We start from the raw sequence: 57,671 nt of genomic DNA on the forward strand, positions 1-57,671 counted from the left end.
GAGTCCGTCACGGACGAGCTGACCTTCGTCGTCGGCCCGCTGCTGGCGACCGCCCTGTGCACCGCCGTGCACCCGGCCGCCGGCCTGGTGACCGAGGCCTCCCTGACCCTGCTCGGCGGTCTGCTGTTCGCCGCGCAGAAGAGCACCCAGCCGAAGACCGCCGTCGCCGGGCACGCGCGCGTGGAGCACGCTTCCGCCCTGCGCATCCCCGGCGTGCGCGTGCTGATCGTGACCTTCCTGGGGATCGGCTCCGTCTTCGGCGGCATGCAGGTCTCCCTCGCCGCTTTCAGCGAGTCGATCGGCGAGCCCGGCCTGAACGGCGTCCTGTACGGGACCTTTGCCGCCGGCAACATGCTCTCCGGCCTGGTCTGCGGCGCGATCGCCTGGAAAGCCACCCCGCGGCACCGTCTCGTCGTCGGCTACGGCGCACTCGCGCTGACGGCCTCCGGCCTGTGGGCCGCGCACTCGGTGCCCGTGCTGGCGGGCCTCGGCCTCCTGGTCGGCATGTGCATCGCGCCCGCGCTGATCACCGGCTACACGCTGGTCGAGGGCCTGGTCCCGGCCGGGGCGCGCACCGAGGCGTTCACCTGGCTGACGGGCGCCGTCGCGCTCGGACAGGCGGCGGCCGTCACGGTCGCCGGCCAGTTGGAGGACCGCTTCTGGGGCGGCGCCGGTTTCCTGGTGCCGATGGTCGGCACGGTGCTTGCCTTGGCCACCCTGCTGGCGTTGCGTTCGCGGCTGGTGGCGCGGCCGCAGGGCCGCACCGTCGCACGTGGCGTCGGTCACCGCGTGCCGGTGACAGTGGACTGATCCTCAGGAATGCGTCACACTGGACCGTCGTTAGCACTCATTGAGTGAGAGTGCCAGGAGGAAGACAGTGCCGACCTACCAGTACCAGTGCACCGAGTGCGGCGAGGGCCTCGAGGCGGTGCAGAAGTTCACCGACGATGCCCTGACCGAGTGCCCCAACTGCGGTGGCCGCCTCAAGAAGGTGTTCTCCGCCGTAGGCATCGTCTTCAAGGGCTCCGGCTTCTACCGCAACGACAGCCGCGGCTCCTCGTCGAGCAGCTCGCCGGCGTCGTCGAAGCCGTCGACCTCTTCCTCGGACTCCTCGTCCTCGTCCTCCTCGTCTTCTTCGTCGTCCTCCTCGGACTCGAAGTCGTCGAGCTCCGGAACCTCGGCGGGCACTGCCGCCTGAGGCTTCCTCCCCGGACCCTGTCGTCGTACGACGACGGGGTCCTCGGTGTTTTCCGGGGCCGAGAACAGGTCGTGTTCGATTCCGGCTACTGTGCTGGTCATGGCGAAGGCAGACAGCGGCGCGGCAGAGATCGGCGTCATCGGCGGCTCGGGCTTCTATTCGTTCCTCGACGACGTCACCGAGATCCAGGTGGACACCCCCTACGGATCGCCCAGCGACTCCCTCTTCCTCGGCGAGATCGCCGGCCGGCGAGTCGCCTTCCTGCCCCGGCACGGACGCGGGCACCATTTGCCGCCGCACCGGATCAACTACCGGGCCAATCTGTGGGCCCTGCGCTCTGTGGGGGCGCGCCAGATCCTGGGGCCGTGCGCCGTGGGTGGCCTGCGCCCCGAGTACGGTCCGGGCACCCTGCTCGTGCCGGATCAGCTGGTGGACCGGACCAAGTCGAGGGTGGGCACGTATTTCGACGGGCTGCCGCTGCCCGACGGCAGCGTGCCCAACGTGGTGCATGTGTCACTGGCCGACCCCTACTGTCCCACCGGGCGCGCGGCCGCGCTCAAGGCGGCGCGGGGACGGGATTGGGAGCCGGTGGACGGCGGGACGCTGGTGGTGGTGGAGGGGCCACGGTTCTCGACCCGCGCCGAATCGTTGTGGCACCAGGCGCAGGGCTGGTCGGTCGTGGGCATGACGGGCCACCCCGAGGCGGCGCTCGCCCGTGAACTGGAACTCTGTTACACGACGCTGACCCTGGTCACAGACCTGGACGCGGGCGCCGAGTCCGGTGAGGGTGTCTCGCACGAGGAGGTGCTGACGGTCTTCGCCGCGAACGTGGACCGGCTGCGGCGCGTGCTGTTCGACGCGGTGGCCGCGCTGCCGACGACGCAGGAACGGGACTGCACGTGCATGCATGCGCTGGGCGGGATGGATCCGGGATTCGAGCTGCCGTAACCGGCGCATTCCGGTACGTGAGGGGCGGTACTGCCGGACGGAACTCCTCGTTCGGGTGACGGAGTTGTCCACAACCCGTGGACAGTCCACCGGCTACGGCGAGCGGCGGCGCGAAGGGTCATCGTGACTTCGCAAACCGACTCCTCGTCGCAGGTGGTGATCCCGTTGTCCCTTCGCCCTCCCTCTCCTCCCGTCCCTCCCCCGTGCTCGGTGCCCGAGTTCGCTCCCGTGCGCGTCCGGTGCGGGCGGTACCAGCTGGGCCGGCTCGTACGTAACCGGAGGCGGGCCCTCGCGCTCGGCCTCGCCGTCACCGCTGTCGCGCTCGTGGCGGCGGGACCGCACGGCGCGTATCCGCCTCCGGCGCGCGCGAATCGTGGTGGAGGCGCACACGCCCAGGCACAGCCCTCGGCGGGCGCCCCCGTCGGCGGGGGTCACACCGGCAAGAAGGTTGCCGCCCCGGTGCGCATCGCCGACGCGGCCACCGTTCGCCTGCTGCGGCCCGGTGACCGGGTCGACGTCATCGCCGTCGTCGCCGCCGAGCAGACGGCCACCGGCGGAGAGGCACATGTGGTCGCCCGTGGAGCGCTGGTGACGCAGGTGCCGGAACCGCTGGACCCAGTTGCCGAAGAAGCCGGTGTCGGCGCCGGTGACGGTGGAGCGCTGGTCGTGCTGCAGGTGCCGCGCTCCACCGCGGCCCGCCTGGCCGGCGCGAGCGCGACGGCCAGCTTGGCGGTGACGGTGTGGTGAAGAACCAGTCAAGTCCCTCGTTGAAGCTACGGAAGGGGACCCGTCCGGCTCACATTGACGTAGGTTGCGGAGCTGTTTGTTCCACAACCAGTTCATGTGAGGAGAGTCCCCGAGGTGAGCGAGAAGAAGGAACCGAGCATCTGGCAGGGCTTCAAGACCTTCCTGATGCGCGGGAACGTCGTGGATCTGGCGGTAGCGGTGGTCATCGGCGCCGCCTTCACGAACATCGTCACCTCGGTGGTGAAGGGGATCATCAACCCGCTCGTCGGGACGATCGGCACGAAGAACCTCGACAGCTACAGCTCCTGCATCAAGGGTCCCTGCACCGGTACCGGGGACAGTGCGACGGGCGTCCGGATCCTGTGGGGTTCCGTCCTCGGCGCGACCCTCACCTTCGTGATCACGGCGGCGGTGGTCTACTTCCTGATGGTCCTGCCCATGTCGAAGTACCTGGCCCGGATGGAGGCCCGCAGGAAGGCGCGGGAGGGCACACAGGAGGTAATCGAGGTGACCGAGCTGGAGGTGCTCAAGGAGATCCGCGACGCGCTGGTCGCCCAGCAGAACTCGGGCCACAGCCAGCGGTAGCCGCCACTCTTCCGCCGTGGTGGGGCCGTGTCTCGTCGGTCGTTCAGAGGTCGTGGGGCCGTGTCTCGTCGGCGGTTCAGAGGTCGTGGGGCCGTGTCTCGTCGGCGGTTCAGAGGTGGTGGGGGGGCTTCTCGTCCAGGAAGCGCCTGAGGTCGGCCGCACTGTCGCCGGATGCGGCCGGACGCTCGCCCCAGCCTCGGTCCGTGTCGTCCGAGGACTGCTGGTCCAGCGGGTCGTCGAAGACCAGCGCGGCGGCCTTCGGCTCGCGCGGTTCGGGGGCGGCGGGGGTGCTCATGCCTCCAGGGTACGGCTCTGTTCCTCCCGGGCCCCGGCCCCGCCTCCGATCGTGCGCTCCTCCGCAAGCTTTTCCGGCGCCCTTCTGCTGTGCTGTGCCCCATGACGTCCAGTACCACTCCCGATCGCGCGAGACCGCTGCGCCGCATCACCGCGCGCGGGCGCAGCGAGACACACCGGGTCGCCTCCCCGCTCGAGCTGTTCTTCGACCTGTGCTTCGTCGTGGCCATCGCCCAGGCGGGCATCCAGCTGGTGCACGCGGTGGCCGAGTCCCATGCGGGCGAGGGCATCCTGAACTACGCGATGGTGTTCTTCGCCATCTGGTGGGCGTGGATGAATTTCACGTGATTCGCCTCGGCGTACAACAACGACGACGTCCTGTACCGGGTCGTCACGCTGGTGCAGATCGCCGGGGTCCTGGTGCTGGCGGCGGGCGTCTCGCGGGCGTTCGAGGATCACGAGTACGTGGCCGTCTGGTCGGGCTACGCGATCATGAGGTGCGCGTTGAGCTCGCAGTGGCTGCGCGTCGCGTGGTCGGCCGAGGGCGCGGAGCGGACGATGGCGCTGCGGTACACCGGCGGGGTGCTGGTCTGTCAGGTCGGCTGGGTGGGGCTGCTGGTGCTGCCGGAGGGCGGCAGGCCCTGGCTGTTCCTGGTGATGGCGCTGATCGAGATGTGTGTGCCGCCCTTCGCGGAGAAGGCCCATCCGACATCGTGGCATCCGCACCACATCGCGGAGCGCTACGGCCTGTTCACGATCATCGTGCTGGGCGAGACGATCGCGGCGGCCACGGTCGCCGTGAAGACCGCCCTCGACGAGGACAACGCGCTCGGCGATTTGCTGCCGATCGCGGTGGGCGGGCTGCTGATCGTCTTCGCCGCGTGGTGGATCTACTTCGTGGTGCCCGTTCACGGCCATCTGCGCTCCAACAAGCGGGCTTTCCTGTGGGGTTACGGCCACTACTTCGTCTTCGCCTCGGCCGCCCCGATCGGTGCAGGTCTGGAGGTGGCGGTGGAACAGGCGGTCGGCAAGGCCCATCTGCCGACGCTCGTCGCGTCGGCGGCGGTGACCCTGCCCACGGCGTTGTACCTGTTCACCGTCTGGGCGCTGCACGCCCGCCACTTCAAGGTGGGGCCGGCCCAGCAGTTGGTACTGCCGGTCACCGCGCTGCTGGTGATCTGCTGCACCTTCCTCGGCAACTGGGCGGTCCTCGCGACCGGCCTGGTGGCGGCACTGGCGGTGGCGACGGGGGTGACGCTGACGGCGCGCATGGGGGCGCGAGAGACCGCGGCGCGGGCTTCGAGCCAGGCCGTCTGACATCGCCATACCCTGTCGCGGGCTGGGCAAGACTGGCTGCCATGACAGTTGACGCTCTGACGGACGTCGCCGGCGTGCGGGTGGGCCATGCCACCCGCACCGGCGACGGGTGGCTCACCGGTACCACCGTCGTACTAGCACCGGAGGGTGGTGCCGTGGCCGCCGTGGACGTTCGCGGCGGAGGTCCCGGCACCAAGGAGACCGACGCCCTGGATCCGCGCAACGTGGTGCAGCGGGTCGACGCGGTCGTGCTGACCGGCGGCAGCGCCTACGGGCTGGACGCGGCGTCCGGGGTGATGGCCTGGTTGGAGGAGCAGGGGCGCGGGGTGCCCGTCGGTCCGGACCCGGCGCATGTGGTGCCGGTGGTGCCTGCCGCATGTGTCTTCGATCTCGGGCGGGGCGGTGACTTCCGGGCCCGCCCGGACGCGGCTCTCGGCCGGGCCGCGGTCGAGGCGGCCGCGGCGAGCGCGCCGGGGACACGGGTGCCGCAGGGGTGTGTGGGGGCTGGGACGGGTGCGGCGGTCGGGCCGATGAAGGGCGGCGTCGGCAGCGCGAGCGTCCTCCTCGACTCGGGGATCACGGTTGCCGCGCTGGTGGTGGCCAACGCTGCGGGTTCGGTGCTGGATCCGGGGACGGGGGTGTTGTACGGGGAGCTGTTCCAGGGGCGCGTCGAGTATCCGGAGGCGCGGGTGCATGGGGCCGCGCGCCGACGTCTCGCCGAGAGCGCCGCGCAGAGCGCTCCTCCCCCGCTGAACACGACGCTCGCGGTCGTCGCCACCGACGCGGACCTGACGAAGGCGCAGGCGCAGAAGCTGGCGGGCACGGCGCACGACGGAATCGCCCGGGCGGTGCGTCCGGTGCACCTCCTCCACGACGGGGACACGGTGTTCGCGTTGGCGACGGGCGCCCGCCCTCTCGACCCGGCACACCCGCTGGCGCTGAACGACATCCTCGCCGCGGGCGCGGACGTCGTGACCCGCGCGATCGTCCGAGCCGTACGCGCCGCCGAGTCGACGGAGGGGGCGGGCGGGGTGTGGCCGTCGTACGGGGAGCTGTACGGGGGCTGAGGGCCGGGGAGGGAGGGCCCTGGGTCCTGGGCCCTCCCCAGGGGGCGGGGGCGATTGTCCTGGTTGTGTCACGCGATGGTGTTCATTGCGCAGGGACGGAACCTCAACGGCCGCCGGTGTCCTCCTTCTTCACGTACTGAAGCGGATCTCGCACATCACATGAAGCTGGAGCAGACCGTGACAACGGCGGACATAGCAGCGCGGCGTGTACTGGGAGCCTGTGCCGCCCTGGTGGTCGGCGCCCTGACGCTGACCGCCTGCGGGGGAAGCGCCAACGCCAAGGGTGACGACGACGCCAAGGGGGGCAAGGCGGCCGGCGCCAAGACGTCCGCCGCGGAGATCGCCATCTCGGCGAAGGACGGTTCGACGGGCGCGTCGATCAACACGACCGGCGTGAAGGTGAGCGACGGCCGGCTGACCGAGGTGAGGATGACGGTGGCCGGGTCGGGGCAGGTGGTCGAGGGATCGCTGTCGGCCGACGGCAGCAGTTGGAAGCCGAAGGAGCAGCTGGAGCGCGGGACGAAGTACGAGATATCGGCGACCGCCAAGGACGCAAACGGCAAGGTGGCCGCCGCCAACTCCATCTTCACCACGGTCACCTCGGCGAACAGCTTCATCGGGACGTACACGCCGGACGACGGGACGACGGTGGGCGTCGGGATGCCGGTGTCGTTCACGTTCGACAAGGTCATCAGTGACAAGAAGGCCGTGCAGTCGCACATCACGGTCACGTCCAGCAGTGGTCAGCAGGTGGTGGGGCACTGGTTCGGGGCGCAGCGGCTCGACTTCCGGCCGGAGGAGTACTGGAAGGCCGGCTCCAAGGTCACGATGAAGATCGACCTGGACGGGGTCGAGGGCACGAACGGCGTGTACGGGGTGCAGAAGAAGACGGTGACCTTCACCATCGGGCGTTCGCAGGTGTCCACGGTCGACGTGAACACGGAGACCATGACGGTGGTGCGGGACGGGCAGACCCTGAAGACGGTGCCGATCTCGTCGGGCAGCCCGCAGCACACCACGTACAACGGCCAGATGGTGATCTCGGAGAAGTTCACACAGACACGGATGAACAGCCAGACGGTCGGCCTGGGCGGGGAGTACGACATCCCGGACGTGCCGCACGCGATGCGTCTGACGACGTCCGGTACGTTCATCCACGGAAACTACTGGTACAACAAGGGCAATCCGCCGTTCGGCCGGGAGGGCACCAGCCACGGCTGCGTGGGGCTCGCGGATGTGCAGGGGGCGCAGGGCGACACGCCTGCCAAGTGGTTCTACGACAACTCGCTGATCGGGGACGTCGTGATCGTCAAGAATTCCCCGGACAAGACGGTGGCCCCGGACAACGGGCTCAACGGGTGGAACATGTCGTGGGCCGAGTGGACGGCCGGGAGCGCCGTGTGACGTGAAGGATGCCGGGTTGCGGGGCAATCGGCCTCTCACCGGCAGCTTCTGACGATTCGTCGGGCTGTGCGGGAACTTTTCGCACGGCCCGCGCGTTTTCCCCGGCGTAGGTTTTCTCGGTTCCAGGACATGATGTCCGACTGAGGGGCTACGGTATGCACCCACAAGGTGACATGCAGCAACGCCGGGAGAAACCTTGAGCGTTCCGTACGAGACGGCAGCGTACGAACCAGCCGAGTCGCCCGAGTCTCCGGAGGAGCATCTCGCGCGGCTCCTCGGCCGTGCCCTGAACTCGTTCGAGCTGCCGGACGACGTCCTTCGGCGGCTCGACTGCGCGCTGGCGCACGACAGCTCGCTGCACTCCGCGCACCACAGCGCGGGGCTGCACCGTGAGACGTACCGGCACACCTGGCTGTTGGCCGACGGGTGTGCGCTGACCCTGTGGGAGCTGGTGCACAACACCGCGCCGGGCAGCGATCCGCAGCACGAGGTGTATGTCGACGAGGAGGAGTTGCGTACCGCCACGGGCCGGCTGCCGTTGCCGCCGGACGAGCCGGACTTCGAGCTTCCGGTGCTGGTGCCGTTGGCGCCGGTCTCCGCGCCCCGGCATGTGTACGTTCCGGACGACTCGGCGGACCATGCGCGTCGGCTGCTGCGCCGGGCGGAGAACACCGACCGGCCCGGTGCGGACACCGCCGAGCTGCTGAGGTCGGCGTTCGCGCATCAGATCACCCAGGCCTTCGGGCGCCCCTGCCGGGCGGGCCGTATCGGGTTGGGCTTCTCGTTGTACGAGCACGCGTTCCTGCTCCGCGACGGTCAGGAGATCTCCCTGTGGGAGGTAGAGCACACGGCGACGCCGGACGGGCGGCACATGTGCGAGGTGTATCCGTCGGAGGAGGAGGCGCGGGAGGCGATGGAGCGGCGGGCGGCGCGGGTCGGCTGAGAAGGCGGCCGCCCGCGGGCACCTGGGGCCCGCCTGAGAAACCGGTTCCCTGCGAACGCCTGCCCCTGAGCGTGGCTCTTCCGAGAGAGACCGAGCGGCCGGCCGCTGCCCCGTCCCGTGGGGCTGCGGCCGGCCGCTCGGGCCGTTCTCCTGCTGTTGGGTTACGCCGCGACCGGCTGCTTCGCCGCGGCCGCCGGGGTGGCCGCGTCCTCCGCCGACGTGGCCGTGGTGCCCTCGACCGGCTTGCGCAGGCCCTTGAGGACGATCACCAGGCCCGTCGTCACGGCCGTACCGATGGCGATGGCCAGCAGGTACAGGAACGGCTTGCCGATGAGGAAGGTGACCCAGATGCCGCCGTGCGGGGCGCGCAGGGTAGAGCCGAAAGCCATGGTCAGGGCGCCGGTGACCGCACCGCCCGCCATGGAGGCGGGGATGACGCGCAGCGGGTCGGCCGCGGCGAACGGGATCGCGCCCTCGGAGATGAAGGAGGCGCCGAGGATCCAGGCGGCCTTGCCGTTCTCGCGCTCGGCCGGGGTGAACAGCTTCTTGCGGACGGTGGTCGCGAGGGCCATGCCGAGCGGGGGCACCATGCCGGCGGCCATCACGGCGGCCATCACCTGCATCGCGGAGTCGCTCGGGTTCTGCACGGCGATGCCGGCCGTGGCGAAGGCGTAGGCGACCTTGTTGACCGGGCCGCCCAGGTCGAAGCACATCATCAGGCCGAGCAGGATGCCGAGCAGGATGGCATTGGTGCCGGAGAGGCCGTTGAGCCAGTCCGTCATGGCCTTCTGGGCCTCGGCGATCGGCTTGCCGATCACGATGAACATCAGGAAGCCGACGACGATCGACGAGATCAGGGGGATCACGACCACCGGCATGATGCCGCGCAGCACCGGCGGTATCTTGACCCGCTGGATGGCGAGGACGACGCCACCGGCCAGCAGACCCGCGACCAGGCCGCCGAGGAACCCGGCGCCGATGTTGACGGAGATCATGCCGCCGACGAAGCCGGGCACGAGGCCGGGCCGGTCCGCCATGCCGAAGGCGATGTAACCGGCGAGGACGGGGATCAGGAAGCCGAAGGCGACCGCGCCGATCTGGAACAGCAGGGCGCCCCAGCTGTCGACCTGGCCCCAGACGAAGTGCTCGGTGACCGGCTTGGCGCCGTTGATCTGGTAGCCGCCGATCGCGAAGCCGAGGGCGATCAGCAGGCCGCCCGCCGCGACGAACGGGACCATGTAGCTGACGCCGGTCATCAGCCACTTGCGCAGCTTGGTGCCGTAGCTGTCGCCGGGGTCGCCCGCGCGCTCCACCGGAGTGGACCCGGACCCGGCCGGCGCCCCGGAGATCTCTCCGCGCGCCGCCTTGTCCCGCACCTGGGTGATCAGTTCGGCGGGGCGGCTGATGCCCGCCTTCACGCCGACGTCGACGGTCGGCTTGCCGGTGAAGCGGTCCTTCTCGCGTACGGGGACGTCGTGGGCGAAGATCACGGCGTCCGCGGCGGCGATGACGGCCGGGTCGAGCCGTGTGAAGCCGGCCGACCCCTGGGTCTCGACGACCAGCTCGACGCCTGCCTCGCGGCCCGCGTTCTCCAGGGACTCGGCCGCCATGTAGGTGTGGGCGATGCCGGTCGGGCAGGAGGTGACGGCGACGATCCGGAAGGGGCGGTCGTCCGCGGCGTCGGTGTCGGGGGTGGTGGCCGTGGCGGCGTCGGCGGAGGCCGCCGCCGACGCCGCCACGGAGTCCTCGGAGGTGACGGCGGCGGTGCCCTCGGCCGGAGCGGCCGTGGCGGCCGGAGGCTCGTCACCGCGGATCAGCGCGGCCGCGGCCGCCGGGTCGCCGGCCGCCCGCAGCGCGTCGGTGAACTCGGTGTTCATCAGCTGGCGGGCCAGGGACGACAGGATCGTGAGGTGGGCGTCGTCGGCGCCGGCGGGGGCGGCGATGAGGAAGATCAGGTCGGCGGGGCCGTCCGCGGCGCCGAAGTCGATGCCGGCGGCGCTGCGTCCGAAGGCGAGGGTCGGCTCGGTGACGTGCTCGCTGCGGCAGTGCGGGATGCCGATGCCGCCGTCGAGGCCGGTGGGCATTTGGGCCTCGCGGGCGGCCACGTCGGCGAGGAAGCCCTCCAGGTCGGTCACCCGGCCCAGGGCCACCATGCGTGCGGCGAGGGACCGCGCCGCGGTTTCCTTGGTATCGGCGGACAGGTCGAGATCGACCAGGTCCGCGGTGATCATGTCGCTCATCGCGGGCTCCTTCGCACGCGTATCGCCCGGGGCGTGGGGTGGGCGGGGGTGGGGACGGGGGTGAGGTGGGGGAAGGGGAGGGCGGGGCGGCCGGTATCGCTCGGTTGCCCGGCCGGGGCGGCGAGTAACAGGAGGGTCGTCATGACACCGGCTCCTTCAGTTCGCGGTCCACCGGCACCTCTGCCGTGACCGTCACCGCCGCCGGGTCCAGGTCGCCCGGGGTCGGCATGACGCTGCCGGGCAGCTGGACGGCCGCCGCGCCGTGCGCGACGGCGGAGGCGAGTGCCGCCGGACCGCTGCCGCCGGCGATCAGGAAGCCGGCGAGCGAGGAGTCGCCGGCTCCGACATTGCTGCGTACGACGTCGACGCGGGCGCTCGCGAACCAGGTGCCCGCCTCCTCCACGAGGAGTTGCCCGTCGGCGCCCAGGCTGGCGAGTACGGCGCGGGCGCCCATCGCGCGCAGTTCCTCGGCGGCCTTCACCGCGTCGCCGACCGTCGCCAGGGGGCGCCCGACGGCTTCCGCGAGCTCCTCGGCGTTCGGCTTCACCACGTCGGGCCGCTCGCGCAGCGCTTCGAGGAGCGCGGGCCCCGAGGTGTCCAGGGCGATCCGCGCGCCCCCGGCGTGCGCCCGCGCGACGACCTCCGCGTACCAGGACGGCGCGAGGCCTCGGGGCAGGCTGCCGCAGCAGGCGATCCAGTCGGCGTCGCGGGACTGTTCGCGCACCGTCTCCAGGAGCAGTTCCTGTTCGGCGGCGGACAGCTCGGGCCCCGGTGCGTTGATCTTGGTGAGGACGCCGTCGGACTCCGCGAGCGCGATGTTGGAGCGGGTGGCTCCGGCGACCGGGACCGGCGCGACCTCGATGCCCTGGGCGTCGAGCAGGTCGGCGACGAGCGCGCCCGGCGCACCGCCCAGGGGCAGGACCGCGACCGTGCGCCGTCCGGCGGCCGCGACGGCGCGCGAGACGTTCACGCCCTTGCCACCCGGGTCCATCCGCTCGCCGGTGGCGCGGATGACCTCGCCGCGGTCGAGGGACGGGACCTCGTACGTGCGGTCCAGGGACGGGTTGGGGGTGACGGTGAGGATCACACCTGTGCTGCTCATGCTCGTACCACTTCCGTGCCGTCGCGCTCGATGGCGGCCGCGTCGTCGGGGCTCAGCCCGCTGTCGGTGATCAGCAGGTCCACGTCGCTCAGGTCGCCGAAGCGGGCGAAGTGCTCCTGGCCGTGCTTGGAGGAGTCGGCGAGCAGCACCACGCGGCGCGCCGCGGCGAGGGCCGCCCGCTTGACCGCGGCCTCGGCGAGGTCGGGGGTGGTGAGCCCGTGTTCGGCGGAGAAGCCGTTGGCGGCGACGAAGAGGACGTCGGCGCGGATCTCGCCGTATGCGCGCAGCGCCCAGGCGTCCACGGCGGCGCGCGTACGGTGCCGTACGCGCCCCCCGACGAGATGGAGCTGCATGCCCGGGTGGTCCGCGAGGCGGGCCGCGATGGGCAGGCTGTGCGTGACGACGGTGAGCTCGGCCTCCAGGGGGATGGCGGCCGCGAGGCGGGCGACGGTCGTGCCGGCGTCGAGGATCATCGTGCCCTCGGAGGGCAGTTCCGTGAGGGCCGCCTTGGCGATGCGGTCCTTCTCGTCGGTGGAGGTGCCCTCGCGTTCGGCGAGGTCCGGTTCGAAGTCGAGGCGTCCGGCCGGGATGGCACCACCGTGGACCCGTCGCACCAGGCCGGCGCGGTCGAGGGCCTTCAGGTCGCGGCGGATTGTCTCCGCCGTCACCTGGAACTCCTCGGCCAGTGACAGGACGTCCACCCGGCCGCTCTCACGGGCGAGCCGCAGGATCTCCTGCTGCCGCTCCGGTGCGTACATGTCCGTTCGCCTCCGACTCATGCCCGAACTTGTGGTTTCGCCTGGGAGGCTACGCCCGGATTTCCAGAAAGTAAACAGGTTCGGGCCCGATTCGGACATGAACGGGCTTTTCGATCAAGCGTCCGGATCGCCTTCGGAGCACTTTCGGATCACCAGGAGATGCTCTGGGCCAGGCCCCGTCCTCCTTCTGCGGCATGCTCGGACGCATGACGACGGACACCCCTGCCCGGCTGCTGCAGCTCCTCTCCCTCCTCCAGACCCCCCGGGAGTGGCCCGGCGGCGAGCTGTCCGAGCGGCTCGGGGTGTCCCGGCGCACCGTGCGGCGGGACATCGACCGGCTGCGTGAGCTGGGATATCCCGTGCAGGCCAGCAAGGGTGCGGACGGCGGATACCGGCTGGTCGCGGGCAAGGCGATGCCGCCGCTGGTGCTGGACGACGAGGAGGCGGTGGCCATCGCGGTCGGACTGCGGGCGGGCGCCGGGCACGCGCTGGCGGGCGTCGACGAGGCGTCCGTGCGGGCCCTGGCCAAGCTGGAGCAGGTGCTGCCCACGCGTCTCCGCCACCGGGTCGCGACGCTCCAGGCCGCGACCACGCCGCTGACCAGCGGGGACGGGGCTAGCATCGCGCCCGAGACACTGACCGTCATGGCCTCGACCGTGGCCGGGCGGGAGCGGCTGCGGTTCGCCTACCAGGCGAAGGACGGCACCGAGTCGCGGCGACTGACCGAGCCGTACCAGCTGGTGTCGACGGGGCGGCGCTGGTACCTGGTGGCGTACGACCTCGACCGGGCGGACTGGCGGACGTTCCGGGTGGACCGGGTGCGGGAGCCGTTCGCGACCGGGGCGCGGTTCCCTCCGCGGGAGCTGCCGACGGGGAGCGCGGCGGAGTATCTGCGGAGATCCATCCAAGGGGGGCAGGCCTCCGAGTACGAGTTCGACGTCGTCTTCCAGGGGCCGCTGGAGTCTGTCGCGGCGCGGCTGCCCGCGGGGATGGGGCAGCCGGTGGAGGACGGCGAGGGCACGTGCCGGCTTCGAGGGTCGACGAGTGATCCGGTGGAGTGGCTGGCGGTGCGGCTGGCGATGGTGGGGTGCGAGTTCTCGGTGCGGGCTCCTGGAGAACTGGTCGAGCACGTAAGGGAGTTGGGAGGCCGGCTGACGCGTGCGAGCGGTGCCACGGAGGCGCACGCCGAGCCTGGCGCGGGGCTCTGAGGACTACTGCCCCGCTTCCCGGAGACTCCGCCCCGCCTCCCTACGACTCCTCCGGGTCCTCCCACCTGAACTCCCGGAGCGCCCCCAGGTTCCTCAACGCCAGTTCCGCGGGGCCCTCCGGGCCGGTGGCCGGGGTGTCGGTCGCCGCCCAGCTCTCCACGGCGACCCGGACCGCGGCGCTCGCGACGGCGGCCGAGAAGCGCTGGTGAGGCGTACGAGGCGGGATGCCGCCGCCCGCCGAGACGCCTCTGGAGACATCCGCGGAGCCCCTCTCGGAGACGTCCGTGGAGACGACGCCGGTGGCGACACGCGTGGAGCGCCCTCGGGAACCGCCCGCCGAGAGTCGTGCCGCCAGTACCGCCGCCAGTGTCTCCTCCGACGCCTGGCACACCTCGGCCCAGATCTTGCCCAGGGCCGGGCTCGTCGTCGCCAGGCGGATGAGGGTGCGGGCCCATTCCCAGGACGCCGCCGAGACACCACGGCCCGGAACGAGGGTGTGGTGGACGGCGTGGGCCAGGGCCTCGGCCACGGGGAGTTCGGGCGGGGCCTCGCGTACCGCTTCCGCCCAGCGCTCGGCGCCCGCCGCGTAGAGAGGGGCGACGGCCTCTTCCTTGGTGGCGAAATAGCGGTAGAAAGTGCGGGGTGCGATGCCTGCGGCCCGGGCGATGTCCTCGGCGCGGGTCGCCTTCAGGCCACGGGCGACGAAGAGGCCCGCCGCCGCCTTGGCGATCTCCATTCGGGTCGCCGCCTTGCGCCGCTCGGTCAGGGAGGCCGTGGCGGGGGTGGAGCTGGTCACACCGGCAGGCTATGCCCCTGTGGCACAATCTGCCATTCGGGCGGGCCACCCCGTGGTTCAGGTACGGGGTGCCCCGCCCACCTCTCCACGCAAGCCACCGCAGCGTGGCCGCGCTCCCGCAGATGCGCCGGTGGCCTCGCCGGATCCTGCCGCCCATGCACCCAGCATGCGCGGGAAACGATGAGCCGGAGCGCGGTGGTGCCGACGCGAGGGATCGAGTCGGGCTCCGGCGCCCGGGGGGAAGGCGCCGAAGCCCGACTCGGAGGGAGTCCCGGCGCCGGGGGGATGTGTGCGTCGGGACGTGGTCCTGGGATGTGCCTTGCGGGGCTTCGGGTTCCGGTATCCGAACTCCCGTGCCCTGAAGACTTGTTCCCCCGGTCCTGGGGGTTGAAGCAGCGCGGCACCGCCGTGTTTGCGCCGGGTTCGGCGGCCCGGCGCACGCGGGCGGCCAGCGCGCCGGGTGTGAACCGCGGGGTTACGCCGCCGCCTCGAAGCCCGTGTCCCGCGCCAGCTTCTTCAGCTCCAGCAGGGCGTGCTTCTCGATCTGGCGGATGCGCTCGCGCGTCAGGCCGTGCTCCTTGCCGACCTCCGTCAGGGTACGCTCGCGGCCGTCCTCGATGCCGTACCGCATCTTGATGATGGACGCGGTGCGCGGGTCGAGACGGTCGATGAGGCCGTCGAGTTCCTCGCTGCGCAGCAGCGTGAGGACCGACTGCTCCGGCGACACCGCCGAGGTGTCCTCCAGGAGGTCGCCGAACTGGGTCTCGCCCTCGTCGTCCACCGACATGTTCAGGGAGACCGGGTCACGGGCCCAGTCCAGGACGTCGATGACACGCTCCGGGCTGGAGCCGAGTTCGGTGGCGATCTCGAGGGGCTCGGGGTCGCGGCCGTGCTCCCGGTTGAACTCGCGCTGGACGCGGCGGATCCGGCCGAGCTCCTCCACCAGGTGGACGGGCAGCCTGATCGTGCGCGACTGGTCGGCGATCGACCGGGTGATGGCCTGGCGGATCCACCAGGTGGCGTACGTCGAGAACTTGAAGCCCTTGCGGTAGTCGAACTTCTCCACCGCGCGGACCAGGCCGGCGTTGCCCTCCTGGATCAGGTCGAGCAGGGGCAGGCCGCTGCGGGGGTAGCGGCGGGCGACGGCGACGACCAGGCGCAGGTTGGAACGGATGAAGATGTCCTTGGCGCGCTCGCTCTCCGCGACCAGGGCCTCGAGTTCCTCGCGGGTGGCGTCGGCCCGGGACTCCTCGTACCCGTCGAGTACCTGCCGCGCGAACACACCCGCCTCGATGATCTGGGACAGCTCGACTTCCTTGGCGGCGTCGAGCAGCGGTGTACGCGCGATCTCGTCGAGATACATGCCGACCAGGTCGCGGTCGGCGATCTCGCCGCCATGGGCGCGAACACTGCTTGCCGCGTCGGTCCCGCCGGTGGCGGACTGACGACGGGCGACGGCACGGGTTGCCATGCGTGCTCCCTTGCGATGGTGGGTCAGCGGGTGGTCCTTGGACACCGCGCACTCGCTCAGCTCGTCCCTGGACTCAAACCGGGACTCTGCTCGGGTGCCCTGCATCCGATGGAAACAACGACTGGAATCAGGACAGAATTCCCAACCGGCACCCCGAATTTTCTGATCATGCAGTACCCTGTCGGGCCGGCACCCGGCCACGCGAGGAGCAGTGATGTCGGCGGAACGTACAGATGTGCAGGTCAGACCGGGAGTCGAGGCAGACCTCGAAGCCCTCACCGACCTCTACAACCACTACGTACGTGAGACGTCCATCACATTCGATACAGCGATCTTCACTCCTCAGGAGCGCCGCCCTTGGCTGCTCTCCCACCCTGAAGACGGCCCGCATCTGCTGAAGGTTGCCGTGGACGCGGACTCACAGGAGATTCTGGGGTACGCCACATCCAGCCCTTACCGGCCGAAGCCCGCCTACTCGACCTCGGTGGAGGTGACGGTCTACGTGGCTCCGGGCGCCGGGCGCCGCGGCATCGGCACGCTCCTCTACGAGGCGCTCTTCAAGGCGCTGGCGAACGAGGACGTGCACCGGGCGTACGCCGGGATCGCACAGCCGAACGAAGCGTCCACGCGGCTGCACGAACGCTTCGGCTTCCGGTACGTCGGCACGTACCGCGAGGTGGGCCGCAAGTTCGGCCGCTACTGGGACGTGGCCTGGTACGAGAAGGACCTCTGAGAGGCCCCCGTGACACCTGGGGCGAGTGCCGAAGGTCCCGTCAGCCGAACTGCACCGACCGCTTCGCCAGTCCCATCCAGAACCCGTCGATCACCGACTTCTGCGCGTCCAGCTCACCGGACACCTCGGCGGCACCCATGGTCACGAACAGCGGGGCGAAGTGCTCGGTGCGGGGGTGGGCGTAGCGGCCGGCGGGGGCCTTGTGGAGGAAGTCGAGCAGGGAGTCCCAGTCACGGGCCTCCATGGCGCGCCGGCCCCAGTCGTCGAACTCCACGGACCAGGCAGGCACCCCGCCCTGGCGCAGGGCGGCGAGGTTGTGGGTGAAGAACCCGGAGCCGACGATCAGGACCCCCTCGTCGCGCAGGGGTGCGAGCTTACGGCCGATCTCCATGAGCTTCACGGGGTCGAGGGTGGGCATGGAGATCTGCAGGACGGGGATGTCGGCGACCGGGAACATCTCGACCAGCGGGACGTACGCGCCGTGGTCGAGGCCTCGGTCGGGGATGTCCTGGACGGGGATCCCGGGGGCGCGCAGCAGCTTGCGCACGCTCTCGGCGAGCTGCGGTGCGCCGGGTGCGTCGTACTTCACCGTGTAGTAGTGCTCGGGGAAGCCCCAGAAGTCGTAGACGAGGGGGACCGGATCGACGGCGCCGAGCGCGAGGGGAGCCTCCTCCCAGTGGGCGGAGACCATGAGGATCGCCTTGGGGCGGGGCAGCTCGGCGGACCAGGCCGCCAGCTCGCCCGGCCAGACCGGGTCGTCCGCGAGGGGCGGGGCGCCATGACTGAGGTACAGGGCGGGCATGCGCTGCATTGCTTGGGTCTCCAGTCTCTCCGGAGCGACTGCTTGAAATCTAAAACGTCGACTGAATACAGCATATGCCCAATTGGTTTAAGATTCAAGGAGCAGAGCTTTACAGTGGAGTACATGACGAAGGCATCCGCATCCGCTGAAGAGCCCCGGTGGCTCACCGACGAGGAGCAGCGCGTCTGGCGCTCCTACGTGCACGCGACCACCCTCCTCGAGGACCACATGGACCGCCAGCTCCAGCGGGATGCGGGGATGCCGCACATCTACTACGGCCTTCTGGTCAAGCTCGCCGAGTCCTCGCACCGCCGGCTGCGCATGACCGAACTCGCCATGCACGCGAAGATCACCCGTTCCCGGCTCTCGCACGCCGTCGCCCGGCTGGAGAAGAACGGCTGGGTGCGGCGCGAGGACTGCGCCTCCGACAAGCGCGGCCAGTTCGCCGTCCTGACCGACCAGGGGCTGGACGTGCTCAGGCGCGCCGCGCCGGGTCATGTCACCGCCGTACGCAACGCGCTGTTCGACCGGCTCACCCCCGAACAGCAGAAGTCCCTCGGCGAGATCATGCAGATCGTCGCCGAGGGACTCCAGCCCAACGAAGCGGGTGCCGACCTTCCCTGGCTGCGTTAAGCGGCCGGGGCTACGCGCGTCAGTGCGCCACCACCGGGATCTGTACGGCGTCCTCGGTGTCGGCCGCCCCCGAGCCGGCCACCGGGCCCATGTCCGGCTTGCCGGCGTTGACGAGGGTCAGGGCGATCGTGGCGGCGGCGACCAGGATGCCGACGGCGAACCAGATGGCGCTGGTGTAGCCGTTCACCATGCCCTCCAGCTGCACCAGTTGCTGCTGCGGCTTGGAGGCGGCGCCGGCGATGTGGTCCTTGATGTACGACGTCGTCGCGGACGCGGCGATCGTGTTGAGCAGGGCGGTGCCGATCGCGCCGCCCACCTGCTGCGAGGTGTTGACCATCGCGGAGGCGACACCGGCGTCACGCGGCTCGACCCCCAGGGTGGCCAGGGACATCGCGGGCATGAACGCCGTACCCATGCCGAGTCCGAGCAGCAGCATCGCGGGCAGCAGCAGGGCCGCGTAGGAGGAACCGATCTCCATGCGGGTCAGCAGCAGCATGCCGAGCGCGGCGACCAGGAAGCCGGGGCCCATCAGCAGGCGCGGGGCGACCCGGGTCATCAGACGGGCGCCGATCTGGGTGGAGCCGGTGATCATGCCCACGATCATCGGCAGGAACGCGAAGCCGGTCTTCACCGGCGAGTAGCCCTTCACGACCTGCAGGTAGTAGGTCAGGAAGAGGAACAGGCCGAACATCGCGATGATCGCGAGGCCGAGGGAGAGGTAGACACCGCCGCGGTTGCGCTCGGTGATCACGCGCAGCGGCAGCAGCGGGGCCTTGACCTTCGACTCGACGACCACGAAGGCGATCAGCAGGACGGCGGACGCCACGAACATGCCGACGGTCATGGAGTCGCTCCAGCCGTCGGACTCGGCGCGGGTGAAGCCGTAGACCAGGGCGACCAGGCCGAGGGTGGACAGGATGACGCCCGGGATGTCGAGGGAGGAGCGGTTGCGGCCGCCCTTGGGCTCACGGATGACGAAGTACGCGCCGGCCGCGGCGACGATCGCGAACGGGATGTTGACGAAGAACGTCCAGCGCCAGTCCAGGTACTCGGTGAGGAAACCGCCGAGGATCAGGCCGACGGCGCCGCCGCCACCGGCGATCGCGCCGTAGATGCCGAAGGCCTTGGCGCGCTCCTTGGCGTCCGTGAACATCACGGCGAGCAGGGAGAGCGCGGCGGGCGCGAGGAGCGCGCCGAAGGCGCCCTGGAGCGCGCGGGCGCCGAACATCATCGCCTCGTTGGTGGCCGCGCCGCCGAGCGCGGAGGCCGCGGCGAAGCCGCCGAGACCGGTGACGAAGGCGCGCTTGCGGCCCCACAGGTCGGCGATCCGGCCGCCGAAGAGGAGCAGGCCGCCGAAGGCGAGGGCGTAGGCGGTGACGATCCACTGCCGGTTGCCGTCGGAGATGCCCAGGTCCTGCTGGGCGGAGGGCATCGCGATGTTCACGATGGTCGCGTCGAGGACGACCATCAGCTGGGCTATGGCGATGAAGGCCAGGGCTTTCCAGCGGTTGGCGTCCGGGACGCCGGGAGCCTTGACGGCTGTTTCAGACATGGGGGTACCCACTTCGGGACTTCGTGACGGAAAAAGGTCGCTTCGGAACAGGAAAGGTCACTTCAGGACGGAAGAAGAGCGTGCCGAGTACACGTGTCGACTGCTCTGGTGGTGCGCTTGCTCTGGTGGTGCGTTCTCATCGCTCAGGCCTGGCGCAGGTCCTCCATGGTCGCGGCCGTGCCGGGCAGGACCGAGCGGGCCGGGGCCCGCAGTCCGTCCAGGAACAGCTGGAGGTGGCGGTGGACGAACCGGTCGGCGCTCAGGCACATCGTGCCCGCCAGCGGCCGGCTGAGCTGGGCAACCGCGATCATCACATCGCCGACGCCGACGTCCGACCGCAGCTGTCCGGCGGCCTTGGCACGGTCCATCAGTTCCTCGATGATCCGCTCGACGCGTTCGCGGGCGGCTACCAGGTCGGGGTGGTGCTGGTCGAAGGTGCTGGAGACCATCGGGCACAGCGCGCTGATCCGCTCGTCCGCGGAGGCGTGCACGAAGCGCTCCAGTGCCGCGAGCGCGTCCTCGGACTCGGCGAGGGCTGCCTGTCCCGCCTGGACCGTGCGGTCCAGCGTCGAGCAGACGACCTCACGCACCAGGGCGTCGCGGTCGGGGAAGTGGCGGTACACCGTGGCGTTGCCGACGCCGGCCCGGCGGGCGATGTCGTCGAGCGGCACATCCGGGCCGAGCTCGGTGAACATCTCGCGGGCGGCGGTGACGATCCGCTCCCGGTTGCGCAGGGCGTCGGCGCGCGGCCGGGGCGCCTTGCGCACTGGGGGGGTCGCGGTCTGCACGGCATACTCCTCGAAAGCAGAGGCGGGGCGATCCGGGGAAGCTCTCCCCGTTTCGCTCGGACACATGGCTAAACGGGGAAGGGGTCCCCGGTTATTTCCCGGAGCCGGAAGTTTTCCGATGTGACCTGAGCCACATGTGCCGGGACCTCTCCTGCCGTCCGGTGATCCCCGCTTGATCCCCGCTTCGTACCGTCCGGCGATCCCCACTTCGCGGTCCGGTGATCACCGCTTCGCATCCCCCGGAGTTCCCTGCTTGGGCTCCCGCAGATCCCCGCCCCGCACTCGGGCCCCTGCCTCGAACCCCCGCAGATCCCGCGCCGCACCCCCCGAGGCCCCTGCCTCGCAACTCCCCAGACTCCGCGCCGCACCGCCACCTATCCCCGCACCCCAGCCATCCCCGTGCCGCACCGCCACGCATCCCGTGCCGCACCGCCACGGGATGCGTGCCTCACCGCACGCATCCCCGCGCCGCACCGCCACCTATCCCCGCGTCCCACCGCCCTGCACCCCCGCGCGGCACGCGATCCCCGCATCGCACCCCCCGGAATCCCGATTCGTACCACCGGGTAATCCCCGATCGGTCGCTTTCAGCGCGCGCCCGCACCCGCTTCGACACAGGGTGATCGAAAGGGTGCAGTCGGTGACCGGGCGGCTGCCTGGAGCGAAAGGCCCTGCATGCAGCCGCAGCCCGTGCCCACCGCCCCGGAACCCCTCCGCCGTCGGATACGCCCGCGCCGCGTCGTCGCCCTCGCGTCCGTGACCGCGCTGACCCTGGCGCTCAGCACCTCGGCCGGCTCCGGCCGTCCCGTCCCGCCCCTCGGACCCGCCAGAGCCGGGGCGGGACCGATCTCCCCGGCCCGTTCCTCCAACCTCGCCCCGTGCATGATCAGCGGCGGCGCGGCCGTGCAGATGTCCGAGGGCGTGCCGACGCCAAGCGGCTACTCCCGCTCCACCGGCACCGTCCGCGCCCTCACCCTGATGATCGACTTCACCGACGCACCGGGCCGGGGCACCGCGCTCAGCCGCTACCACGAGTTCTTCCCGCAGACCGAGAAATGGTTCCGCACGGCGTCCTACGGCCGTCTCGACTACCGCTCCCAGACCCCGATCCGGCGCTGGCTGCGGATGCCGAAGCCGTTCAAGGAGTACGGGATAGACCGGGGCGCCCCCTTCGACCCCGGCTACCGCGAACTCGTCCAGGACATCGTGGCCGCCGCCGACCCGGCGGTGGACTTCCGCGCGTACGACCTGCTGAACGTGCTGGTGACGTCGAACGCGGGCCCTTCCGCGCTGGACACGGTCCTGTCGGTGACGTTCGCCGGGAACACCGAGGCGCCGGTCGCCGACGGGGTGTCGGTGGCCAACGCGTCCTTCGTCTACTCCCGCCAGGACGACGGCTCCGGCTCCTACGACCGCACCGGCTACCGCGTCCTGCCGCACGAGAACGGGCATGTCTTCGGGCTGCCCGACCTCTACACCCAGGACGGCGGGGGCGCGGTCGGGCACTGGGACATCATGAGCGAGGACTGGGGGGCCAACAACGACCTGCTCGGCTGGCACAAGTGGAAGCTGGGCTGGCTGGACGCCTCCCAGGTCGCCTGCTCGGCGGCACGCGGGACGGCCGAGTACGCGCTGACCCCGCTGTGGCGGGCCGGCGGCCCCAAGCTGGTCTTCGTCCCCGTCGACGGCCGCACCGGCTACGCCGTCGAGCTGCGCACCCGTGGTGGCAACGACGAGACGGTGTGCCGGCCGGGCGTACTCGTCTACAAGGTGGACGCGAACATCGACACCGGCATGGGACCGGTGAAGGTGTACGACTCCGCAGAGGACAGCGGGGGCTGCACCCGCAGCCCGAACATCCACGCGGAACTCTCCGACGCGCCCTTCGCCCCCGGCGAGTCCTTCACCGACTCGCAGCGGGGCATCCGCATCACGGTGGCCGGCGCGGACCTGAGGGGCGACTACCGGGTGCGGGTGACCCGGCGGTGAGCTCGTCGTCGTAGGCCCGCATTACGGTAGGGCTGCCCAGACCGCCGTACCGGAGAATCGATGCCCGCGAAGACGATCACCACTCCCGGCGCGGAGTCGGCCGCTCCCCAGGAGGCCGTCGTGCCGCTGATGCGCGGGGTGGCCGTGCTGCGGGAGCTGAGCGGGGCCGGCGGGGCGATGCGGCTGAGCGAGCTGGAGCGGGCCACTGGTCTGGCCCGGTCGACCGTGGACCGGGTCACCGCGACCCTGGCCCGTATGGGGTACGCCCGGCTGGAGGGCCGGGACGCGATCCTGACACCGCGGGTGATGGAACTGGGCAACGCCTACCTGGCCGCCCTCCGGCTGCCCGCACTGCTGGACGCGCGGGCGGACGCCCTCGCCGACGAACTCGACGAGTCGGTGTCCCTGGCCGTCGCCGACCGGGACGGCATCCGTTTCATCCACCAGGCCACCCGCCGCCGCGCGATGTCCCTGAGCTTCCGCATCGGCGACCTGCTGCCGGCCGAACGCACGGCGCCCGGCCCGCTGTTCGCCGCCGAATGGACGGACGCCGACTGGGAGCGCTGGCGCGCACGCCGGACGACGGACCCGCAGGACCGGGGCTTCCCCGCCGTACCGGCCGCCCCGCACCGGGCACCCGACGAGGACTTCGTACGGCGGACCGAGCGCGCGGCGGCGGAGGGCTGGTCGCTGGACGACCAGCTGATCGAGCCGGGCCTGGTGGCGGTCTCCGTGCCGGTACGGCACCCCGGGACCGGGCGGGTCGCCTGCGTGGCGAACGTGGTCAGCCACACCAGCCGGCACACGGCGGCGGACCTGCGCGACACCCTGCTGCCCCGCCTGCGGGCGTCGGTGGCGGCGATGGAGGAGGACCTGCTCCTGGCGCCCCCGGCGGACCCGGGCCCGCCGCCCGCCGGACTCGCCCTGTGGACGGGCGCGTCGAAGCAGGAACTGGGCCGGGGCTTCATCGAGTCCCTGGCACGCGGGCTGACCGTCCTCACGGCGTTCGGGGCGGGCCGGGCCGAGCTGACCCTGGCGGAGGTGGCCAAGGCCACGGGGCTGGCCCGGGCGACGGCCCGACGGGCGCTGATCACGTACGAGCACCTGGGCCTCGTCACCCCCGGCGGCCCCCAGCGGACGTGGGCGCTCACCCCCCAGGTCCTCTCCCTCGGCTTCCCGCCCCTGGCCCGTACGACCCTCCCCCGCATCGCCACCCCGCACCTGGCGGCGCTCGCGGAACGGGTCCACGAGTCGACGGCCCTCGCGGTCCTCACCGACGGGGGCGACGAGATCCAGTACACCGCCGGGGTGGCCGGGCGGCATGTGATGAGCGCGGACGTCACGGTGGGCACCCGGCGGCCGGCGCGGGTGACGGCGGCGGGGCGAGTACTGACGGGGGACCACGAGGGCGGGTTCGCCTTCGTCGACGAGGAGTTGGAACAGGGACTGCGGTCTATCGCGGTGCCGGTGCGGGACCGTACCGGGCGAGTCGTCGCCGCGGTCGGCACGGCGACCCACGCGGCGCGCCGGACGGCCGAGGAGTGCGTGCGCGACATCCTGCCCGAACTGACGGCGACCGCGGGGCTGGTCGAGGCGGATCTGCGGGTGGCGGCACGTTTCACACGGGTGCCGCTGTCCTGACTCGTGTCTTCCGGTGCGTACGCGCTGGTCGCCCCCACATCCAGGACACCATCTAGGACAGGAATCGGCCTAGATCACCGTCCGTTTCCACGCCGTCGACCTGGAGGCCGCGAAGCGCTGGTACACCGAACTCCTCGGTATCCGGCCCTACTTCGAGCGCCCGGGCTACGCCGAGTTCCGCATCGGCGACTACCAGCACGAACTGGGCCTGCTGGACAGCAAGTGCGTCACGGACCTGGGCGCCCACACCGGCACGGCCGGCGGGGTGGTCACCTACTGGCACGTCGACGACGTCCAGGCGACCCTGAACCGCCTCGGGGCTCTGGGCGCCACCGTGCACGAGCCCGTCCGGGAGTTCGGCGAGGGGTTCGTCGGCGCGTCGGTGGTGGATCCCTTCGGCAACGTCCTCGGGATCATGGAGAACCGGCATTACCTGGAGATTCTCGGGGGGCGGTGAGGTGGGACCGCACATCGCCGCCCTCGCGCCGGCGAAGGACGCACACCGGGGCAGGTAGCCCTCGCCTGGCTGCTCGCCCAGCATCCGTCGATCGTTCCGATCCCCGGGACCCGGCGCACCGCGCGCATCGAGGAGAACGTCTGCGCCGCTCGCGTTCCGCTCTCCGCCGACGACGAACTGTCGGACCTCACGAGCTCGCAGGCCTGATCGGGGTCAAGGGAGACCGCTACAACGAGCACCGCATGTCGCTGGTGAACAGGTAGCGGACTGGTTCATGCCGGTCGAGGCCCCCTACAAACCGACACAGGGAGCAGAATGGTCCGACCGCCCTCGCCTCCTGCCCCTCAGCTTCCACCCACCTCGCGCCACGAGTCACAGAGACAGCAGGTCAGAGGCACTCTGGCTCGCCGCCCCGATCTCCTGCCCCTATACGGAGGCCGCTCAGTGGCGTGCATCCGCTACGCTGTCCTTGGTCAGTCGTTCGTACGTCGCGTTGTCCACCCAGGTAGCGCTGCGACAACCATCGCAGGTCAGAGAGGGCGGCCCCTCCGCCCTCAGAACGCGCTTCGAGTGTTCTGGGAACGCTGTCAGCATCGCCGCAGGTCACGACCTGTCAGCCCTCCTCACGCGCACACCTCTTGGGCGCGTATCGGCGCGATGGTTGAGTCTTCCGCTCCACGCCTATCGCTTTCATTCACTCCGGCGCCCCTCAGGGGCGCCGAGGTGGCCATTGCCGGACTCTCAAGGCATGAGACGTATCGCAACCCGCCGACACAGCCACTGTTCACAAGAAGTTGCCGTCATTGACGAGCAGGAGCGTGTCTTGCTCAGACGCTCGCCCGGTGAGAGGGCGTGGAAGCCATTGAGGGCGACAGTGGTCCGCCTCCAGCCGACCGGTTTCTCCCTCGTGCGAATCCAGGACCCTCTGTTCAGTCACTGGTACTTGGCTGCAGTTCCTGTGGTCGGCAAGTACACGTCCCCTCCGACCGCACCGACGCAGGTCGCCACCAGGCACATTTTCGCCGTCCGTCGGGGCCGAATGAGAAACCTCACCCTTCGTCCTTGCTCGAGCACGTCACCAGATGCCGTGTATGCCTGGCACCCCCTGACCGAGGTCGAGGGTGACCTGCATGTGCACCCGCACGAGCTCGGCCCATTTCTGCGGGGCTATCTGGAGGGGTGGATCCCCGGTGGCGTCATCACCCTCACGGAATGAACGACTCACAGTCCTGCCCATGGGCAGGGCAGACGGAGCTCACGAGCGGCTCGACATGATCCGCATGCGGCCGCCCTCGGCTCCTCACAGAGCTCGGCTACCTCGTCGAGGCAGCCCCGTTCGGGTGCACGGGGATGCTGATCATTCGGACTGGCCAGGCGACCACCGCCGTCGGCCTCGCTGCGGACCTCCAACGAACCCTGGCCAAATGCACAGAGCTTCCCGCCAACGGCCAGCAACCGTCTCCGTAAAGCGGCAACAAGAATGCCGACGTCGCTGCCCCTCATGATCTAGACTGGTGTGTACTTGCACCAACACGAGGCGTGTGTCGACTCAACCGGCACGGAGGGACGGGCCCCATGGCGACGTGGGATCATTTCGGCATGCCCCGGAGCAACAACGACCAACTGCCGGCGACGTACATCGCCTCCGGCGAGTGGCTGTACGCCCGGCTCGTCGAGAGCGCCCCCGTCAGCGCGCACTATGGCCAGGCCTTCGCACGCAACCTGGCGACGGCCATGGCGGCCTCCGAGATCGGCCTGCGCACGCTCGGCGACAAGGCAGGCGTCTCCCATGCCACGATCAGCCGACTGCTCCGGGGGATGGTCCTGCCCGACCTGGGGACCCTGGCGCGACTGGAAGTGGCGCTGGGCAAGAGCTTGTGGCCCGGGCCAGCCGCTTGGACGGAAAGAGATCGCAGATTCTGAGCAGCCGCTCAGAGCTGGCATGGGAACGTCGCCCCCATCTCGGCGCACAATATACGCCCGCCATGTCAGTCTGGGTCCCTCAACAGTAGCCCTCAGCATTGTCAGTGGCAGGACGTGCCATTACTGACTTCGGCTCGTCAGGGTGACTTGGGATCGTCGAGGGCCAGGCCGGTGCCGGCTATGAAGCCGTCGAGGGTGTCTGGCCGGTACTGAAGGCGCTTGAGCCTGTTGCGTACGAGGGTCTCGAGTCGGTCCAGGGCGACTACGGCGAGGTTGGCCAGGCTGTGCTTGACGTGCGCCCATACCCCCTCGACGGGATTGAGGTCGGGCGAGTACGCGGGCAGCAGGAATACCGTCAGCCATTCACGCTCGGCGATCAACTCGCGCATGGCGTAGGAGACGTGGGTGTTCAGCCGGTCCCACACCAGCACGATCGGCGCCTTGACGAGTTGGTGGACGCCGTCGATCAGCGCGATGAAGTCACGCTCGCCCATGCTGCGACGCTTGCCCTTGCCTGCGGAGTGGGTGCGCAGACGGTGGCACAGCTGGGTGCGGGAGCCTGGCCGCATCGCGATCAGTCCGGCCACCGACAGGCGCCCCGAGCGGCGGCCGCTGACGGTCACAACCGGGGTGTGGCCGCGCCGGCCCCAGGTTCGTCCTTTGGGCGGCCGTCGGGTGAACCCGGCCTCGTCCTCGAAGCAGATGTAGCCTCCGCAGGCCGCCCGGGCTCCTTTACCTCAGCCCAGGTCGCCTCCTTCCACGCGGTCACGGCCTGCTCGTCGCGTTCGGCGACCCGCCGCGCGGGGACCTGCGGGCTGAAGCCGAGCCGGTGCATCAGCCGGGTGGCACCCGAGACGCTGTAGGAGACGTGGAACTTTGTGCCGGTCAAAGTTGCCACCCTCGCCGCGGTCCACACCTGGTCCTCCACCCATCCATGTGCGGCCGGCCCCTGCTCGAGATACCCGGCGAGCTTTTCCAGGCAGCGTGGTGACAGACGGCATCGCGACCCGCTCGGGCCGCGGGAGCCCAGAGCCTCACGACCGCGGTCCCGCCAAAGCCGGTGCCACTGATAGGCCGATTTCAGGCTCACCCGCAGGCGCCTTGCGACCTCCGGCGGCTTGGTCTTCTGCTCGAACAACTCGGCTGCCTGCATCCGTACCGTCTCCCGGCGCTGCCGCCCCGCAGCGGTCAGCCCCCCCCCATCCGCATACCTCACACAGCACGGGATACAGCCACCGCTCCAGGCCCTTCAGAGACTTCGCAAAGATTCACCCTGACGAGCCGAAGTCAGTAAGGCCGCGGTGCCCGACAGTGTGGCAGGGCGCCGGCCAACGGCGGACACCGATCCAGTACGGCTGGAGGTTGCGTGGCCGTCGACAAGCGACGGGTGCGTACCGCGGTGGTCGGCCACGCCGATCCCAAGCTCCCCGTGGCCCTTCCGATGAAAGCGATAGAGCTCGACGACTTCCGGGCGCACGCTGCCGGGAGTCGGCGGGGATGGTCGTTCTCGCCCAACCATGTCCGCACTGCCATCGACTTGTCCCAAACTATGTCTAGTGCAAGGCGGGACCCAGGGGAGGGAGACCGAGCGTGGCAAGAACGGCGCCTGCCGGACCGACGGAGGTCCTCAAGTACCTACACGAGTACCTCGATGAGCACTTTCGGACACTTCACACACATCGCCAGGCACTACAGCCAACAGCGCCCGTCTTCGCCCTGGAACACGAACTCAACCAGGATGACCTTGAGTTGCTTTCGAATGCGGTGTGCGGGGCTGTCGAAGAAGGATTCGACATTCGGCACCGTACCTGGTGGTTGCCGTTCGTAGTGCACGCTGCTGAGATCGGATATCTCTATACCGGAGACGAGTACTGGCCCCTGTTCTCCCAGAAGACACCGGGCTGGGAACATGGCCCGCAGTGGAAAATAGACAATAACCGTAAATACATTAAGCAGTGGTTTAAACGGTTTGCGGCCGAGTACGGCGGGATTGAACCAAAGGGGGCTTTTGCTAAGAACTTTAGCATCATCGCATGGCCAATCACACATGCCATCATGCCAGCTGACCTACAACGCCAGATGGCACAGCTTCTATACGAGGCGCGCGCAATACTTACACCGACCATGCTTAATGACCCACGCGTTCTGGGCGCCAGCCTGGCATCGCGCACGGGCGGGTACAGTGATCGCTTCCAAAAATTCTGCTCGAACCAGATCCTGCTCGGTCATATTTCCGCAGCTCTGCTATCAGGCGACGACGAGGAATCTCCGTACCTGGTGCAATCAGCGCTCATTCGTCTACTTGACGACCTAACGGAAGAGCATGATTCACGAAACTGGCTGCACCAGGCTAAGCGCTCGGCGCACACAGTCCGCTCTAGCGGATTTCTTCCGACGAGCACGAGCTCGGGGCCTGCGCAGCGAGGACAGCCTCTACCGACTGTCTCCAATCCGAAACTCCTCTTGCGCCAAGAAGCCAACGGATGGTGCCCCTATTTGGGCCTACCCGACCTCACCACTCTTCAAGCGGAAAATATTCAGGTGGGAGAGGAATTGCGGACACGGCGCCCAAAAATCGAAGGACGTCACCAACCACTTCCCCGCGGAAAACTGCTGTACCCAGGCAGAGTAGCGCTAACCGCGTGGCCTCGGCCGGGCGTGCCCATCATTCAATTGGAGCAGGGATCCACACAAGTCAATGAGCTGATCGCCGAGCGTTGCACCATCACCAGGGGCCCATGGTGGCTCTTCCGGAAGCAACCCGGAGGTCTAGCTATCGAGATCAAAGGCGGAGTTGTCCGGCCAGGTCATGAATATTGCCTGGTCGGCCGCGCTGGCCTTCCCCCCCTGGCACTACCTTGGATATCTGAGACATTTATTCTTGCTGATGGAGTGAATGCTTTCGATTTAAAGGTGCCCCACACCCTCAGCGAAGAAGAGGTCGCCCAGCTCGCGGCAGTGGGCCTGTCAGTGGTTTCGAACGTGTCCATCCACCCTGTGGGGCTTATTCCGGCTTCCTGGGACGGGGAAGGAGTTGCCGAGTGGATGGCCGGGGAACCAGCACTCCTCATGGTGAAGTCCACTCAAGCGACAGAGAAATGTTCAGTAAGAATAGACGGTGGACTGCCTTCACTGCTCGAATGGCCTGCAGGTAGTAAAGAACTAGTATTTGCTCTCGAGAACCTCCCTGTGGGCACGCACGAGGTACATGTCGCACTCCTAACCAGGAGTGCAGGCAGGCCCTTTGTGAGCGGTTCACTTATTGTCACTATTCGCGATCCTCACCCAAGCTTGGAGGAGAACACTGAGGGGGCAGGCATCCGACTGTTCGCCACCCCAGCTCGCCCGAAGCTAACCGAGATTTGGGACGGTCGGGCAAGTCTCTCGGTAGACGGCCCTGTGGGGACGAGGGCTGAGCTGATTATTGTGCTGCGCGACGAATCCGACAAGGAGCTGGTTCGCCAGCGTCACCCAATCTCGCTTCCCTTTGTCGACAACGCATGGACGAGGTTGGCAGCCCAAGAGTTCCGCAAGGGAAAGCTGCAGAGTGTTTACAATGTAGCCGAGTCATGCGAGATATCGGTTTCCCGCAGCGGAGTCGGCTTCGCGTCCCTCAGATGTGAACGTGGCTTTCATCCGCTCCGTTGGATTCTCACTAAGCAGCGCAACGGTGGGTACGCCGCACGCCTCATCGACCGTACAGACGGCGATTGCACCCAGGTGCTCCTCTTCTCTGTGGAGAATCCTCTGCTCGGTGAGCAGCAAGATGCCCGACGGCCGATTACCGTCCCAGCGAGTGGTGGCATGCTTCGAGCCACTTCCGGCCACGCGACTGCAGCCATCATCCTGCCTCCTAACCCAAATTGGCTGCGTCAGAGGCCGAACGACCAGCCAAACATCCGCTGCACAGGCACTCCCATGTCCGACGTGCTCGAACTAATCCGTGGGCACCACCGATGGCAGGATGCTGATCTGTCAGCTGATCCCTTCTCCTACCGCCAGCGGCAACTGGTGCTCGATGCGATTACAGCGGCCCTTGTGTCTCTCACGGCCGGGAACAGATGGTCTCATTTGGAGCGCAGACGTGGTCGTCTTAGTGCGCATAGGAGGCCAGACATGCTGGATGAAATGCAGAAGCTCGTAGGCGAGGCTCAGGCACAACGTGCTGTAGCCCGCTACATCGCTGACCATCTCTGGCAGTGGGCGGATTCGCTGCCTTCATTGCGGGAGGGCTTGAGCGAGGCGATCAGCCCCATCACGTCAGACACTGGTATCGGCGACCCGCGTGTCGCAGCGGAATTTCTACTGCTTCTTGCAAGCACACCGGGGTCTCTGGAGAGTTGGGACGAGATCGAGCGAGACAAAATGCTGAGGTGTGTGCTGATATCACCCGTCCTTATTCGTGCGGCTCGATTCGCGATAATGGGTACTGAGGATCTTCGAGAGGTATCAGAGCAGTCGATTGTCGGAGGCACCCGGTGAGAGTAACGGTGCTCAGTAAGCAAGAGGCAGCAGAGCGAACAGTCCGTGCACTCTGGCTGGATGAGACGACAACTGATGCGTTCTCTGCCGAGGCGCTCTCCGCTTTGCTCCGCCGTGCAGCCTCTTTCCTGTGCCCGTCGACTCCGCGCCGCCTTGTAGATGCAGTACTTGAGGCTCTCAGTCCACTGGACGACTCAAGCCTGTTCACGCGTCCCCAAGTGGCAGCACAGCTGGACCTTTTGGTATCGATTGGTGACCTGATCGAACTTCCTCACCGAGGTGATCATAAGGGTCGTCAGATTTACTTGGCTCCGCCTTCATTCGTGGAGAAGGCGCTCGGACGGTACCTCTTGCTCGGTGTGCGGCCCAACGGCGCACCGCTCGTAAACGAGTCGCTGGGCGCAGGAATCCAGCACGAGGGCCACACCAGGTCTCTCAAGCTCGACGCTCAGCTCGCCCCGGGGCGTTTGCGTGCCGCCGGCCTGCATGAGATACCTCTTGATCACTGGCTCAAGCGACCTAGGACGGACCAGCCAGCCGCAGTCGTAACTGTGATGCGTCAGCGCTTGGACGGTGCCGGTGAGTCTGGAGAGGTCGGCGGCCTCAAGATCATCGATACAGCGGCATCCGTCCTCTACTACCGAGGTCGCTGGCGACAACTCGCGAGCAGTGACTCAGGAGATTTCGTTGCCCGCCGATCTCAGGCCTACGGTGCTGACTTGTGGTGTTTTGTGCGCGTGGAGCATGGAGTCCCTCGCGCACTGGTGGATCTTCCAGTTGATGACCTCGCTGCGGCAGGCTGCGACGAGGCGTGGCGCACACAGGCAGCCATCGATGCATTGGCCGACACACCGCAAGTCATGTACATACGACCGGCTCCGGGGACGTCTGGCGACCGATGTCTGGACCTGTTCAGCCCCGTGCCCGGGTGGGCGCAGCGCTACCTCGAGCTTGTGGGTATCCCTGTCCCGCAGGCAAGAGGGGCACTCGTCTCATACCGCGTACCGATGTCGGCGATCGGCCAAGTGCGGGCGTTCTTCACTGACATGCTATGGATGCACGTCAGAGAAGAGGGAGGGGTGGCGTGACAGTGGAAGCGCCAACGATCGCGGAGACGATCAGCAAGATCCAGACAGCCCTTCGGGACTACATCGAGGCGACCTATCACATCGGGCATCCCACCGTGCTCGACCAGCGTCGTGAACTGCTCGAGCAGGAAGGCGTACTGTTCCAAGCCCCCTTCATCGAGAGCACCCCTCGCTACCAGACGGACCGCGGCTTCGGTGATCTGGACCTCGACGAAGCCGTGCGAGAGATGCTCAGCAGCCTGTCGGCACATGCGGCCGGCTCGAAGCGCCTGCTGTACGACCCGCCGTATACCCACCAGGCTGAGGCACTAGAGTCGACCGCTCGCGATGGCCTGAGCCTGGCCGTCACGACCGGTACAGGTTCGGGCAAGACTGAGTCGTTCCTCCTGCCGATGCTGGCCAAACTCGCGGCAGAGGCCGCACACAAACCTGAGTCCTTCAAGGTTCCGGCTGTGAGGTCACTAATCCTCTACCCGATGAACGCGCTAGTGAACGACCAGTTGGGCCGTCTTCGCCTCCTGCTAAGCGACCCACGCGTCACTACCAAGTTTAGCGAGTGGGCCGGCCGCCCGGCACGCTTCGCCCGCTACACCAGCCGGACGCTGTACCCAGGCGTGCGCAAGGCCAAGAAGGACCAGACGCGCCTTCGCTCCATCGAGGACTTCTACGTCAACCTGATCGACCTCGCGAACGACTCCTCATCGCCACAGCGTGAGGAGGCAGATGCTCTCATCAAGGAACTGGAGGCACGTGGCAAGTGGCCAGCTAAGCCGGATCTGAAGGCGTGGTACGGCAAGAGCGGTTCCCGGTGGAAGAACAAGGCTGGCGAGTTTATCCGTGCCGTCACCCGTCCCGAAGACCCCGAGCTTCTGACACGCCATGAGGTACTGGAAGAGCCTCCAGACGTCCTGATCACCAACTACTCGATGCTCGAGTACATGCTTATGCGTCCGCTTGAGCGGCCCGTATTCGATGCCACAAGGGACTGGTTGGCAAACAACCCCGACGAGAAGTTCCTTCTGATCATCGATGAAGCTCACATGTACCGGGGAGCCGCCGGTGCCGAGGTGGCACTCCTACTCCGTCGTCTACGCGCGAGGCTCGGTATCCCTGCAGAGCAGTTGCAGGTGATCTGCACAAGTGCCAGCTTCACGAGCTCCCGGTATGCGCGTCAGTTCGCCGCCCAGTTGAGCGGCAAGTCCGAGGCCGACTTCAAGAGCATCGAAGGCAAGCTTGCCCTTCGGGCAGGCGCCAGCACAGGAAGCCTGCCAGATGCACAGGTCCTAGCTGCCGTACCGATGCACGAATTCTATGAGGGTGAAGGGGACGAGGCCCGCATCGCTGCCGTACAAGGCCTGTTGGACTACCGTGCGGTGGACCTGAAGCCGGGTGCCACGGTCGGCGAGTTGCTACACGAGGCGCTCGACGCCTTCGGTCCGATGAACTTCCTCGTCAACGAGACAATGAAGCAGGCGCAGCCCGTCAGCGACCTGGGCACACTCATCTTCCCAGATGTGGACCAAGTTCTCGCTGACAGAGCCATTTCTGCTCTGGTTGCACTCGGTAGCGCGGCACGACGGTCGGTGGACGGTGCAGGGCTGCTGCCGTGCCGCGTGCATGCGTTTTTCCGCGGTCTCCCCGGGCTGTGGGCATGTCTCGACCCTGACTGCCCGGAGGTCGACCGAGAGGTGTACCCAGAGCCAGGTCCGGTGGGCCGACTCTATGCCCAGCCCAGAGCAACCTGTGACTGCGGAGCCAGGGTTTTTGAGCTGTACACGTGCCGGCATTGTGGCTCCTCGTACGCGCGGGCCTATACCGACGACCTCGTCAACCCCTCGCACCTGTGGAACGAGCCGGGAGGAGCCTTCCAGTCTGCGTCCGGCCTCATCCCGGAACTGCAGCCCCTTGACCTGCTACTCGAAGAGCCCTACGAGAAGAACGTCGAACTCGCCGACCTCGACCTGGTCACCGGCAGACTCAACCCAGAGAAGGTACTCGATCGTCGCGTCCGCAGCGTTTTCCTGCCCGGACTCCGGAGCGGGGAACCAATCGCCGGCGAAGACGACGGCGACGAGGCCGAGGCGGACGGACAGTTCAAGCCTTGCGGTGTCTGCGGTCGGCGCGCAGGCTACGGGCGCTCGTCAGTGCAAGATCATCAAACGAAGGGTGACCAACCGTTTCAGGCCTTGGTGACCCGGCAACTTGAAGTGCAACCACCAGGCGCGCAGCCGAACACCGAGTTCGCGCCATTGCGTGGGCGTAAGGTGCTCGCTTTTTCCGACTCCCGACAGGTCGCCGCCCGGCTCGCTCCCAACCTGCAGAGTTACTCGATGCGCGACGCCATGCGGCCCCTAATCCTGCGCGGGTGGCAGGAGCTGGAAAAGACGATGCTCGAGCCCATGCTGTCCTTGAACCATCTATATCTGGCAGTCATGGTTGGCGCCCGCCAATTGTCGGTTCGGCTTCGCCCCGAACTGCGCCCTTCTGAGTCACTTCACGTCCTGGACAGGGTCGAAGCATCCATCGAGAAGGGCGCACTCAAGGGCAACCCCGGCGAGCTCATGCAGTTGTTCAGCATCACCGATCCGCCACCGCATGCGCTGATGCGGACGATGTACGCGACGCTCACGGACAAATACCTCGGCCTCGCATCCCTCGGCCTCGCATCCCTACGGGAACCCCGAGCCAGGACTGCTGATTTGCTCGCAACGCTCCCCGGCATCGACAGCGTGGCGACCAACGAGGAATCCAAGCTGGCGCTGATGCGAATGTGGCTTATGCAATGGACGACTCCCGGCATCTGGTTCCCGTCGATGACCGATGGAGACTGGTGGAAGACGGAAGGCGGCGTCCATCCGCACACGGGTAAATTCCAATCGATTGACCAGTGGCTTCACTCCAAGGCAGCGAAGAAGCAGTTTAATGACACATGGCTGCCTACACTGCTTCAGGAGTTCTGCGAAGCGGTAGCTGGGAAATACCGGCTGTCAGCCTCGAAAGTCTACTTGGATCTCGGAACGATTTGGGGATATTGTGAACGCTGTCGTTTCACCCAGCGACCGTTCCCCGGTTCTTCCCGGTGCGTCAGCTGCCGAGACGACCAAGTCCGTACGCTAGATCCCGACACGGACCCGGTGTTCCAAGCCCGTAAGGGGTACTACCGCGCCAGCGCCACACGGGCTCTACAGGACAGCCCCGAGTCCCCGATGAGCATCATCGCCGCTGAGCATACGGCGCAGCTCAATGCCGCGGCACAGTCAGACGCTGTGTTCTCCAAAGCAGAAGAGCATGAGCTGCTGTTCCAAGACGTCGACCTCGGTCTGCCCGGATCCGGAGATCGGAAGAAACCCGCCGCCATCGACGTTCTGTCTTGCACGACCACCATGGAAGTGGGCATCGATATCGGAAATCTGTCCGGTGTCGCTCTGCGTAACATGCCACCTTCGCGCGCGAACTATCAGCAACGCGCAGGTCGGGCCGGTCGGCGGGGCAACGCAGTCGCCACTGTGCTGGCCTTTGGAAGCGCTGACACCCACGACGATCATTACTTCCGCCAGCCGGAACTGATGATCCGCGGTGCGGTCGACGACCCAGTACTGACGATGGACAACGAGGAGATCACACGTCGTCACGTTATTGCGTACCTGCTGCAGCGCTACCACCAGGACCGTCTTCCTGACATCGACCCCGACGAGCAGCCACAGCTTTTCGAGGTACTGGGACAAATCACGGACTTCACTGGGACAAATTCACCGCTGAACAGGGCCGACCTGGAAGAGTGGTTGAAGTCCCACGAAGACTCTCTTCGGCATGACATTGCAGCATGGCTCCCCGACGAGCTCGGCCAGAACGGCCACCACTCCGTCCTTGAAAACTTCGTCACGAGGACTCTCGATGAGATCGACGAGGCCCTTGACCTCGATGCCAGCGGGCACCCTGTGACGGCCTCCGGTAGTGACGCGTCATCGGAATCTAATGAGGACGATACGGACGACCCAGCCGAGGATCCGGAGGAGCCGAATGCCCGGAGGACCCAGAAGAACCTGCTCGATCGACTCCTATACAAAGGTGTGCTGCCGCGTTACGCGTTCCCGACGGACGTCGTATCGTTCTACGTATTTGACATCGATCGGTCGACGCGCTTCAAGCCTGAGTTCCACTATGCGCCCAGTCAGGGTCTTGCGGTAGCGCTCAGCCAGTACGCGCCCGGCAAGGTGGTGTGGATCGATAACAAAGAATGGACCTCCGAGGCCATCTACGCGCCAGTCCAAGAAACGCGTCACCAAGCTTGGCGGGACAAGCTGCTCTACTTCGAGTGCCAGGTGTGCCATTACGCCAACTACTATTCGTACGGCGAGGCCGCGCCTGGGGATGAGCGCAACTGTCCGGCCTGCCGTGCCGAAGGCAAGTTCGGCAAGGCTAAGAACTGGATGCGCCCGCCGGGGTTCGCGCACCCGGCCAGGAAAGACCCTGGCACCAGTGCCGACAAGGCGCCGGCTCGCAGTTACGCCACGCGAGCCAAGCTCATGGCATCCGGGCCGACCGAGGAGAGCGCCTGGCAGCGCGTCACGAACCGGCTTGAGCAGACGTATCGTCGCGAGACGCTGCTGGTGACGAACACCGGTCCCCGCAGCGAGGGGTACACCTACTGCACGCTCTGCGGGCTCATTGAGCCGACAGCTTCGGCCACGGGCGTGGTGAATGGGACACACAAGAAGCCCTACCCCGACGAAAAGGAACCGAACTGTCCCGGATCTCGCTCGACCCGTGGACTGGTGCTCGGTACTGACTTCATCTCCGACGTACTCCTAGTCCGTCTCAAGGTGGATTCGCCCATCACCCTCAAGCCGGACTACCTATCGACACACATCGCGCTGCGCACAGTTGCTGAGGCCCTGACCATTGCTGCGACACGGAAGCTAGGCATCGAGGCCACGGAGTTGCAAGCGGAATACCGTCCTGCGCTGACACCTCTCGGCGGCGAAGGCCGGGAAGCCGACATCTACATGTACGACACCCTCGCTGGAGGTGCCGGCTTCACCCGCCGGGTCAACGACCACGGCATGGAGATCTTTAGGCAAACGCTGAAGCTTCTCGAAGACTGCCCGGCGAACTGCGATGAGTCCTGCTACCGCTGTCTGCGCAGCTTCCGCAATCGGTTCGAACACAACCTCCTTGACCGCCATGTCGGGGCCAGTCTCCTGCGCTACCTGGTCGACGACACGCCACCGGCTCTTGACGAAGCACGACTCGCGCGGTCGACCGACAAGCTCTTCGAGGATCTTGATAGCCGGGAGCTCGGTATCACGTTCGAGCGAAGCGTCGAAACCGACGTCGCAGGTGTCGGGCCGGTCACTGCGCCCATCCTGGCTAGGGAAGGTGACCGTGAATGGATCATTGGTGTTCACAGCCCTCTGACTCCGGGCGTAGCACCGAACGACCGGTTGCAGCATGCCCAGGAAAGTTCCGAGAAGAGCAAAGTTTCGGTCCACTTGGTTGATGATTTGGTGGTTTCCCAGAACTTGCCATTCGCGACCCAAACCGTTCTGAAGGCTCTGACATGAGCTAGAACGGATACAAATGGCGACACTGAGGCCTGGGCTTGGCCGAATTAGCCTCCATTACGTCTCCTGCTCGCACGGCAAGGGGAGATAGCCCATTGGGCGGCGGCCTGCATATTGTTGTGCGGGCCGCCGCCTGTGCTGAATCATGAAGAAGCCTAGCGTCGCTCTACACAAAAATAGACGGAACCACCACAAGTAAGAACCTTCTATCCTGAACGTTACTTCCTCCTTCGTGACTCGCTAGGGCAATTGATGAAAGAAACCAAGAGGGGCAATATGGCCGAAGGCGGCACTGGTGAAGAGATGGGCGAACAAGACCTTGCGGAGGGTCAGATACCCATCACAGCACTACAGGAGCACTTCAGCGTATCGTTCACGCGGATGATTGCTTACGCGGCTGGATGCTCCATAAAGACTCACGAGACCGATTTTGAGGGCGTTGACATCACTATTGTTTCTTCGACAGAGTATCGCGGCTTCTACGGGCCACAGTTCGAGCTTCAATTGAAGTGCACCTACCAGGAGAGCTTACTTAAAGATGACAGCATGACGTGGAAAATGAAAGCGAAACCGTTTCGAAAACTAACTCGCACGAAGCGGTATATCCCCGCCTACCTTGGCGTCCTCCTTATTCCACGCGAGCCGGAACCCTGGCTCCACATAAATGAATATGGCTTGTATACGCGTAGCCGCATGTTTTGGGAGTCTGCGGATAACCTGAGATACGATGGCCCGATCAATGATTACCACACGGTACATCTACCACGCCGGAACCTCTTCACGGGTGAGCAGCTTCTGGGCATCATGAAGTCAATCGGCGATGCAGAGAGGAGCCTGAGGTGACCCGAGCCGCGTTTGACAGCTACCGTGAGATTGCATCCGCGCTGACTCCTCCCGCGGTCTCTCAGTTCCTGGCTTCTCACGACTGGGAGCTGGAACAAAAGCAGCCGCAGGTTCGCGAGGTCTGGCGCTACCGGTCAGCCTCATTGGCCACCGCGCCCCGTGTCATGGTCCCGCTAGCCACAGATTTCGCAGATTTCGCACCACGCTTCGCGGACACATTGGAGTCGCTCGGGCATATTCATAACTGGGATGCCGGGCAGCTACTGGAACACATCATCGCCACACGAGCGGACTTGTTCTTTGTGCGTCTCGATCAAGAAATGATCGATGGCACAATCCCTTTCCAGCAGGCCGAAAAGACACTACAAGCGATCCTCAAGTTGATGAAGTCAGCTGCAACTACAGCAATCGATCCCGATCATCCGAATAAGGGACGGAGGCCGGCGGCAGTCAACGAGTTCCTGGAAGAAGATGCAAGACTGGGGCACACGAAGCGTGGCAGTTTTGTCTTCACCGTAGTATCCCGCCTAGGCGAGGCTAATCCGCAACCAATCAATGGCCACGAGCAACCTGCTATGCCTTTTCCGCGACAAGTCATGGAAACATTGGCCAGAGGCCTTGAGACCACAAAACGTCTGACACAGTCTTGGGACGAAGAGGTTCTCTCATCTCCAAGCAGCCTAGGGCTTAGTGCGGGGCTAGTGGAGTCGCTCGAAGAGATGTCACACTCGCAGCACCTTCGCTCACTGGACTTTTCTTTCGAGTGGGCAGCGGCTGAGCGCAGGCCGGACGTGGGCCTAGCAACAATTACGCTGGACCGAGACGCGATTGTTGAGCTTCCGCGTGTACGAGAACAACTCGCGCAAAGGGAAGAGCCCGTACGGCGAGAAAGGCTAGTCGGTCTCGTTAAGTCGCTTATACGGGAACACTCGACGCCCAGTGGCGAAGAGGCAGGAACAGCTATCGTCGTGGCGGAGGTAAAACGAAAGACTTTGCGAGTGCATGTTCCACTGACGGGAGCAGACCACAGCTGGGCGATCATGGCTTATGAACGCCAACTTCCCTTTACTGTGACGGGCGACCTGTCTTACGAGCGCCGCACTTGGCGCCTAACTGGCCGTATCGAGGTCGATTCGAGCTTCCTGCGCCACCTTACAGGCTCAGAAGATTCCGACTCGGGCAGTTCCTAAGGAGACTCTTATCGGGTTGACAGTAGGCTAGTCCATGGGAGTCCCCGCCTGACCTGCTACGGCGAGATTCCGTCCGGGCGGAAGGTGACCTGCACGATCGTCCGGAAGCGCGCCAAGGAGGCGGGGATGAGATGCCCGCGCGTGCACTGGCTCAAAGACATCGACGAAGCATGGATACCGCCCAACGGGCTGGGGTGGCGCTGCTCGCGTAAGGTCACCAAGAGCACGGGCCGCGACAACCGTTAGCCTGCCATCCGCCGGACTGTGACGTTGTCCGCTCCGAGGAGCTGCACTTCGTCGGCGCCTACCGCGGGTGAAGGAGTGGGCGCCCATTCCCCTACCGGCGACCCGCCCGGTCGACATCGAGGCGAGCAGCGGCCGGGCTTTGGGTGCGATCGAACCGCCCTGGCCTGACATTTATGACGCCCGTGCCGCTCCGGCCATGCCCCGCACTCGGCGAGGGGACGCCTCCCGGCTATGTGAACATGGGCAGCATTCCCTGGTCGATCGGCGGCACCCCGTCTCCAGCAGGCAACGGTACCCGGGCGCCATGCCGGACTGGGCGGACCAGCCGATGGGAACGCATGGACTCAAGGACGTCTCGGCGTGCAGCCCTCTGCCGACACCAGCGTTCAAGCCACCAGTTGGCGACCCTGTCGTCTGCGTCAGGAAGATCGGGATTGAGTAGGTACTCCGGCTCCTCATCGATGCCGAGTGAGTAGTCCCGCAGATTTTTGACCAACGGAACGCCGTAGAGGATGCGCTCACGTCCGTGTCTGAGGAGTTCGTTGGCGGGCCACCCAAGTGCGGCGATCCCTAGCCTCACCTTCCGTAGACGAGGGCTGACTCCTTCACCGAACAGATTGTTGACTCGTACGAGCGATCCGCGCAGGGCCGAAAGCCGAACAAGGGCTTCGACGGTCTCACTGGAGAAGTGAGAGGTTCCAAAGGAGCGTGACCGCCCAAGTTCGTGGAATCCCATCCGGGCGCTGCTCTTTCCTCCCATCACTTCAGCCGGCCAGAACAACCGGTTGTACTGGCTTGAACCAGTTCCGTAGAGCGACGTGGTTCCGATGAAGGAAAGGCGAGGCTCCCGCAGAATTGGACGGCCAGCCATCGCAGAGGCGATCTCACTGGGGCGTGAATATTTTTCACGGTAGGCCGTCAGTACTTTCGGTGAGACGGCCAAGGCCCCTACAAGCTTACCCGCCACCAGCGCGTTATAAGGCGCCACGGCGCCACAGACGGTGAGGTCGGCGATGACGGTGCCGACCCGCTCTCCTCGTGCGCGTCGTACCACGCGACGCATCTGTGCCCGCGCCTTCGAATCCGAGAAAGCTTTGGCGAGTCCTTCGGCTGTGGGTGGAGAGAGATAGGCCCCAAGGAGGGTGGCGATCTCCAAGGTCTCGGCAAGCGCTGCTGAACGCTTACTGCGAAACAGATCTGTCGTGGCCCGATCCACCCACGCACCACGCTCTATGTTGCGGACCTCGCGGATTGTGCTGGCCTGGTGGTGTCGCTGACGGTGCCGTTCAGCGTCAGCCCGCAGTCGGCCGATCACTTCCAAGGTAGGCGCCGCCAAGTCGGTCGGTTGAAGGATCCCGTCGCGGAGGAGATCATCAACATAGATCTCTTCCTGCTGAACCGTGATCCGTCGGGCCAGCCAGCGGGCGATGTCAGCAGTGGGCTCAGTCCGCACCTGCTCAAGAAACTGATCAGTTTCCCAGCCCATCCAGCGGTCGCGCTCGGCGATTTGAACAACGGGGCTGGAGATCGCCGCCAGCCCAATGACGGTGTGGAATTCAGTGGCCGCGTCCCGGATCAAGATTGGCATAGAACGGCCGGGCACGGTTGCGTAGGCATTGGACCAAGTGTGCCGGAAGTATCGCCAGATGTCGTGAAGCTTGAAACCTGTCAGATCGCAGGTCGAGGAGTCGACGATCTGAACGTACGGTCTGATGACGTCTGTGGATGCGCCGGCACTCTGAAGTGCGTCCGCCAACTCCCGGCCGTCGCGCATCAGATTAAAGATCGAGACCAGCCGGCCGCCGTGCTGGTGCGTGCGCTCCATACTCTCGACGAAGCGCCGAACGCTGCTCTGCCCGAGTTGCTCGTCCCGACGCAGATGCTCCTGGCGTCGGATCCGGGCTTTCTCATTCTCTCGGTCACCACTCGCCAACGGGGGAGTGAAGACGTGCCCGGACTTATCGGTCTGGATCGTCCAGCCCTGATCTACCAGATCTATGGCGGTGTGAGCAGCTGCCGCGAGCAGCGGCTGCTCGTACAGGTTCTTGATCTTGGCCGCCTGAGTCCAGTGATCGTGACTGTTCACATCCATGGATCCGAGCGGAGCACTTGCCAGCAGGCCGCAGAGACGAGCGAACGCCTGCCTCTCCCGACGAGGCGCGTCGGCAGGGAGCCTGAGGGTAACGGGCTTGGCCTCTTCTTTCATGACTTCTGGAGCATCCGTCCGTAGGTTTTGCTCCATAGTCGCAGGAGGTCGTCACAGTTGTGACCGTCGCTGCCCAGGAGGGTCGTGGTACGGGCGAAGGATAGAAGGAACAGTTCGAGTGCAGTGCGTAGGTCTCTCCCCGCCTCGTCGCTCAGTGCCTGCAGGGGCCGGTACAACGCTGCGAAGGCTGGATGATCAACGTTCAGTGTGACATCGAGCGTGCGCCGCTTCAGGGCTGAGGTGAACATCGTCTCAATCGGCAGCTGTTCCGACCCGATTCGGTAACTCAGGGTGCCCGACCCCTTTCTGGTCGACCGGATAACGGGCAGGTCGGCGTCCGCGGCCTGCGCTATACGGCATGACGTCTCCGTTGCCGCTTGGAACTTGACCTCCTCAAAGGCTTGGCGTACGCGCAAGTTCAGCAGCCGAGCGATCGACTCCAGCTCCGGCCCAAGGGCCTCCTGAAGTTCCTGAGACGGCCGGATGCCCTGTTTGTTCACGGTGATCCCGAAGTGCTCATCAAGGATGGGATCGAAGTCGATCTCACATCGCCACCAGTCGTCGTAATTTTCCTTGCGCTTCGCTCCCATGAGATGCCAGCCACTCGCGATCTCACGGCCGGCACGCAGGATGGAGACGCCAGCTCCACCGACGATGCCCATGCGTCGTTTGGTCACATTGTCCAGGTGATGCCAGTGCTGAACCGGCAGCATCGCGAACCTGACCGTGACGAAGGCGGTCTTCCCCAATGAGGTGGCGAGTTCATAGCGGATCGGCTCGAAGGCCAGCCGTGCACTACGGCCCTCGATCCTGGTTGTAAGGAGCATGGGATCGACTGAGTCAACTTGCTTCCCGTTGATGGTCAAGACAAGTTCGCCGCTGCTTAGGAAGCGCCGGTACAGGCGTCCGAGATCACGACGCAGGGCCCGCTCGAGCCAGGCGAGGCGGCGATACTCGATGCGGTCGCAGTTTCGCCAGACCACCCGGCAACCCGAGCCTGCAGTGCTGCCAGGTTGGCGGCGCGCACGAAGGTCAACCGGAGCCCCGGCAGCGACAGCATCAACGTCCAAGGAGACCTGGTGCGCGCTCCGGCCGTTCTGCCAGGAGATCACCTCGATCCATCGAGCCTGGCTGAGCGATGCGGCAGGCAGTCCCATCCCGAAGCGACCGAACGATTGCCGCCCGTCGAAGCGTGACGAACCACCGAAGCGGAGACACGCCTCAATCTCGGAACGCGACATCCCGTGACCGTTGTCCTCGACAGAGATCTCCGGATCGTCGTCTGCCTTGGTCCGCACGACCGTGATCGCGACCTCGGTCGCTGCGGCCTGGAGGGAGTTGTCGATGAGTTCTGCGAGAGCGGTCGAGAGGCTGACGTAGCCCGACTCCCGGATCGCTCGAATGAAGTTGGAGGAGACCAGGAGGTCATCCTTCCGGTGCGTCTGCTGCCCCATCGCCACTCCCATGACTTGCCCATATCTCTGCGTCGAGAGTAGCTGCATCGAGGCGGCCCTGGGAAGTAGATCATTCGGTGCGGCTGGGGTCAGGCGGGCTTGGTCGTGATCGTCACCGTGATCCGCTTGGTCTTGGCCGGTTCGGTCAAGTCCAGGCCCGTCCCATCCACCATCAGAAGACGGACGGTAGGGCGATTAGCCCCGGCAACGAACCGATAGGGCTCCGCGGACTCAAGCAGGACCACCCGACCGGTGCGCTGCAGATCGAACGAGATGACATGGCTCGTCGTGTCGACGCGGAGGGTGCGATCGACGACATCCACCGCTGTCACCACCTCCCCCGCTAGCGCCTCTAGAGGTGGCGACAGCGTCTTCAGCGAGTTGATGCCCAGCACCTGGAGCGCGGCGATCTTCTGCCCCGTGAGGGGTTCCAGCAGAGGCCCGATCTCTGCTGCTGACTGGATGGTACCCATGCGAGCATCATGACTGATGGAAGAGCAAGGCAGGCACCGGGTCGACCGGCTGCTTCCTCCGTGAGTATGGTGCGGAACGTCATCTGTGAGAGAAATTCGCAGTTTCACGACGGTTCGCTGGCCTAACCGCTGAGCCGCGCGGTGCTCGACGCCGTCCGGCCGGTCCCGGGCCCTCGGGCCGGCGCCCGGGTGGAGTGAGTCGATCTCATGGCGACGGATCTGATCCGAGCCCTGGAGTCGCTCCCTGCGGAGGAGACGGAGGGAGCCGAGGACGGGAGCGCGGCGGGCGAACCGGCAACCTCCCAGAGGCGTTGGCCACGCTCCACCGCTTGCCCCGTCTCCGCCCGGCGAGCCACAGGCTCCACGACGGTATAGAAGCAGCCCGAGCGCGCCTCCGGCCGGAGGGACCGGACGAAGCAGATCCCCATGCGTGGCACACCGAAGCTCCCCTGTGACGCAGCCCCGGAGGCCATCATCAAAAGAGGAACCGCTGAGCCGCTTCCTCCTACAGTTCCTCCTCTGTGACAGCGGCGGCCCACGGCAACTTGCAGAAGTCACTGATCATTCGGCCGGAGCAGGGTGGCGTGGCAGCAGCCCAGCCCGGCGTGCAAGGGGCTTCTACGAAGCCTGGTCTACGTCCCGGGTGAGATGACCAGTGCTTGTAGGCATCGGCAACTTTAGCCATCGCGCTCCGTCGCGGGTTGCGCTGAACTCCGGTGAAAGCGGACCCAGTGCAACCCGCTGGAGCATGGAGATGCCGGCGGCAATGAGCTCACTCAGCAGAGCGCATGGTCGATGGGAAGCCCGCTTGGGCCGTTGAGCGCTGCGCTCCCCGATCCACGGCAGACGCTCCTCTGGGCGGGCCGCCTTCCCCATTCCCCCAGGTGAGTCGCTACCTACGGGCACCACAGCGGGTAACTGCGCACCTCATGACCTCAGGCGCTTCAACCATGTTGGAGACTGCTGGTCGCCTCCGTCCCCGCGGAGACCTCGCTCAGCACCGAGGATGTCGCCAAGGCGATGCGGCCCTACCCCACGTCCAGACTGACCCCATGGGTCCACTTGGTGGACTGGCTGGAACTCGCCCGCTACATGGAGCGGGCCGACGACGGAACTCTGCGCCTGTCCAGCACGGTGGAAAAGGACACCCGCCACTCACGTCTGATCGACCCTGCACCGCCAGGTCCCAGCGCCGCCACCGAACCCGGCCCGCAGCTCGGCCTGGTGCTGCCGTTGAGCATGAACCAGTTGGAGCAACTGAACGCGGAGGACTACGGCGCGGTCATGCGATCGCTCGCCACGATCTACGACGTTCTGTCCCGCCAGCGGGCCTGACCACGGAGTTTCCGCGCCGGCGGCTGCCCGCCGGCGTCACCTCTTTGCGCGCCAGCGCTTGCACAGGCCTCTTCACCTCCCCACAGTGGTGTGAACTTGCACCACTTGGGAGAGTTCGCCATGCCCGTGCCGCGCGCGCCACTACCTGACCGAGCCCTGCCCGACGGTACCCGCACGCCCGCATGCCCCGCTGCGGACGCGACGCTGGAGCATGCCGTCGCGCAGGCCGTCACCCATTGGAACGAGATGACTTTCCAGGGACAGATGTCCCCCCAGACCCATCGCGCCTTCCGGCAACTGCTGGAGCGATACGCGCGCTACAGCCAAAACCGCGGTGTCACCCTCCTCGCCGAGGTAACAGCCGACATCGCGGAGGACTTCGTCTACGCCCAGGGTCGCACCCGCCACGGCCGGATCGGCGATTCCGCCAACGCCACCCTCCACCAACGCCGCGCCGTCCTGCGCTCCTTCTACCGCACCCTGTACGACCTCGGCCTCAGCAATGCCGACCCCACCCGTGGCATCCGCCTCCCCGAACGCACCCGCACCCGCGTCCGCCCTCTGGACGAGGACGAGGCCATCGCCCTGCGCCAGGCCGCGGAATATGTCACCAGGCCCAGCCGGCACGCAGCAGCCGCCGCCTTGGCGCTGTCCGGCGGACACACAGGGGAGATCGGCCACATCCGCGTCCGCGACCTCGACGAACAGGCTGCCGCCGTCTGGATGCACGGCTCCACACGAACCGCCCCCCGCTGGTGCCCTCTCGATCCCTGGGCCCTGCGCGTCCTGAAGGCCAGATCCGCCTTCGTCACCCGGCAGCAGTTGCGCACCGAAGAAGCACCGGACGCCCGGCTCGCCGTCTCCTCGGCTCCGGCACCGGACGAACAGTTGCAAGCAAGGGCCTGCGTCGCCCTGGCCGACCTCATCCGCCGAATCGGCCTGAATGCCGATCCGCACGTCAAGCCGGCCTCCCTGACCGCGTACGCGGCGGTGCGCCTCTACGACGAGACCCGGAACATCGAGGACGTTGCCCGCCGGCTCGGGCTCCGCACCCTCGACCGCGCCGCCGATCTGATCGGCCTCGACTGGACGACCCCTGCGCCGGAAGCGGGAGCCGAGCATGCCTGACGACATCTTCCAGGACGCCCTCCCGCCGGCCCAGCGCACACCGCGCAAGCGCACTTTCACCGAACGGGACCGCCGCACCCTCCACGAGCGCCTCGCCGACTGCGCTCACAACCCCGACCTCTATGACCTTGCCGAAGTCCTCCCGCCGCCCGGCAGGGTCGGCCAGCGCCGCGGCTACCCCGATGTTGCATTCCTCTTCTTCCTCGCCGCCCGCAGCGTCCTCGCCTCCGCGCGCCGCACCGCCGCACACCTCGAAGACCCCGAGATATGGAAGATCTTCCGATCAGGAGTACGCAGCGAACTCGGCCCCGACGCCGCCCTGCTCCTCCCGGAGACCGGACCAACCCGCTCCCAGTGGCTCCACGCCCAGCGCCGCCTGCGGGACCACGCGGACGACCTGTGGGACCTGTACCGCATGCTCGCACTGGACCAGGCACTCGAGCAGGGAATCTTCCCAGGAGACGAAACCCGCTCTTGGAGCAACCCAGGGCGCCACCAGCTCATAGCCGCCGACGGAACGGTCCTCAAATCCCCGACCCTCGCCCGGGCCCACCGCAGCATCGACATGAAAACCGGAGAAATCCGCTACCACCGCATCGACCCCGCATCCGCCCCACAGCGAGAGGGAGGTGGAAACGAAGCATACGGCCCCAAATACGTCTTCTTCTCCGCACGGAAAGACGAAAACTATCTCTCCCGGGTCTTCCTTGACTCCCGCTACGTGCCCCATCAGCACCCGGGTGGGGAAGCCGCCATCGCCGTCGACGGCGTCCTCGACATTATGGACAGGGCCCCCGGATGCATGGGCGTCCTCTACGACGGCGCCTTCCGCGGCACCCACCGAGACGCCATCGCCCGGCGCGGCGGCCTCGTAATCAATAAACAGCACAAAGGAAACGAACCGCAATTCTACGAGACGCTCCGGCCAGGACGCTGCATCCATGAATTGTGGGCCGCTAACGGACGCATCGCGGAAAAGCTCCCCTTCGCCGACGGTACGACGGAACTGGTCCCGGTGCCGATCAGAAGACTGGAAAGACGAGGCACCCGCACCTACCGCTGGTACCACGTCCTGGAAATTCCCTGCCGCCACGGGGCCCATATCCACCGCGTCGCCGTCGCCACCACTAGCCGTGCCAGTGAACGCCCGGCCGGCGAAAGCGACGAGGAACGCGGATTCCACCGCGCCGAGCACCTCCAGCAGATCCCCGACTACACCCGCACCCACCAGCTCGTCTACCCTTACCGCAGCGACGCCGAGTCGGGCCACTCCCAGCTCGACGCCTCACTGTGGAACGGGCGCCTGATCTCCTACGGTGTCGAGGCCCAGAAGCTCCTCACCCTCGGTTTCGTCCTCGCCCAGAACTCAACGAGCCGGGCCCTCCACGAAGAGGGGTCACCCTTGCTGAGCCCCACCGCCTGAGCACCCCACCGCCGACCCACCAACACCAGCGCCCGCCCGGGCTCCGATCCGGTACCCTGTGGATCGAGCGCCTCGGCGGGCGCTGCGGCATGCCAACAGGCCCAGCCTGTCCACGCCACAGCGGTCGCCTCCAGGACGCTCAGGGCTTGACAGACAGACCTGGCCACGGACACTTCGCCGAGTTCCGTGCAAGGTTTCGATCAAGCCCCGCCTTCGTAGCTCAGGGGATAGAGCACCGCTCTCCTAAAGCGGGTGTCGCAGGTTCGAATCCTGCCGGGGGCACAACGCATTACCTCGCAGGCTTGGGGCCTCTCCCCCAGTGAGGCACTCTGGTCGGCCTCGGGCTCCCTCGTCCGGGGCCGTTTGCGTGAGCGGAGGCCCTCTGCAATCCCGGCGATCGCCAGATCCGCTTCGGGCAGCAGGCTCCTGTACGTTTCGGCCATCCTTGGGTGGTCAAGGTGGCGGCTTGACGAGTGTGATCGTCGTCCTACCAATCGCCCGGCTCACGCTGACGGGCGTTCGCCGTGGTGGACGACCGTGATCAGGTGATCGAGGCCAGGGGTCTCGAGTTCGTCGACCACGGCGACGGCCAGGTCCTCGGCGCTGATCCAGGATTGGCCGTCGGCGCCGATGAGCAGAGTGTCGGTGCCGCGCCGATAGCGGCCGGTTCGTACACCGGGTTCGAGCAGGGCCGGTGGACTCAGGTAGACGCAGTCGGCATCGGCATGGGACTGGCAGGCTCGCAGCTGAGCGACTCCGGCGGCGGCGACGGCCTTGATTTCGGCAGGCACGTACGCCGGGTTGTCCGCGACCAGCAGATTGCGATCGTCGGGGCTGCGCAATGCGCCGGCGCCTCCGACGACGAGGACGCGGATCCCGAGTTGTGCGGCGAAGTCCAACACCGTACGGGTAGTGCCGACCAGGAACTCCTCGTCGACCGGCGTGGTCCGCACGGTCAGTACGACGGCGTCCGCGGCGCCGTGGGAGTCGGAGACTGCGAGCGCTTCGCGTAGGGCGTGTGAGTTGTTCGCGTCGACCGCGACCGGCGTCACGTTCGACTTCGCCGGATTCTCGACCGCGGGTTTCCGGGACAGGGCGATCACCTGATGTCCGCGTGCACCGGCTTCGTTGATCACCCGGCTGCCGACCATCCCGGTGGCGCCCAGTACGGCGATCGTCATGCCTTGGTTCATTGCTGTCTTCATCGGATCTGTCCCTCTCGTATGTGTTCGTTGCGCAATCCGGTCTTCGTGGCTCGGGCTTCTCTCCGCCTGCCGCGCGCCATGCGACCCGACAGGTTCGGTGAATTGAGCTGCGCCGCGAGCAATGCGGTCAGGGCGAGGACGAAGCCGAAGGTCTGCAACGGGCTCAATGACTCGCCCAGCGCGACACCGATCACGGCTGCAACCAGCGGGGACAGCAGCACCAGCGGTGCGGAGGCGCCGACCGGCAGCTTCCCGATACCGCGGAACCACAGCGTGGACGCGATCAGTCCACCCACGCTGCCGAGCCACAGGTATCCGCCAGCGGCTCCGGCATCGATGCGCGGCGGCGCCCCCTCGATCGCGAAGGTGAGAGGAAGCAGCAGCAGGCCGCCCGCCGTCAGTTGCCAGCCGGTCAGGGTCAGCGGACCGACCCCTGCGGGGAGGCCCCAACGCTTGGTGAGGACGATCCCGGCAGCCATGGTGGCGGTACCACCGAGGCCGGCGAGGACACCGACGGCGTCCAGCCGGGCCTGCGGCCCCAGCACGACGAGTCCCACGCCGACCACGCCGAACACACCCCAGGCCAGTCGCCAGGCCGTCGGCCGGACGTGGAGCAGCTCGACGGCCAACCCGGCGACCATCAGCGGCTGGGTGGCACTGAGGGTGGCGGCGACACCGCCGGGAAGTCGTTCGGCCGAGACGAACAGGAGAGGGTACAAGACGCCGATGTTAAGCGCGCCGAGGACGGCGGCCTTCCACCACCAGTCCCCGCGCGGGAGCACTCGGGTGATCGCCAGCGCGAGCAGCCCGCCGGGCAGGGCCCGGAGCATCCCGGCGAAGAGCGGATGCCCGGGCGGGAGCAGCTGGGTGGTGACGACGTAGGTGGTGCCCCAGGACGCGGGGGCGAGCGCTGTGAGCGCCGTGAGTGCGACGGTGGCCGACTGCTGCGCGTACGAGATCCGCGGTGGGCCAGGCAGCCGCTCGGTCGAAGTATGCGGAGTATGCATGTGATGAAGTCTCAGAACCCACCCCGCCATGAGTCCAACACATGCTTGCCATCGCAGCCATGAACCCGAACGATGGCTGCGTGGATCTCCAGCAGATGCGCTACGTCGTCGCTGTCGCCGAAACCCGCAACTTCACCCGCGCCGCGGAGCGCTGCTTCGTCGTGCAGTCGTCACTGAGCCACCGGATCGCCAGCCTGGAACGGGAGCTCGGGGTCAAGCTGTTCGCCCGGTCCAGCCGACGTGTCGAACTGACGCCTGCGGGAACGGCGTTCGTTGCCGGCGCGCGCGAGTGCCTGGCCGCCGCCGACCGCGCGGCTGCCGACGCCGCCGCCGCGACCGGCGTGGTACGCGGCCGACTCGCCGTCGGCGTGATCGTGACGACGGCTGCCGTCGACGTACCCGAGTTGCTGCAGCGGTACCGCGCGCAGCATCCGGACGTCCGCGTCGCCCTCCGGTCCGGACGCAGCGATGAACTGGCGGCGGCGGTCCGAAAGGGCGAGCTTGACATCGCCTTCCTCGGAGTGCCGGAGAACGAACCGCCTTTCGGTGTGGAGGCCGTCGTCCTCGATCACGACGAGCATGTGCTGGTGGTGCCGGCCGGGCATCGTCTGGCGGACGTTTCCCAGGTCACGCTCGGGGAGATCGTCGAAGAGACGTTCGTGGACTTCGTGAGCGGGACGCCCGCCCGGGCCCAGTCCGATCAGGCCTTCGCCGCGGCGGGCCTGGTGCGCGACGTCGCGTACGAAGCCGGCGTCGTGGAGCTCATCACCCGGCTGATCGCGCGCGGGCTCGGCATCGCGCTGCTGCCGTCGGCGTTCATCCGACCTCGGGCTGCTGAAGACCCCGAACTGGCGCTGATCCCGGTGGTCGACGGACCGCATCGGACCGAGTACCTGGTGTGGAGCCGCTTCAACCCCAGCCCGGCCACCCGAGCGATGCTCAACGTCCTCGAAGTGGGAGCGCCGTCGGCTTTGTCCTGACCTGCAGGGGCTTCATCGAGTTGGGCTCCACTGCTCATGCCTGTCGTACAGAGCGAGCCGATTGCCGAAGGCCGGGCAGCCCTCGCCAGAACGGATTCAGCACACATGAAGCCGGGAAACCCCGCGAACACACGGCGGCCCTGGCCCGGAACCCAGGCCGGGGAACTCGTCGCCCGGTGCTGGGCGGCCCCGCGCGACCGGGAAGGCGGCGAAGCCCGCCCCGTCCCTCTTCCGTCTGTACGCCGAGATCGCCCAAGGGGCGGCAGACCGGGCCGCGGGCTGACGGCACGGCAGACGCCTCAGTAGTAGGAGTACCCGGCGCTCGGGCCCGGCATCGCCGGCTGGAGTGCGGGCGCGTAGCCGTACGGAGCGCCGTACGCCGGGCCGCTCGGCCCGTCGCTCATGCGGGCGTCGTCCTGCTCGGCCTGGATCTCCTCGACGGCCTGGCGCAGCTTGGCCCGCACCGTGTGGTGCAGGTAGGTGAACTCGAGCTCCGTGATGGTGCCGCGCTGACCGTCCATGATCTGCCGGTGGATCTCCCACGGCTTGGCCGCGTCCAGTTCGTCCCGCGGAACGAGCGAGATCCGGTAGCTGATGTACTGCGCCGCGTTCCACGGCCTGACGGGGCGGGTCGGATGGGCCACGGGCGTGACGAGGGCTCGGACGCGGAGCGGGATCGAGTAGCCCAGGGTGCGCAACTGTCCGACGAACGGGCGCAGCGCGGTCTCCATGGCGAGCTGTTCGGTGTTGACCGCGTTGGTCCCGATCACCAGGTTGGCCTCGATGTCGGGGCCGCCTTCGCCGTCTCCGACCAGGTGGCACCATTCGTGTGAGGCGAGGTGCTCACCGGGGGAGCCCCCGCTCCCTTCGTTGCCCATCAGCGCGTTGGCCTGCTGGTTGCCCATGGCGCGGGCCGGGCCGCGGCGCGCGGTGCGGCGGTCCACCTGGTGCGGCGCCGAGAGCCCCTGGTACGCCTGCTGTTCGTAGCCCGTCACCGCGGATCCGACGTCGACGGTCCTGTCGAACCGTTCCGCGCTGAGGTACCGGCGGTCGTTCTTCTGAGTGCCGTCACTGCGCTGGAAGTGCGGGTCGACGGAGCTCGGCGAGACGTAGAAGACGAAGGGCTGGTCGGGGTCGGTCGGCAGGGGCGAGAAGTCGTCCACGTCGTCCTGGCTGAGACGGTCCTGGTCCGACAGCCCCCGGTCCGCGGCCTCTGCCTGGGCTTGGGCGGCGGCCCGGCGGTCGTGCAGATTCCAGTACGCCGGGTTGGGCGCCCAGCGCTCCGCGAAGCGGTATGTACGGCCCGCCGACGCGCCGCCCTGGCGCATCTTCAGCGTCCGCCGGACGATGCCGAACGGTTGGTCCGGATCGATGAGGAGACTGCTGGTCAGGCCTTGCGGGTCGTTGACCATCTGCACGCGGTAGATGAAGTATCACAGCGTCCGCGCCACGGCGGTGTTGCCCGCCAACCGCTGCAACGTCAGTGCCCGCTTCGGCGACATGACGGAGAACCTGCCCGGCGGCAACACCGGAGAGCCGTTGGCCCGGCGGCCACAATCCTGACCGCGTTCCCGGTCGGCCTCATGTCGCTGTGCGCGCACGGTGTCCCCTTCTCCCCACGAGAGCGATGACCTCTCCACGCTTCCGTACGCGAACTCCGTCGCCCATGCCCGCAAGGGCACAGTGAGGGCAACAGGGTCTCGCCGAGGCGCTGGACCGGTGCGAGGCGCGGGGCGCGCACCGGCTCCATGCGCTGGTTGGGTCGTACGATTCGCGACCGCGGCACCGACGAGTACACGGTGGCAGGCCGCGGTGGGCCGTCTGCATCCCACTCTCAGCGGTGCGTTCCGGTGCCCCCGGCTGTGGCACTCCTGGACTCGGCGGACGTGTTCATCGGGAGTCGTGGCATCTGAGGGCTCCCGTGTGAGCGGCTGTGCGTGGGGTCACCGTGCGAACTTTTCGACGGCTGCCGGGGTGACGGGGGTGAAGAAGTTGACGAGGTTGCCGTCGGGGTCGCGGAACAGCAGCGACCGGTTGCCCCAGGGCATCGTGGTGGGCTCGGTGACGAAGTCGGTGACGAAGTCGGTCAGGTTCTGGTGGATGCGGTCCACGTCGTCGACGAGGAACTCGGTGATCACGCTCTGGTTGTCCGCCGGACGGGCGGAGCCCGGGGCGAACAGCGGGACGGTGCGGGTGCCGGCGATCGCGAGGGTGGCGCCCGGGGTCTTGAGTTCGGCGAAGTCCTCGGTGGCCCACATCGCCGGCACCCCTGTGGCTCGCTCGTAGAACTCGACGAGGCGTGCGACGTCGCTGGTGATGATGCGGATCGAGACGAAGTCCATGGTGATCTCCTTGGCAGATGGAATCGCTGCACGTCGCAGGCTAGGAGAAATAGTGGACAGAATCGGTCCTGTATCCGCGTTAGGCTGTGCACATGCCTCGACCCACCGGCCGCGTGCTGACACTCCTGGAGTTGCTGCAGTCGGGCGGCACTCGGACGGTGGCCGAACTCGCCGACCGGCTCGGTGTCGATGGGCGCACCGTGCGGCGGTATGTGGGCCAACTGATCGACCTCGACGTGCCCGTGGAGTCGGTGCGCGGCCGCTACGGCGGGTACCGGCTCGCGCCCGGGTACCGTTTGCCTCCGCTCATGCTCAGCGACGACGAGGCGCTGGCCGTGATGCTCGGCCTGGTCGCCGGCCGCCGAGCAGGGGTGATGACGGCAGGTCACACCGCGAGCGAGACGGCCTCGGCCAAGATCCGGCGGGTGCTGCCCAAGCGCATCGCCCGCCGGCTCGACACGCTCCTGGAATCCCTCGCCTTCACCGATCAGCCGGGCGAGTTCGCCGCCCCGGACGCCGGGGTCCTGCTCACCCTCGCCGACGCGGTACGCCACCGCCGGCCGGTCTCGATCAGATATACCGACCGCGACGGCCGGCGCAGTGAACGCACGCTGCACGCGTACGGGATCGTCGCGCATTCGGGCCGGTGGTACGTCACGGGGACGGACCCCGAGATCGGCGAGGACCGAACCTTCCGGCTCGATCGCATCGCAGACGCACGGACCCTGCCCGGCTCATTCGAGGCTCCCGTGGGTCCCGATCCGGCACAGCGCGTGTTGTCGGGGTTCGCCACCGCTGAGTACCGGCACGAGGTGGTCTTGCGGATCCACGGGACGGTCGAGCAGATCCGCGCCCGCCTTCCCGCCGGCGTCGCGAGCCTGGAGGAGTACGCGCCGACGGCGGACAAGGACCGGGCGACCGGGCGCTGGCTGCGCGTCCGGCTACGGGCGGAGCGGCTCGACTGGTTGCCTCCGCTGCTCGCCTCACTCGACCGTCCGTTCGTCATCGAGCGCCCCGACGAACTGCGCGTCCTCGTCATCGCGCTCGCCCAACGCCTCGCGTCCCACGCCTGCCAGGCCTGACAGCGAGGAACCGCTGATCAATGCGCCTGGCCCCGGTGGCCGGTGGCCAGCGGGTCACCGGCCTTGGCGACCACCTTCGCGATCCAGGCCATGGCCTGGGGCACGTCGTAGTTGCCGGAGTGCGGCTGGTTCCAGGCCAACTGGTAGTCGACGTCCTTGACGTCCTTGTCCGCCGCGAGCGCCCGGTCGAGGTTGATCGAAACGATGAACGAGGTGTCCCTGTCACGGGTGCCGTTGCGCACGTACCAGTTCGGCGCGGTGTCGGCCTTCGTGCCGACGAAGTCCATCGGGTTGATCAGGTGGAGCTGGTCGTCGACGGTCGTGCTCGACTTCTTGACGTACTCGTCCCAGGTGAGACCGGTGTCGTCGGGGCCGCTGCCGTCGCCGGCCACGTCGTTGTGGTCCCAGCTGTACTCGGTGTAGTTCATGTACTTCTGGGTGTACGGGCCGAAAAGGTTGGTCTCGGTCCGGCTGGCGGTGTTTCCGAAGACGCCCACGGCGTCGAAGGCGGGCGTCGTCTTGAGGGTGGCCTGGGTGGCTACGAAGGCGAGGTACTTGTCCATGTCGAGCGAGATCACCTCGTCGGTGTCGTTGTCGACGTCGATCCAGTCGTTGACGTACGAGGCCGTCGTCGTGCCGCCACCGCCCATTCCGCCGGACGTGACGACGAAGTTCTCGCCGAGCGCCGGGACGGTGTTGGCGGAGTCCGCCTTCATGTAAGCCTCGGCGGAGCGGATGACCTCCTGCTTGATGGTCTTCAGCATGGTCGCGGCGGTGAGCCGGGTGCCGTCGGGGTTGCGCAGCCCGAGGCTCTTCTCGTACGCCGGGAACTTGGCCGCGATCTCGGCGGCGGCGTCGGCCGAGGCGTTCGAGCCGGTCTCGTCGCGGGTGCCGAGGATGTTGTAGAGCCACTCGTAGGCGACGTCCGCGTTGCCGAGGTCGGTGATCGGGCAGTACGCGTTGACGGCGAAGACGTCGTCGCGCAGGGTGCTGCGCCCCTTGGAGTCGATGCCCGCGGCGCCGATCTTCGCGAGGTAGGGGTCGTACACGGAGCTGTTGCCGGAGGCGCCGAGGATCGAGGAGAGCGCGCCGCCGCCGCTGGTGCCGTTGACGACGATCCGTTCGGCGCTGCCGGGCATCGTGGCGTCGTTGAGGCGCAGGTAGCGGACCGCGGCCTTGGCGTCGACGACCGCGGAGGGGGCCTTGCCGGGGGACGAGCCGTCGGCGCCGGCCAGGCCGCGGCTGCGGTTGGCGATGTCCGCGAAGACGTAGCCGGCCTTCAGGGCCGCACCCACGTTGCTGGTCGAACTGTTGTAGGAAGCGCCGCTGGTCACGCTCGCCTTGATGTAACTGGCCCACCAGCCACCGTTGTTCACCGCGAAGTAGAAGGGCGCCCGCTGGTTGTCGAAGGCGCTCTCGGGCACGAACACGTTCATGCTCTGGTAGCCGCACGCGGTGTTGGAGATCGTGCTGGTGCTGCCGCCGAGGCCGGGCTGCTGGGCAGCGGCGGCGACGGGGTTCGCGACGTAGCAGATCTCCTTGTACCAGCGCACGTTCATCGGCTCGCCGTCGACGGTGACCGTGATCGTCGTGTAGTCGGCCGGGTCGAAAGCCAGCGCCGCGTCTTCGGCGTCGGTGGTGCGGGCGGCGGGGGCCGCGACCGCCGAAGGGGGCGCCGCGGCGACCGCCAGTGCGAGGGAGCCCACGATGGCCATGCCGCTCAGCAGCTCCTTGCGCGCGAAAGCGCGACCTGAGCGGGCACCTGGGGGGCGTGCCGGGGCAACGCTTCTGAGGGATGCCGGAAACCACTGCATGGGAGACTCCTTTGTCGCAGCCGCGGTGGGGGCTGGCACGTCGGGCCCATGGTGTGGCGCACACCATCAGATTGTCAACAATATAGTTGGCGATTGTGCCGCGCCTTTCCGGCCACCTTCCCTGCGGCCCGAGGTCGGACAGCCCGCTCCGGCCGCCCGCGTCGGATTCCAGGTGCACTTCGTCGAGCGCGAGCCGGACATGATGGCCATCGGCGGACGGCTGCTTTCGGACGCCGGTCAGGAACTCGACGTGATGGTGATCGACATCGCGGTCATGGACGCCGCCTGGCGGCCGGACGTACGAGGCCAAGTCATCGAGCGCGTCCTGGCCGCGCTGGCGGAGTCCTGCGGACCGGAGAAGCCGTCAGCGACGTGGTGGGTCGACTTCCGTGTGATCGACGAGCTGTTCGACGACGATCTTGCGCCACAGCGCGAGGAAGGCGCGCAGGCCGGCGACCGGACCCGCCTCCAACTCCCTGCGCAGCCTGCGGGCGACCCACTCGCCCGTGTAGCGGACGGCCTCGGTGGCCAACTGCTGCTTGCCTTCGGGGAAGTAGCGGTACGTCGAGCCGAGCGGCGCCCTGGCGTGCTTGGCCGTCTCGCGGATGCTCGTCGCGTTCAGACCGCGTCGACTGATCATGTCGGCCGCGCCTGCCACGATCCGCTCGCGCGCCGCCGGACTACCTGGAGGAGCCCTGGTCCGGGTGAGGCATGGCCTTCGGCACGAAGAGGCTCAGGCGAAAGGTGGTCGTATGCGTCAGGCGTCCACAGAGCCTGTCCACCCGCATCGCCGTCCAGTCGATCCTCGTGTCCGACGCTCGGAGACGGCGGATATGAGCGTGCCATTCCGACTCGTCCTGGGTCTCGAAAAGCACCTCCCAGCGGCCCTGGTCAGGCGCGAAACGAGCAGCGGCCCGCCGCACCTCGTCCTGCCGCTGACGTCTTCTCCTCCGCTGCCCTGGCATCGGCCCAGCATCGCCACCCTCGACCGTCACAGCAAGACCATTACCTGCCCCGAAACCGGGGCCTGCCGGCACCAGCCGTCGAGGCCGGCGTGTTGCCCTTCTGCCGCGGATCGCGGAAGGGCAATCGGCCGTAACGCCCCCGGCCTGCTGGCCTTGTCGCAACCGCACGATCGGCGCGCCCAGGACAAGGTCATTGATCTCCCACGGCCACTGAGCCACATCGGAACTATCGTCTAGGGTCCTCAAAT

Annotated in this window: 47 protein-coding genes, 1 tRNA gene and 2 pseudogenes (2 of these 50 only partly in view); 30 read left to right on the forward strand and 20 right to left on the reverse strand. The window is 67.3% G+C overall.

The annotated features are described in order from the left end of the window. From ACIBVL_RS22685 to mscL, 5 genes are all read left to right on the forward strand, one after another. On the forward strand, window positions 1-810 hold the 3' portion of the coding sequence (locus ACIBVL_RS22685) for an MFS transporter (protein ID WP_399099077.1). 453 nt of this gene lie to the left of the window's left edge; the window shows 810 of its 1,263 coding nt (coding positions 454-1,263); its start codon lies off the left edge, out of view; its stop codon occupies window positions 808-810. 67 nt (window positions 811-877) lie between these two features. Continuing rightward, window positions 878-1,198, forward strand: a complete 321-nt coding sequence (locus tag ACIBVL_RS22690) for an FmdB family zinc ribbon protein (protein ID WP_399099078.1) — start codon at window positions 878-880, stop codon at window positions 1,196-1,198. Window positions 1,199-1,297: 99 nt separating this feature from the next. Further along, the gene (locus ACIBVL_RS22695; protein WP_399099079.1) at window positions 1,298-2,146 is read left to right on the forward strand and encodes an S-methyl-5'-thioadenosine phosphorylase; all 849 of its coding nucleotides are present in this window, start codon (window positions 1,298-1,300) and stop codon (window positions 2,144-2,146) included. Between the two features lie 210 nt (window positions 2,147-2,356). Beyond that, window positions 2,357-2,893 carry an RcpC/CpaB family pilus assembly protein gene (locus tag ACIBVL_RS22700; protein ID WP_399099080.1) on the forward strand — a complete coding sequence of 179 codons (537 nt, stop codon included), beginning with the start codon at window positions 2,357-2,359 and terminating at the stop codon, window positions 2,891-2,893. Between the two features lie 114 nt (window positions 2,894-3,007). Then, the gene (gene mscL, locus ACIBVL_RS22705) at window positions 3,008-3,478 is read left to right on the forward strand and encodes a large conductance mechanosensitive channel protein MscL (RefSeq protein WP_399099081.1); all 471 of its coding nucleotides are present in this window, start codon (window positions 3,008-3,010) and stop codon (window positions 3,476-3,478) included. 109 nt (window positions 3,479-3,587) lie between these two features. Here the strand turns inward: mscL and ACIBVL_RS22710 are convergent, their stop codons facing one another. Further along, on the reverse strand, window positions 3,588-3,773 hold the full coding sequence (locus ACIBVL_RS22710) for a hypothetical protein (RefSeq protein ID WP_399099083.1): 186 nt from the start codon (window positions 3,771-3,773) through the stop codon (window positions 3,588-3,590). Window positions 3,774-3,874: 101 nt separating this feature from the next. On the opposite strand from ACIBVL_RS22710, the pseudogene ACIBVL_RS22715 reads away from it, so the two are divergent. The 4 genes and pseudogenes from ACIBVL_RS22715 (at window position 3,875) to ACIBVL_RS22730 (ending at window position 8,503) form a co-directional block, all read left to right on the forward strand. Next, a pseudogene (locus ACIBVL_RS22715) lies at window positions 3,875-5,089 on the forward strand (low temperature requirement protein A). Window positions 5,090-5,130: 41 nt separating this feature from the next. After that, complete coding sequence (locus ACIBVL_RS22720; RefSeq protein WP_399099085.1) at window positions 5,131-6,156, forward strand: P1 family peptidase; 1,026 nt, start codon at window positions 5,131-5,133, stop codon at window positions 6,154-6,156. 177 nt (window positions 6,157-6,333) lie between these two features. After that, window positions 6,334-7,560, forward strand: coding sequence for an Ig-like domain-containing protein (locus ACIBVL_RS22725; protein ID WP_399099502.1), 1,227 nt, complete (start codon window positions 6,334-6,336; stop codon window positions 7,558-7,560). 196 nt (window positions 7,561-7,756) lie between these two features. Next, entirely contained in the window at window positions 7,757-8,503 is a 747-nt protein-coding gene (locus ACIBVL_RS22730) for a DUF6227 family protein (protein ID WP_399099086.1), read from the forward strand. 161 nt (window positions 8,504-8,664) lie between these two features. Here ACIBVL_RS22730 and ACIBVL_RS22735 read toward each other — a convergent pair whose 3' ends face one another. The 3 genes from ACIBVL_RS22735 to ACIBVL_RS22745 all read right to left on the reverse strand — a co-directional run bounded on the left by ACIBVL_RS22735 (window position 8,665) and on the right by ACIBVL_RS22745 (window position 12,603). Continuing rightward, window positions 8,665-10,743, reverse strand: coding sequence for a fructose-specific PTS transporter subunit EIIC (locus ACIBVL_RS22735; RefSeq protein WP_399099087.1), 2,079 nt, complete (start codon window positions 10,741-10,743; stop codon window positions 8,665-8,667). A 139-nt stretch (window positions 10,744-10,882) separates the two neighbouring features. Next, window positions 10,883-11,830 (reverse strand): 1-phosphofructokinase, encoded by a 948-nt coding sequence (gene pfkB, locus ACIBVL_RS22740; protein ID WP_399099504.1) that lies wholly within the window; start codon window positions 11,828-11,830, stop codon window positions 10,883-10,885. A gap of 11 nt (window positions 11,831-11,841) precedes the next feature. Continuing rightward, window positions 11,842-12,603: a DeoR/GlpR family DNA-binding transcription regulator gene (locus ACIBVL_RS22745; protein WP_399099088.1), complete on the reverse strand. Its 762-nt coding sequence runs from the start codon at window positions 12,601-12,603 to the stop codon at window positions 11,842-11,844. 206 nt (window positions 12,604-12,809) lie between these two features. On the opposite strand from ACIBVL_RS22745, the gene ACIBVL_RS22750 reads away from it, so the two are divergent. Beyond that, the gene (locus ACIBVL_RS22750; protein ID WP_399099089.1) at window positions 12,810-13,811 is read left to right on the forward strand and encodes a helix-turn-helix transcriptional regulator; all 1,002 of its coding nucleotides are present in this window, start codon (window positions 12,810-12,812) and stop codon (window positions 13,809-13,811) included. Window positions 13,812-13,851: 40 nt separating this feature from the next. On the opposite strand, the gene ACIBVL_RS22755 is transcribed toward ACIBVL_RS22750, so the two are convergent. Both ACIBVL_RS22755 and ACIBVL_RS22760 read right to left on the reverse strand, forming a co-directional pair. After that, window positions 13,852-14,547 carry a TetR family transcriptional regulator gene (locus ACIBVL_RS22755; RefSeq protein ID WP_399099506.1) on the reverse strand — a complete coding sequence of 232 codons (696 nt, stop codon included), beginning with the start codon at window positions 14,545-14,547 and terminating at the stop codon, window positions 13,852-13,854. A gap of 535 nt (window positions 14,548-15,082) precedes the next feature. Next, on the reverse strand, window positions 15,083-16,078 hold the full coding sequence (locus ACIBVL_RS22760) for an RNA polymerase sigma factor RpoD/SigA (RefSeq protein WP_399099090.1): 996 nt from the start codon (window positions 16,076-16,078) through the stop codon (window positions 15,083-15,085). Window positions 16,079-16,292: 214 nt separating this feature from the next. Here ACIBVL_RS22760 and ACIBVL_RS22765 point away from each other — a divergent pair, with 214 nt between their 5' ends. Beyond that, on the forward strand, window positions 16,293-16,811 hold the full coding sequence (locus ACIBVL_RS22765) for a GNAT family N-acetyltransferase (protein ID WP_399099091.1): 519 nt from the start codon (window positions 16,293-16,295) through the stop codon (window positions 16,809-16,811). A 40-nt stretch (window positions 16,812-16,851) separates the two neighbouring features. Here the strand turns inward: ACIBVL_RS22765 and ACIBVL_RS22770 are convergent, their stop codons facing one another. Continuing rightward, window positions 16,852-17,622 carry a dioxygenase gene (locus ACIBVL_RS22770; RefSeq protein ID WP_399099093.1) on the reverse strand — a complete coding sequence of 257 codons (771 nt, stop codon included), beginning with the start codon at window positions 17,620-17,622 and terminating at the stop codon, window positions 16,852-16,854. 114 nt (window positions 17,623-17,736) lie between these two features. On the opposite strand from ACIBVL_RS22770, the gene ACIBVL_RS22775 reads away from it, so the two are divergent. Further along, window positions 17,737-18,246 carry a MarR family winged helix-turn-helix transcriptional regulator gene (locus ACIBVL_RS22775; protein ID WP_399099094.1) on the forward strand — a complete coding sequence of 170 codons (510 nt, stop codon included), beginning with the start codon at window positions 17,737-17,739 and terminating at the stop codon, window positions 18,244-18,246. Between the two features lie 19 nt (window positions 18,247-18,265). Here the strand turns inward: ACIBVL_RS22775 and ACIBVL_RS22780 are convergent, their stop codons facing one another. Both ACIBVL_RS22780 and ACIBVL_RS22785 read right to left on the reverse strand, forming a co-directional pair. Further along, on the reverse strand, window positions 18,266-19,798 hold the full coding sequence (locus tag ACIBVL_RS22780; RefSeq protein WP_399099095.1) for an MFS transporter: 1,533 nt from the start codon (window positions 19,796-19,798) through the stop codon (window positions 18,266-18,268). Window positions 19,799-19,941: 143 nt separating this feature from the next. After that, window positions 19,942-20,586 (reverse strand): TetR/AcrR family transcriptional regulator, encoded by a 645-nt coding sequence (locus tag ACIBVL_RS22785; RefSeq protein ID WP_399099096.1) that lies wholly within the window; start codon window positions 20,584-20,586, stop codon window positions 19,942-19,944. A gap of 675 nt (window positions 20,587-21,261) precedes the next feature. On the opposite strand from ACIBVL_RS22785, the gene ACIBVL_RS22790 reads away from it, so the two are divergent. The 6 genes from ACIBVL_RS22790 to ACIBVL_RS22815 all read left to right on the forward strand — a co-directional run bounded on the left by ACIBVL_RS22790 (window position 21,262) and on the right by ACIBVL_RS22815 (window position 26,596). Next, a complete protein-coding gene (locus tag ACIBVL_RS22790) occupies window positions 21,262-22,575 on the forward strand; it encodes a M6 family metalloprotease domain-containing protein (RefSeq protein WP_399099097.1) in 1,314 nt (437 codons plus the stop codon). 60 nt (window positions 22,576-22,635) lie between these two features. Then, the gene (locus tag ACIBVL_RS22795) at window positions 22,636-24,216 is read left to right on the forward strand and encodes a helix-turn-helix domain-containing protein (protein ID WP_399099098.1); all 1,581 of its coding nucleotides are present in this window, start codon (window positions 22,636-22,638) and stop codon (window positions 24,214-24,216) included. Between the two features lie 100 nt (window positions 24,217-24,316). Then, the gene (locus ACIBVL_RS22800; protein ID WP_399099508.1) at window positions 24,317-24,673 is read left to right on the forward strand and encodes a VOC family protein; all 357 of its coding nucleotides are present in this window, start codon (window positions 24,317-24,319) and stop codon (window positions 24,671-24,673) included. Window positions 24,674-24,763: 90 nt separating this feature from the next. Further along, window positions 24,764-24,880 (forward strand): hypothetical protein, encoded by a 117-nt coding sequence (locus ACIBVL_RS22805; RefSeq protein ID WP_399099510.1) that lies wholly within the window; start codon window positions 24,764-24,766, stop codon window positions 24,878-24,880. 880 nt (window positions 24,881-25,760) lie between these two features. Then, the gene (locus tag ACIBVL_RS22810; protein WP_399099099.1) at window positions 25,761-25,889 is read left to right on the forward strand and encodes a hypothetical protein; all 129 of its coding nucleotides are present in this window, start codon (window positions 25,761-25,763) and stop codon (window positions 25,887-25,889) included. A 383-nt stretch (window positions 25,890-26,272) separates the two neighbouring features. Further along, window positions 26,273-26,596, forward strand: a complete 324-nt coding sequence (locus ACIBVL_RS22815) for a helix-turn-helix domain-containing protein (RefSeq protein ID WP_399099100.1) — start codon at window positions 26,273-26,275, stop codon at window positions 26,594-26,596. A 137-nt stretch (window positions 26,597-26,733) separates the two neighbouring features. Here the strand turns inward: ACIBVL_RS22815 and ACIBVL_RS22820 are convergent, their stop codons facing one another. Next, a complete protein-coding gene (locus tag ACIBVL_RS22820) occupies window positions 26,734-27,300 on the reverse strand; it encodes a transposase (protein WP_399099512.1) in 567 nt (188 codons plus the stop codon). Further along, entirely contained in the window at window positions 27,216-27,788 is a 573-nt protein-coding gene (locus ACIBVL_RS22825) for a winged helix-turn-helix domain-containing protein (protein WP_399099514.1), read from the reverse strand. Before ACIBVL_RS22825 ends, ACIBVL_RS22820 begins: the two co-directional genes overlap by 85 nt. A 398-nt stretch (window positions 27,789-28,186) precedes the next feature. Here ACIBVL_RS22825 and ACIBVL_RS22830 point away from each other — a divergent pair, with 398 nt between their 5' ends. The 4 genes from ACIBVL_RS22830 (at window position 28,187) to ACIBVL_RS22845 (ending at window position 39,763) form a co-directional block, all read left to right on the forward strand. Continuing rightward, entirely contained in the window at window positions 28,187-31,078 is a 2,892-nt protein-coding gene (locus ACIBVL_RS22830) for a hypothetical protein (RefSeq protein WP_399099101.1), read from the forward strand. Between the two features lie 1,084 nt (window positions 31,079-32,162). Continuing rightward, a complete protein-coding gene (locus ACIBVL_RS22835) occupies window positions 32,163-37,730 on the forward strand; it encodes a DEAD/DEAH box helicase (protein WP_399099102.1) in 5,568 nt (1,855 codons plus the stop codon). A gap of 252 nt (window positions 37,731-37,982) precedes the next feature. Continuing rightward, entirely contained in the window at window positions 37,983-38,573 is a 591-nt protein-coding gene (locus ACIBVL_RS22840) for a DUF4365 domain-containing protein (RefSeq protein WP_399099103.1), read from the forward strand. After that, window positions 38,570-39,763, forward strand: coding sequence for a hypothetical protein (locus ACIBVL_RS22845; RefSeq protein WP_399099104.1), 1,194 nt, complete (start codon window positions 38,570-38,572; stop codon window positions 39,761-39,763). Before ACIBVL_RS22840 ends, ACIBVL_RS22845 begins: the two co-directional genes overlap by 4 nt. A 475-nt stretch (window positions 39,764-40,238) precedes the next feature. Here the strand turns inward: ACIBVL_RS22845 and ACIBVL_RS22850 are convergent, their stop codons facing one another. The 3 genes from ACIBVL_RS22850 to ACIBVL_RS22860 form a co-directional block, all read right to left on the reverse strand. Next, window positions 40,239-42,101 carry a Druantia anti-phage system protein DruA gene (locus ACIBVL_RS22850; protein WP_399099105.1) on the reverse strand — a complete coding sequence of 621 codons (1,863 nt, stop codon included), beginning with the start codon at window positions 42,099-42,101 and terminating at the stop codon, window positions 40,239-40,241. Window positions 42,102-42,211: 110 nt separating this feature from the next. Next, window positions 42,212-43,669 (reverse strand): ATP-binding protein, encoded by a 1,458-nt coding sequence (locus ACIBVL_RS22855; RefSeq protein WP_399099106.1) that lies wholly within the window; start codon window positions 43,667-43,669, stop codon window positions 42,212-42,214. 89 nt (window positions 43,670-43,758) lie between these two features. Further along, window positions 43,759-44,142 carry a hypothetical protein gene (locus tag ACIBVL_RS22860; RefSeq protein WP_399099107.1) on the reverse strand — a complete coding sequence of 128 codons (384 nt, stop codon included), beginning with the start codon at window positions 44,140-44,142 and terminating at the stop codon, window positions 43,759-43,761. A gap of 1,020 nt (window positions 44,143-45,162) precedes the next feature. On the opposite strand from ACIBVL_RS22860, the gene ACIBVL_RS22865 reads away from it, so the two are divergent. The 4 genes from ACIBVL_RS22865 to ACIBVL_RS22880 all read left to right on the forward strand — a co-directional run bounded on the left by ACIBVL_RS22865 (window position 45,163) and on the right by ACIBVL_RS22880 (window position 48,310). Further along, on the forward strand, window positions 45,163-45,477 hold the full coding sequence (locus tag ACIBVL_RS22865) for a hypothetical protein (RefSeq protein WP_399099108.1): 315 nt from the start codon (window positions 45,163-45,165) through the stop codon (window positions 45,475-45,477). 246 nt (window positions 45,478-45,723) lie between these two features. Next, complete coding sequence (locus ACIBVL_RS22870; protein ID WP_399099109.1) at window positions 45,724-46,605, forward strand: tyrosine-type recombinase/integrase; 882 nt, start codon at window positions 45,724-45,726, stop codon at window positions 46,603-46,605. Then, window positions 46,598-48,028, forward strand: a complete 1,431-nt coding sequence (locus ACIBVL_RS22875; RefSeq protein ID WP_399099110.1) for a hypothetical protein — start codon at window positions 46,598-46,600, stop codon at window positions 48,026-48,028. The genes ACIBVL_RS22870 and ACIBVL_RS22875 overlap by 8 nt, the downstream gene beginning before the upstream one ends. Before the next feature lie 209 nt (window positions 48,029-48,237). Beyond that, window positions 48,238-48,310, forward strand: a tRNA-Arg gene (locus ACIBVL_RS22880). Between the two features lie 221 nt (window positions 48,311-48,531). On the opposite strand, the gene ACIBVL_RS22885 is transcribed toward ACIBVL_RS22880, so the two are convergent. Together ACIBVL_RS22885 and ACIBVL_RS22890 are read right to left on the reverse strand one after the other, a co-directional pair. Further along, complete coding sequence (locus tag ACIBVL_RS22885; protein WP_399099111.1) at window positions 48,532-49,209, reverse strand: NAD(P)-dependent oxidoreductase; 678 nt, start codon at window positions 49,207-49,209, stop codon at window positions 48,532-48,534. Between the two features lie 20 nt (window positions 49,210-49,229). Then, complete coding sequence (locus ACIBVL_RS22890; protein WP_399099112.1) at window positions 49,230-50,240, reverse strand: EamA family transporter; 1,011 nt, start codon at window positions 50,238-50,240, stop codon at window positions 49,230-49,232. A gap of 41 nt (window positions 50,241-50,281) precedes the next feature. On the opposite strand from ACIBVL_RS22890, the gene ACIBVL_RS22895 reads away from it, so the two are divergent. Further along, entirely contained in the window at window positions 50,282-51,220 is a 939-nt protein-coding gene (locus tag ACIBVL_RS22895) for a LysR family transcriptional regulator (RefSeq protein WP_399099113.1), read from the forward strand. A gap of 299 nt (window positions 51,221-51,519) precedes the next feature. On the opposite strand, the gene ACIBVL_RS22900 is transcribed toward ACIBVL_RS22895, so the two are convergent. Then, window positions 51,520-52,638, reverse strand: coding sequence for a hypothetical protein (locus ACIBVL_RS22900; protein ID WP_399099114.1), 1,119 nt, complete (start codon window positions 52,636-52,638; stop codon window positions 51,520-51,522). Between the two features lie 7 nt (window positions 52,639-52,645). On the opposite strand from ACIBVL_RS22900, the gene ACIBVL_RS22905 reads away from it, so the two are divergent. Further along, window positions 52,646-52,783: a hypothetical protein gene (locus ACIBVL_RS22905; protein WP_399099115.1), complete on the forward strand. Its 138-nt coding sequence runs from the start codon at window positions 52,646-52,648 to the stop codon at window positions 52,781-52,783. 380 nt (window positions 52,784-53,163) lie between these two features. Here ACIBVL_RS22905 and ACIBVL_RS22910 read toward each other — a convergent pair whose 3' ends face one another. Beyond that, window positions 53,164-53,562 (reverse strand): VOC family protein, encoded by a 399-nt coding sequence (locus ACIBVL_RS22910; protein ID WP_399099117.1) that lies wholly within the window; start codon window positions 53,560-53,562, stop codon window positions 53,164-53,166. A 92-nt stretch (window positions 53,563-53,654) separates the two neighbouring features. Between ACIBVL_RS22910 and ACIBVL_RS22915 the strand changes: the two genes are divergently transcribed. Next, complete coding sequence (locus ACIBVL_RS22915) at window positions 53,655-54,644, forward strand: helix-turn-helix transcriptional regulator (RefSeq protein ID WP_399099118.1); 990 nt, start codon at window positions 53,655-53,657, stop codon at window positions 54,642-54,644. A 17-nt stretch (window positions 54,645-54,661) separates the two neighbouring features. On the opposite strand, the gene ACIBVL_RS22920 is transcribed toward ACIBVL_RS22915, so the two are convergent. Both ACIBVL_RS22920 and ACIBVL_RS22925 read right to left on the reverse strand, forming a co-directional pair. Next, window positions 54,662-56,359 (reverse strand): subtype B tannase, encoded by a 1,698-nt coding sequence (locus ACIBVL_RS22920; RefSeq protein WP_399099120.1) that lies wholly within the window; start codon window positions 56,357-56,359, stop codon window positions 54,662-54,664. Window positions 56,360-56,864: 505 nt separating this feature from the next. Next, window positions 56,865-57,119 (reverse strand): annotated as a pseudogene (locus tag ACIBVL_RS22925) (TetR/AcrR family transcriptional regulator); the annotation flags it as partial. A gap of 550 nt (window positions 57,120-57,669) precedes the next feature. On the opposite strand from ACIBVL_RS22925, the gene ACIBVL_RS22930 reads away from it, so the two are divergent. Further along, window positions 57,670-57,671, forward strand: a 2-nt sliver of a protein-coding gene (locus tag ACIBVL_RS22930; protein WP_399099122.1) for a hypothetical protein. 844 nt of this gene lie beyond the right edge of the window; a 2-nt sliver of its 846-nt coding sequence is all that appears in the window; the start codon is cut by the window's right edge — 2 of its three bases fall inside, at window positions 57,670-57,671; its stop codon lies off the right edge, out of view.

The sequence above is a fragment of the Streptomyces sp. NPDC049687 genome (assembly GCF_044465285.1).
Taxonomy (GTDB): domain Bacteria; phylum Actinomycetota; class Actinomycetes; order Streptomycetales; family Streptomycetaceae; genus Streptomyces.

What these genes read in the sequence shown, in the direction of transcription:
- ACIBVL_RS22695 (WP_399099079.1), top strand. Translation starts at nt 1,298, where the DNA reads ATGGCGAAGGCAGACAGCGGCGCGGCAGAGATCGGCGTCATCGGCGGC.
- ACIBVL_RS22710 (WP_399099083.1), bottom strand. Translation starts at nt 3,773, where the DNA reads ATGAGCACCCCCGCCGCCCCCGAACCGCGCGAGCCGAAGGCCGCCGCG.
- ACIBVL_RS22720 (WP_399099085.1), top strand. Translation starts at nt 5,131, where the DNA reads ATGACAGTTGACGCTCTGACGGACGTCGCCGGCGTGCGGGTGGGCCAT.
- ACIBVL_RS22735 (WP_399099087.1), bottom strand. Translation starts at nt 10,743, where the DNA reads ATGAGCGACATGATCACCGCGGACCTGGTCGATCTCGACCTGTCCGCC.
- ACIBVL_RS22745 (WP_399099088.1), bottom strand. Translation starts at nt 12,603, where the DNA reads ATGTACGCACCGGAGCGGCAGCAGGAGATCCTGCGGCTCGCCCGTGAG.
- ACIBVL_RS22750 (WP_399099089.1), top strand. Translation starts at nt 12,810, where the DNA reads ATGACGACGGACACCCCTGCCCGGCTGCTGCAGCTCCTCTCCCTCCTC.
- ACIBVL_RS22755 (WP_399099506.1), bottom strand. Translation starts at nt 14,547, where the DNA reads ATGGAGATCGCCAAGGCGGCGGCGGGCCTCTTCGTCGCCCGTGGCCTG.
- ACIBVL_RS22760 (WP_399099090.1), bottom strand. Translation starts at nt 16,078, where the DNA reads ATGGCAACCCGTGCCGTCGCCCGTCGTCAGTCCGCCACCGGCGGGACC.
- ACIBVL_RS22765 (WP_399099091.1), top strand. Translation starts at nt 16,293, where the DNA reads ATGTCGGCGGAACGTACAGATGTGCAGGTCAGACCGGGAGTCGAGGCA.
- ACIBVL_RS22770 (WP_399099093.1), bottom strand. Translation starts at nt 17,622, where the DNA reads ATGCAGCGCATGCCCGCCCTGTACCTCAGTCATGGCGCCCCGCCCCTC.
- ACIBVL_RS22775 (WP_399099094.1), top strand. Translation starts at nt 17,737, where the DNA reads ATGACGAAGGCATCCGCATCCGCTGAAGAGCCCCGGTGGCTCACCGAC.
- ACIBVL_RS22780 (WP_399099095.1), bottom strand. Translation starts at nt 19,798, where the DNA reads ATGTCTGAAACAGCCGTCAAGGCTCCCGGCGTCCCGGACGCCAACCGC.
- ACIBVL_RS22790 (WP_399099097.1), top strand. Translation starts at nt 21,262, where the DNA reads ATGCAGCCGCAGCCCGTGCCCACCGCCCCGGAACCCCTCCGCCGTCGG.
- ACIBVL_RS22795 (WP_399099098.1), top strand. Translation starts at nt 22,636, where the DNA reads ATGCCCGCGAAGACGATCACCACTCCCGGCGCGGAGTCGGCCGCTCCC.
- ACIBVL_RS22815 (WP_399099100.1), top strand. Translation starts at nt 26,273, where the DNA reads ATGCCCCGGAGCAACAACGACCAACTGCCGGCGACGTACATCGCCTCC.
- ACIBVL_RS22840 (WP_399099103.1), top strand. Translation starts at nt 37,983, where the DNA reads ATGAAAGAAACCAAGAGGGGCAATATGGCCGAAGGCGGCACTGGTGAA.
- ACIBVL_RS22850 (WP_399099105.1), bottom strand. Translation starts at nt 42,101, where the DNA reads ATGGATGTGAACAGTCACGATCACTGGACTCAGGCGGCCAAGATCAAG.
- ACIBVL_RS22855 (WP_399099106.1), bottom strand. Translation starts at nt 43,669, where the DNA reads ATGGGGCAGCAGACGCACCGGAAGGATGACCTCCTGGTCTCCTCCAAC.
- ACIBVL_RS22860 (WP_399099107.1), bottom strand. Translation starts at nt 44,142, where the DNA reads ATGGGTACCATCCAGTCAGCAGCAGAGATCGGGCCTCTGCTGGAACCC.
- ACIBVL_RS22865 (WP_399099108.1), top strand. Translation starts at nt 45,163, where the DNA reads ATGCGGCCCTACCCCACGTCCAGACTGACCCCATGGGTCCACTTGGTG.
- ACIBVL_RS22870 (WP_399099109.1), top strand. Translation starts at nt 45,724, where the DNA reads ATGACTTTCCAGGGACAGATGTCCCCCCAGACCCATCGCGCCTTCCGG.
- ACIBVL_RS22875 (WP_399099110.1), top strand. Translation starts at nt 46,598, where the DNA reads ATGCCTGACGACATCTTCCAGGACGCCCTCCCGCCGGCCCAGCGCACA.
- ACIBVL_RS22885 (WP_399099111.1), bottom strand. Translation starts at nt 49,209, where the DNA reads ATGACGATCGCCGTACTGGGCGCCACCGGGATGGTCGGCAGCCGGGTG.
- ACIBVL_RS22890 (WP_399099112.1), bottom strand. Translation starts at nt 50,240, where the DNA reads ATGCATACTCCGCATACTTCGACCGAGCGGCTGCCTGGCCCACCGCGG.
- ACIBVL_RS22895 (WP_399099113.1), top strand. Translation starts at nt 50,282, where the DNA reads ATGCTTGCCATCGCAGCCATGAACCCGAACGATGGCTGCGTGGATCTC.
- ACIBVL_RS22905 (WP_399099115.1), top strand. Translation starts at nt 52,646, where the DNA reads ATGAAGTATCACAGCGTCCGCGCCACGGCGGTGTTGCCCGCCAACCGC.
- ACIBVL_RS22910 (WP_399099117.1), bottom strand. Translation starts at nt 53,562, where the DNA reads ATGGACTTCGTCTCGATCCGCATCATCACCAGCGACGTCGCACGCCTC.
- ACIBVL_RS22915 (WP_399099118.1), top strand. Translation starts at nt 53,655, where the DNA reads ATGCCTCGACCCACCGGCCGCGTGCTGACACTCCTGGAGTTGCTGCAG.
- ACIBVL_RS22920 (WP_399099120.1), bottom strand. Translation starts at nt 56,359, where the DNA reads ATGGCCATCGTGGGCTCCCTCGCACTGGCGGTCGCCGCGGCGCCCCCT.